The sequence below is a fragment of the Maritimimonas sp. 2304DJ26-3 genome (assembly GCF_056591635.1).
Window position 1 is genome coordinate 230,686 of record NZ_JBWQOK010000003.1, and the last position, 57,671, is coordinate 288,356.

The window sequence follows — 57,671 nt, forward strand, 5'->3', positions numbered from 1 at the left end:
AACAACAGTCAAGTTAAACGGCCGTACAGCATCTTGATCTAAACCAGATACAATAATAGTTAACATGTCGTCTGATTGGATAACTGGAATATAACTGTTGACAGAATTACTAATACCTACAGCATCTACATTTTGAAAATAAACTATATCTTGTTTTGTGCCGCACGACAAAAAAAATAAAGAAATACAGATTAAATGGATATACTTCTTAAGATCTATAACTGTAATTTTCATATTTTAAGTATTTATGATAAGCAGATTAATAACAAATATATATAAATAACTCTTTCCTAATACTAATTTTTATTATAAACTGTAATAAATCTATGAAGAATTATTTAAGGTTTTTTGTATAATTATTTTTTTGGAATGGCCATAATTTTTTCCTTGAAACGGTAAAAAACAGTAGTGTCGTCTTTTATAGATTTATAAACGACCATTCCTGCATGAATCAAATTATTATTACCAATTTGAACATGTGGAACCACTGCTGATCGAATACCAAAATAATTATTGTCCCCTATGTTTACATGACCTGCAATGACCGATGTTGCGATAAAGTTATTATTACCAACAGCACAATCATGGCTAATGACGCTATATGGGGTAATAATATTATAATTGCCAATAACAGCATGCTTTTCTATTATACAGAATGGAAATACTATATTTCCAATCCCAATTTTAAACGGTTTGGGTAGTATGACAGAATCATGGATGAAGCTCCCAATCAAAGCATTTTTTTTATGCAAACTATCGATCATTTTTTTTCGAAAATTGATATCTGCAACACATATTAGCACTTCTTCGTCTGGAGTAGGGGAGTATTCATCAATATCACATATAACGGGTGCATCGAAATTATATCTCTGATAATACTTTTTTAAATTATAATCGAATTCAATATATCCTTTGATATTTATCCTTTCATTTTTTGGAACTTTAGCATTATGGTCTCCAATATAAAAAGTAGTTTCAGCAGCACATCCACCTGTTCCAAGTATTATTATATTTTTCATACCTTGATTTTTTCTTCTTTATCCTAGCATTTTAATGTAGCTGATTTATATTAAATGATGATTTAGTTTACCTTTTGAAATATTTAGTAGTTATTTTTTATAATCTCAGCTTCAATTTCTTTAATTTTTTTTAAATTTTTATCGTCTCCTTCTGACAAATCCAAATTCCAAGAACATGCTCCAAACTGTGATGATAGTTTAGCCAATTTACGGCAATTATGTTGATTTTCTTGCACAAATTTTCTAAGGGATTCCTCTTCATAGATGCTGAGATAGTCGTTAAGAGCTCCTCTAGTTTCTGATCTACGTTTTTGCAAGTTTTTTATTATAAAATCTACAGGTGCTTCTAAGAATAAAATTTTTCTTCCTGTAAAAAAATTATTTAAAACTTCTTCTGAAATTAATTTTTTTTCAATTATTTCAACAATTTCAGAGGTAAAAATATGACAAAAACTATCATCTAGAAACCATCCACTGTCATCTAATAAACCAGAAAGGTTCAAATATCTATCATCTTTAGCTGACTTTGTCAAGAAATTTAATAATCTCATGTTTTGATCAAAGTCTCTCTTATTATTATAAAATTTTGAAATTGTAAGTGATATGTTAAGGAGGTAGAACTCGTCAAGAAAGGAATTAGATTTAATACTTTGTCGCTCATTTGCTCTATAATAACTTAAATTCCAATTATGCTTTAAAACTTCACTTACCTTAGAATGGAAAGTAGTTTTGCCTATACCTGATGTTCCTACCATTTCAAAAATAACACCTCTGGTTACTGAATTTTTGACATATACTTTCTTAGGTTTTTTTATGAGTTTTACTCTATATCCAAATATGTCAAGTATTTTGAAAAAATATTTTTTTACATTCATTAAATAGTTAATTTTTATCTTATATCGTTTAGATAATCTAAATTATGTTTTTTATTTTTTGACTGAAAAAATATTAGCTAATTAAAAGATATAATAGGAAGTTATCAAAAAATATCAGCAACTTAGTTATTATCTTCTTTCATGTTTTATTCTTCAAAATACTTTCCTCCTTTTTTCATATATAATCTAGACCACCCTGGGAATTGGGCATATTTAGGCTCGGGCCTATATGGAACATAGAATTTATATTTTAATGTTCCAATAGAATCATATAAATAATATATGCCGTTATGTGTTTCCTCAACAAAAATATCTTTTGATGACAGTATTGATTTGCGACCCTGCCATTTTGTATTGGACATATTATTCAAAATAAAATTTGTTTGATCTGTTTTAAAATTGAATATGGCAATATTATTACCATTTTTTACTCTATCATTTAAGAAAGAAAGATTATTATTGAAAATTGATATTATAGAATCATTTTCAATATCAACGTCATGCTGATTCATCCAAGGACCTTGTTTTTGCATTATTATTTTATTAGTTTGAGGTCGAAACAATGCAACTAAGCTTTTATTTCTCATACTCAGAAAAACATCTCCTTTTTTCCAATAGGTACCATCATTCATTACGGGCTTAACATCGTTTAAATGAAATGGATCTTTATACGTATTATTCCAATTGTATCCAATTGGTGTGGCCTCCACTGTACTTTCGAAAAGGTTGTTCTCAAAGTAAATATCTGTCAAAGATTTATGGTATAATTGATTTCCTTCTTGATCTAAACATAAAATGGCATCATCTCTATAACCAATAGAATTAGCGGTATCATTATTAAGATCAATAGAACAAGCCCAAATATTACCTTCTTCGTCTAGCTCTAATGAATGATGCGCGATTTTATTACTTTTCCAAAGAATTTTAGAATCCTTATTCATTTTATATATAAATCCATACGATGCTACTTTAAATATTACAGAACCATCTTCAAGCATCATCTGATGTCTTATAATAATCTCGTCTGTTTTTCTTTGGATGCTCTTTTTCATATTTTCAGACAATTTTTTGTTTAGATTGGATTTATCAAAAATAGATATAATAGTATCTAAGTCTGCTAAGATAATATCTAGTGGAATGGTCCATTTTCTAGCTACTTCGCCAGTTTTAATATTTTGCAACAATATTTCACTAGTAGTAGGATTAATAAATGAAGTGTGAAGTAAAAAAATTGAATCACTAACATATTCTAGGTTATTGGCTTTACCAATTTCCTGAAGAGAGTCAATACCTTTTATTTCTAATGCATTTTTAGGCAGCACCTCTTTGGATTTGAACCATTTTCTAATTTCATTAGGCGTATTGTAAAGTTCTACCATAATTTTATTATACAGTCCAGAATCCCCTCCTTCAACTTTCTTAAAAGCACGTATGCTAGACCAACTAATTATCCAAATTAAAAAAAACAGGACTAATATAACGCGTAGAATTTTTACAAATTTATCCATAATTATTAATGGCGATTTTTTCAAGATTCTTATATAAAGTTACATATTTAATATCTTTTTGACTAGTGTTTTCACTGGCTCTTGATTCAAATTTTTTTATTTTAATGGAATCAACTAATTCTTGTGGTAGTTCAATTTTTGAAAGTAATGTTTCTAAGGATTTTTTAGGGCTAGAAACAAAATATTCATAACAAAAAAAATGAAAACTTCTTTTTTCTTTAAAAGTAATATATACTTGAGAATAGAAAAAATACCAAATTTCTAGCCAATAGTCAAGACTATCCTCATTTGATTTTGAATGAAAATCTTTTTCTACTAGGGTCGGTATTTTGGTATGTAAGCCAAATTCATGGTGCACTAAAAAATCCATATAATCTAGTGTGAAATGGTCTTCCTTTTGTAATTTAGATAATAACTTATGTTGTTTTAATAATGAGGTGGCCTGTTTATAAGGTTCTCTGAATGGAATTATAGTTATTGTTTTGTTATTATTGTTATCATCTAATTGCTGTAACGATTCAGCTCTTAGTAAATGGTTATTATTCTTTGCCAAATAAATTTTGTCTTTAGCGACCAATTTTCTGAAATAATTGTATTTTTTATATGTATCATTATTTAATTTGTGCTTAATAATTTTATCGTACTTTATATACTGATCTCCTAAATAATTTCTAAAAAAGGGCTCCTCTAAGGCTTCATACGAATTTAAACTATGTTTAACGCCATCTTGATGAAATCGTTCTTTTTCTTGCACCTTTTTTTTTGATATTAAAAGAGGCCAGGTTTTAGGCATAAACAGAAAGGGTAAATTTCTATAAGAAAGACTTCTAAATTCTTGTAATTCAGCCAAATACTGCATTATTACAGTAGTGCCTGCTCTTGCCATACCCGCTATATAAACATTATTAATAGAAGCATTATTTCTTAATGTCTTCTTATTTAAGAGTAACTCAATTTTAAAAATAAATCGAGATATATTCTTATTTCCTAAAAAAATATAATGTAACAATTTATCGATTGCAGAATAAGGTTCTTTCTCTTTTGATTTTTTCTTAGAAATTAGAGGAACAAATATTATTGGCAATAATGTACCCAATATAAAGGGCCATTGAAACAAGTGTTTTGGAAAAAGTTCCGAAATGAACTCATCCGATTTAAAATGAGGAATAGCTTTTCCGTTCAGTAAGTTAATAACGATGGATGAAATACCAACTAAAAAAATAATAACAAAAATGAACAATACCGTTTTTAGTAGTACAACCAACAAAAAACTAGCTACACTTCTAAATCTTTTTTTTATATGATTAAATATTTCATCATCATTTAATGTAGGATGGCCACTATAATATACAAATTGTGATGTCGCAAGTATCCAATCATTGATGCTTGAAATATATTTCAATTTTAAAAAAAAGAGGATTGCCAATAAGGAAATAAGAAAGCCGGCTAAAAATATCAAGTTGATTTTTTTCTTTTTTTCAAATAGCGTTTAATTGGAAACCATAAAAAAGTAAATAGAGTAATTAAAATTAAAATTACTACTCCAATAATTATCGCCAAAATTCCACCACCGACACCTGGACCTAAATATAAATAGTACATAATAGATTATTTTTTTCTTTATCAAAAATTCGCAACTATCACAAAAATAGTAAATTTTGGTTTTAAAAGGGATAATTTTTTTATTTGTATCTAGTTTCAGAATATATTAGTGAATCAAAAAAGGCATTTATATTTTAACAATCTAAAATTTTAGATATTACTTATTTATTACTAATTGATTTCATTCACTTTCCAATTCAATAGTTTATCTCTTTTTAATAACGAAAAAATCGCTGCATCAATGATTATCAACCCTTTTTATTTTGAATAATAAGTTTATATTAGCGATAAGGTTTAATTTGTTATATTATATTCTTAAACTAAAATGTAATTTATGAATATAACATACAACAAAAAATTTTGTAGATCACTTATATTATTTTCTAGACTGTAATTAATGTAAAATTGCTCTACAAATGAAAAAGGACAGTATTGGAATATTTAATATTAAAATGACACAAAATGATTGAGTCTAAAGTGATATGTCCATCATGTAAAAAAAATGCTATTAATAATCGTTACGATACTTTTTGGATGTGTAGCGAGTGTGGTGAGAAGTACATTTGTGAAGATGGAATTCCCAAACTTTATTTTGTAGAGTCTATTAGTAAAGTAGATAAAAGGCTTAGAGAAAGACTTTATAAATACACAGCTTGGTTTTATAATTTTTGGAATCCTTTCTTTATGCTTCCAGTTAGACCAGCAAGAGTATCTGTGAAATACTGGATTGTATATTTTTTATTAGTTTTTTTATTAATTTTCTCAACATATAATTTTATAGATCTGATTGTATTTCGTGGTATAAATGATGCGACTCTTTTTGATTTTTTGTTATTCATACCGATGGTAATGTATATTATTTTTTTAACAAAATATCCCAGATATGCCTACTTACTTTTACTTTCTATACCAATAAAAATGATACTTAAGATTCGAAATTTTACACCTAAAAAAAGCCATGCTTCTGTTCATATGGAGTTTCAAAAAGAATATCTAGAATCAGATAGAAAAATACAAATGCTTGATATTGCCAGTGGTACTGGTAATTCACTTTTTCGACATGGTTGGATGGATTTGAATGCAGATTACACTGCTGTAGACTTTTCTTTAGAAATGTTAGTCCAAGCAAGAAGTTTAATGAGCAAGCAGAAAGTTCAAGCAGATTTTATTGTCGCTGATGCTACTAATCTTCCTTTTGAATCTGAAACCTTTGATATTACCACTAATTATGGTGCAGTTAATGGTTTTGCAAATCCAAAAACTGCTCTCAAGGAAATGGTTAGAGTGACAAAAAAAGGCGGAAAAATCCTGTTTTTAGATGAGCAAGAGTACGAATCAGCTTCATGGCTAGAACATTTTTATTTTAAGAAAGTATTTGCTTGCCTCAATACCATTGTCGGATGCCCCGTTGACTTGCTGCCTAATGATCTTGAGGAAATAGAAGTGCATCAAGTATATGAGTTTGTTTATATATGTACTGCAAGGAAAAAGATGTAATTATCTTCATTTAAAATTGAACTGTTTAAAAGTAGAGTAGGTAATTTAAATTTAAACAATATTATGTAATGTATTGAGTTTTACTGCAACATATTGCAGAGATTTTGAAAAGAGTTTGGCAAGTAAATAAGAGCGTCAAGTAGATAAATCGGGAGAATGATGTAAGTTCTTTTACCTTTTATAAGCAAGCTAATTGAAAATTTTTCACGACTTTGGCATGCTTTTTTGTTTTAGGCGTTTCTATTCTCACATTAATTATTTTCAATTTTATCTACATATTTCTACTAAAAGGAGTTCAATATATGCCCTCTTTTACTAAAATTTATCCAATTTTTAATCTTAAAATATTATTAATTAATACAAAATGAGTGTATTATATGTAAATGGTATTTCAAAGCCATAAAAGATAAGTCAAAAACCCTGATCAGGCTTTTTTATTTCTAGAAGTCAATGGGACATCATTACCATTTACCATAGAAAATAAGTAAACAGTCAGGATAGTTTAAACTTAATTGTTTTTCTCTACTATTCGAATATTTGGAGCGGGATAGTTGAAAAGTAGATACTTAAAGTCTGATTTATTTTAATAGGGTGTTAATAAGGTGCTGTTTTTTGAAAATATTTATTCTTTAATTACTTATATTTATTAACTATTAGAAAGCTAAACAGAATTTGTATGGTGAAATTTGGTCTAAGGGATTATCTAAATATGTATAAACATAAAGGAATTAAACTTCCTTTTTTATATTTTTTTGAAAATCATTGGTTTGATATTAAGAGAGGCGTCGATACGCATAAGTGGTTGCCAAAAGATAAATTTTTAGAAGTAAATGAATATTTAGAAAATTGTTTTTTTTATATGTGTAGCTGGGAAAGTGTAGTCAAAAAATCATTTGATTTTGTTTATACCTACTTAGGTACAAGTCTAGAAAAGTATACATTCATTGATATTGGCAGTGGTAAAGGTAAGGTTCTAATCATTTGGAATGAGTTAATTATAAAACACAATTTAAAGAATAAAATAATAGGTATTGACTATAGTGAATACTTGGTTCATATTGCTAAAGACAACTTTAATAAACTTTTCAATGAACAGATTGACTTACAGATATGTAATATATTAGATGTTAATATTGAAAATTTTGGAACAAATCTTGTTTTCTATCTATATAACCCTTTTGATGCTGAAATAATGAAGAAGTTTATTGATAAGCTAGAAAATATGAATGTAATATTGATATATAATAATCCACAATTTATTCACGTATTATTAGACAATGGATTTGATATACTAACCAAACAAAATCATTGGCATGATAATGGTAATTATGTCATATTGGAAAGAAAGAAGAAATGAAAAAATAGTTCTTTTGAATGAATGTTTATTATTACAAAATAAGATAGACGACGCAAAAACAAATGAAAATTAATATTCGTCCTATATAGGTCTTGTTAACGTGAACATAAAGCAAGAAAAGTTTATAGTGGTAAACCGATGGACAACTTCCTTAATTTTGGGATGTTCTTTTGTTTTGAGACGTTTATATTGGATCCTTATAGGGTATTTACATCCTAAGCTATGGATATCATATATTTTATTCTTTCTTTTTAGAATGTAATTCTACTCATTAACTTTTTCAAGTGCGCTAATACAATGTTTTACTTCTTCTTCCGTATTAATAATACAAGGCGTTAATCGAGCATAAATCGCTTTAAGGAATAGTACCGTCAATCTACTGCAATTACGTAATCAACTTTTTTTTTCATCAATATATTTTACAACATCGTTTATGACTTTAAATTCTTCTATTTCTTCTTTAGTGACATTAATATTGAAATTAGAATCCAAAAAAGAAACTAGGCCTAAGGAAGAAAGTGAATCAAATTGAATAGGTGTTTCATTAACATCGAAACCTCCCTCTAGTTCTAAGAGTTCTGCAATTTCTTCAATGATTTCATTATTTTTCATTGTATATAATAGTTTTGAATATTTCTGTTTCCGATAAATTTACTACACAATTTGCATACGATAATCCGACCCCAAATCCGCTCAAAAGTGTATTCCCTTTTTTTACGTTGAAGAACTTCTCTGTAAGCGCCAATGGTATTGAAGCTGGACCTGTATTTCCAAATCCGTTCAAAACGGTTGGTGATTTGGAGCTGTCAATCTTCAACGTTTTATTTAAAAATTTAATGATAAAATCATTTGCTTGATGAAAAATTACATTATCAAAATCATCAATGTTTTGATCAAGATATTTTAGGTTTTCTTTAATGGATTTTGGAACATATTTACTAACAAATTTGAAAACTTCAAAACCATCCATAAAAAGCTCATCTGACTTCATGATTAAAGATTCTACTTTTTCGTCTACTGCTCTAATATGAAAAAAAGTAGAAGACTTTTTTTCTGAAGAAGAAACTATACAAGCGGATCCTCCATCACCAAAAACACTTTTAGTGGCAAAATCTTCTTTATTCAAATATTTCGTTATTGTATCACCACATAGTAGCAGAACATTTTTTATTTTTTTATTCTGAAGTAAGCTATATGACTGAAAAAGTCCTTGAATAAAGCCAGTGCATCCTAGCGGTAAATCAAAACAGGTTGTGCTATTACTTAAACCTAAGTTTTTTCTAATTTCAAACGAAGTTTGCGGCATAACATAGTCTCTTGTTTGACTTACGAAAACAATCGAATCAATCTCGCTCTTATCAAAGTTGAGTTTTTTAAATAATGTTTCAGCAGATTTAATACAAAGATCGGATGCTGTTGTATCTGGGCTTGCCGTTCTAATCGACTCTATTCCAGTAACCTGCGATGTCTTTTTTAATCGAGTCTCACTTTCATTCTTGAAAATTGATTTGAGATCCATTAAATTTTCTGGAACACAGGATGTTATCCCTAAAATTTTGGTATTATTAAATTCAATCATTCTTTTTCTTTTTTTCTAATTAGCAATTTAATTCATAAATAAATACTGAATTGATTATTAATGAACCTTGTCAAATTTATCTAAGAATTATGACAATATAGACATTAAACTTATATAAATACTTTACCGAATAATTTTATTTTTCATTTTTCTTTCCTCTATTGGTGATTTTTAATTCATCAAATGAAATCATTACCGGAATTTTAAATTTGTCAAGTCTTTCTCTACATGTTTTTTTTATTAATTTTTTTAAGAGCTTCTTGTCATTAAAATTAGTATGTATTTTTGCACAAACAATATTACCTGTTATATTATTTTGTTGACCATAAACAGTAGAATCTATAACTTCGTCAATGGAATTTAATACTTCTTCAACTTCAGAAGGATAAACTTTTAATCCTCCTACATTAATTATTTTATTTTTTCTTCCGATAATTTTCATATACCCATCGTCGTCCGTTTCAACGAGATCACCTGTTGCATACCAACCATCTTTTTTGAAACTTTCATTGCTATGATTCAAATATCCTTTTATCGAAGTTTTTGATCTTAAGTATAGCTCACTATCAACAATCTTATAATCTTTTTCATCGTCAATTATTTTAAAGAAGAGACTATCAGAAGATTTACTTTTAGTTTTTAATATACCAGTTTCACTAGTTCCAAAAGTTTGCAGTAATTTAATACTCGGAAGAAAAGAATTTATTTTTTTTAATAATACTTCAGACATCCTTTCTGTTCCGTAAGTTATTAGTTTTAAAGATTTTAATTTATGTGGATTAAAATTATCATCTATTAATAATAGATTTAAAAAAGTTGGAGTTGTTGGCAGAATATTTACTTTATACTTTCCAATTAAATTTATAATAGTAGAAGGATTTCTATCTTTTGGAATTACAAAAGGTGATCCGGTAATCAAACAATTTAATAATGTATTTAAACCTCCAATATGATCAAACATTAATAAGATAATAAAGATTAGTGACCTTTTTCTTCGAGGTTTTTTTATTGATTTTAGGATTTCAGAAAAATTCTGAATCATTACTTTTGGTTTTCCTGTAGTTCCACTAGAAAATAGAATTATTCCTGCATCTCCTTTATTTGTATAAATTGTAAACTCATTTGTAGGGGGTGAAGTTGAATTTATTTTTTCGACTATAAGTGAACCCTCTTTATTAAATGTAATAATTTTATGAGGCTTAGAAGAGTCAATTTTATCGAAAAATTCTTTTTCAGTAGTTTTTACTATTGGAATAATATTGACCGGGTACTCTGATAATAAAAGAAGTAGGGATATCGATTGAAAATTATAATCTGAGTATATAACAATGTTTTCATTTTTAGTTATTTCTTCACTTATTTGGATCCTAAATTTTTCAATCTGACTTATTAAATCATCAAATGTATACGAGCTATTTTCATCAATAATAGCAACCCCATTGTATGATTTTAAAATATCATTTATCATAACCCACCCAAATATATTTTTTGACCAGTTATAAAAGAACTTTTTTCACTTATAAAAAAATCAACTACATTCGTAATGTCATCAAAAGTTCCAAATCTTTTTAAAGTTTGTTGATTAAGTATTTCTTGAACTTTATCTTCTGGAACTACCTTAATTAGATCTGTCAAAACTGGTGTTGGTCCTATCACATTCACCGTTATATTATACCTAGAAACTTCTTTAGATAGTATTTTACTCATTGTTTCTATAGCACTTTTACTTGATGCATAAACCATTTCTCCCTCTAAGTACATAGGAACAGCTACAGTTGAAAAATTTATGATTCTGCCGAATTTTTGTTTCATCATCAGTTTCGAACATTCTCTAGAAAAAAGAAATGTTCCTAAATAATTTGTTTCAAAAAGATCTTTAACTGTAGAAACTGGTGTTAATATGGAATGATTCATAGAAGCTTTTCCTGCATTATTAATTAAAACATCTATTGATCCAAATTTTTTCTTAGATTCTTTAACTATCCTTTTCACATCCTTTTCGGAGGTAACATCACCAAGTACATGAAAATAATTTTGATGTACTAAGTCTGTATTTGATCTAGAGCATCCAACCAAGTTAAAGCCATTTTTTAAATAGTGTTCGGTCAAATTTCTTCCAATACCTTTTCTGTTTCCTGTTATTAATATGGTTTTATTCATTCACTTCTTCTAAAATAAAATCATGCATTAATTTCAAGCTAATGAACGGACTATTTCTTCTTGACATAGCTTTTTCAGACGCTAATTGAACTTCAATATCATATTCATCATCTAAAAATTGTTCAACTTCAACTATAAATTGGACCAATTCGAGAGAGTCAAAGATTGAAGAGCTACCTATTAACCTAGTGTTTTCGTCTATTTCACAATTAACCTCAATTTCATTTTCTTGGATAAAATCGTTTAATAGATTAATTAAATTATTTTTTAAACTTTTTATTTTCATTTAAAGCATTTATATATTTTCTATTCAAATATAAACAATTGTATTTTTTAAATTAACCATTTTCAACACTCTATTAATTGTAGCAAGTTATGGCTATTCTTTAATCCAAATTCTTAATAAATTTTTACGTTATTGCTATTTTGTCCTAGCCTTAGAAAAACGTTCAAGCTATGTATTTATGTTATTAATAAAAAAAGTGAAGATTAATGTTTTGGAAAATTAATATTTACTTCCCAATACAAAAATTAGAAAATATATTTCCTAGAATATCTTTATCTACATCATATTCACCTGTAATATTACCTATATGACTAAGACATTCTCTAATATCAATAGCAAAAAGATCAGAGGGTAGATTGTTTTCAATACCATTTTGAACTGCTAGTATACTATCTAATGCATTATTTAGAGCCTCGAAATGTCGGGAATTTGTAACAATGGTTTCGTTGTTACTCAAAGCTCCAGTATTTACTAACGAGGTTAACTCAGATTTAAGTTCATCAATACCAACTCCTTTTTTAGCTGACAATAGAAGCGCGTTAGGAATTTTAGATTTTAAACTTTGATGTTCATTTTTTGACAAAGAATCAATTTTATTTGCTATAACTAATAGTTTTTTATCGTTAAATCGATCTTTAGCATTATTTAGATCTAATTCAAATTTTGTGCTTTGTATTTTATATTTTTCTGAGTCAATTAAGAAAATTACAAGTTGGGCTTTATCGGCTTTTTCATAGGCCTTTTTTATACCAATACTTTCTACAATATCTTCAGTGTCTCTAATTCCAGCAGTATCAATGAACCGAAAAGCAACACCATTAATGATAACTTCATCTTCTATGACATCTCGTGTGGTACCCGCAATATCAGAAACTATCGCTTTGTCTTCATTTAAAAGAGTATTTAGTAAAGTAGATTTTCCAACATTAGGTTCACCTATAATGGCTACAGGAATTCCATTTTTCATAGCGTTACCATAAGCGAAGCTGTCTATCAATCGTTTTAAAACCGAAATAATCTTTGATACTAACTCTTTAAACTGCGTTCTATCAGCAAATTCAACATCTTCGCCCGAGAAATCCAACTCTAACTCGATCAAAGAAGCAAAATCTAATAATTGTTGACGTAAAGTCTTTAATTCATTGGTAATACCGCCACGCATTTGCTGTATTGCCATTTGATGTGAAGCTTCAGAATTAGAAGCAATAACATCCGCCACCGCTTCAGCTTGGCTCAAATCCATTTTCCCGTTAAGGAAGGCTCTCATGGTAAATTCACCATTATCAGCCATTCTACAACCGTTTCTTAAGAATAATTGAATGATCTCTTGTTGGATAAAAACTGAACCATGACAAGAAATTTCTACCACGTTCTCACCAGTATAGGAGCGAGGATTTTTAAAAAGTGAAACCAATGCTTCGTCTAAAATTTTGTCATTTTCTACAATGTGACCTAAATGTATAGTATGGGTTTTTTGCTCATTTAAAATTTTACCACTAATAGACTTAAAGTAGGACGATACAATATCTATTGCTTTTTCTCCCGAAATACGGATTATAGAAATTGCACCGACGCCAGACGGAGTTGCTAAAGCAATAATTGTATCATTCTGGATCATTAGGTTATTTTATATGCTGTAAAATTAAGAAAACTAATTGGTTAGGTATTATGTTAGTATATGATTGTAATTGACTGGTTGCTAATTATTTGTAACAAAATGTCGGTTTGTGCGTCTTATAGATAAGTAGAGTCATTAATCAAAAAGAACCAAAACCATGAAAACAAACAATCAATTATTAGTTATTACCCATTTAAGTCAATTATTAGATCTAGTTACACTTATTGGAGGATTTTTAGTGCCATTCATTATATGGCAAACGAGCAAGAACAAAGTGAATGAAATGGATGAGCACGGCAGAAGTATCATTAACTTTCGTTTAAGTATGATTATCTATACATTAATATGTATACCTCTAATCTTATTTTTTGGACTAGGATTGCTTGGATTTTTAGTAATTGGGGTGTTTTATTTCATATTTCCAATCATAAATGCTGTAAAAGCTAGTAACGGAGAGCATCCTAGCTACCCGTTTTCCATGAGGTTTATATAAACTCAAAAAAATATTTAAAAAAAATCATCAATTAGTTTTGATGATTTTTTTGTTGAAATTAGATTTTAATTTAGATTTAAGTATTTAATACGCTTAAAATCAGATTACTATAAATAGTTTTAAAACTCCCTGAAAACCATGAGTTTTAAAAATACCTAATTGCTCTATTGACCAATATAGTTTTAGAACATACATTTGTCCTGTACAATAATTAGAAACACTATTACGTTCTTAATATACTCCGAAAGGAGACAAAGAAAAGGGGAGAAAGGAGAGAAGCGAAAAAGTTAAACTATGATTAACACCTACGAGTAACTTTTCTCCTTACTATTTTTTTTCGTAAAATCTTGCTCCAGTAAGGAGCTAACAACAAGGGGAGAAAGGAGAGAAGTTATATAAGGCATTTGCTTTACTACAATTAACTTTTCTCCTTATTTTTTTATCAAATTTATGATTTTATCCGTGAACTTTTGCTTTATTACCTCTAGTTTTCATAAACTCGGCTTCGTAAGCTAAAAGTGCTTTCCATTTTTTATTTACTACTTCTTTATCTTGGTATTTTCTTGCAAAACCTAAAAAAACCTTATAATGATTGGCTTCAGAAATCATTAAGTCCTTATAAAAATTTGACAATTCCTGGTCTTTTAAGTTTTCTGAAAACACTTTAAAACGCTCGCAACTTCTAGCTTCAATAAGTGCAGCGACTAATAATCTCTGTATTAATGCTTCTGTTCTGTCTTTTGTTTTTGTAAAGAACTGCTGAAGTTTTATGGCATAATCATTTTTTTGACCAATACCCAGAGACATGCCGCGTTTTATCATTAAATCATGAACCATTTTAAAATGCTCCATTTCTTCAATGGCAATTTCACTCATGGCGGAAACTAATTCTGTTTCTTCTGAGTAGTTAATTATAATTGAAACGGCATTTGAGGCAGCTTTTTGCTCTAAGAAAGCATGATCTGTTAATATCTGTTGTAAATTATCTTTTGCAATTTCGGTCCAAGAGGTTTCGGTATCAAATTTTAATCCTAGCATATTAAAGATCTAGTTTGAAAGTGTTTTTTAGCTTTGCTAAAGATTGATTTTTTTCTAAAAGTTTGTTGTATTTTTCTTGAGGAGTATATGCAAACTTTTTTGTGTTTTCTTCATTTACAATAATATTGAAATCAATACTGTAGTTATTTAATTCTTCACGAAGATGTTTTAAAAGTTTATGTTTAGCTTTATTAAATTCACCTTTCATCATGCTGTTAGGAAATGTTAGAGAAATAGTATTTCCATCAATTTTAGGGGTATCAGATTTTATTATAGAAGCGACAATTTTTTCTCCATTTTTAATTAACTTTTCTATATAGTTTTCCCATAGATTCTTAAACTCTATCTCAGTAAAATGATCTTTTGGCAAATCATCGGCATTTACATGATCTTCAATAATAGATTTTTTTGCAGTTGGTTTTTTATTAATGCTATTTAATGATAACGCTGAAGTACGTCTACGCTCCGTTTTTAAAATAGGTTTCTCTAGTACTTCAACAGGCTCTTTTTTAGCAAGTTTCACTTCGCTCACGGATTGCGGTACAATTTCTTTTTTAGTTTCTAAAGGAATATTTTTAGACTCGGCAATCTTATTTAAAGGTTCTTTTTTATCAATTATAGACTTAGAAGTGTTGATAAAATTCTTAGCAGGAATTATAAAGTGTTTACGCTTTTTTTTTTCTCCATCAAAAGTGATAGAAGCCAATTGCATTAAAGTTAATTCAACCAATAACCGTTGATTTTTACTTGACTTATATTTAAGATCACAATCGTTAGCTAAATCAATTGCTTTTAATAGAAAGCTCATTGGTGCTTTAATAGCTTGTTCTAAATATTGCTTCTTAGCAGTATCGCCAACTTCTAATAGTTCTACAGTAGCTTTATCTTTAGCTACTAAGAGATCTCTAAAATGAGATGCTAATCCAGCAATGAAATGGTGACCATCAAATCCTTTACTAAGAATTTTATTAAAATGAATCAATAAATTAGGAATGTCATTTTCTATAATTAGATCAGTTGCTTTAAAGTAAGAATCGTAATCAAGAACATTCAAATTTTCAGCGACAGCTTGACGCGTAATAGTATCACCTGCAAAACTAACTACACGATCAAAGATAGAAAGTGCATCACGCATAGCACCGTCTGCCTTTTGGGCAATAATATGCAACGCATCATCATCAGCATTGATGTTTTCTTGCCGCGCAATTTTCTTTAAGTAATTTTTAGCATCAGATACACCAATTCGTTTAAAATCAAATATTTGGCAACGAGATAAAATTGTTGGAATGATTTTATGTTTTTCAGTTGTTGCTAAAATAAAAATGGCATGTGCTGGTGGCTCTTCTAATGTCTTTAAAAATGCATTGAAGGCGGCCTGAGATAACATATGTACCTCATCGATAATATAAACCTTGTAATTACCCGTTTGTGGCGGTATACGAACCTGATCGGTCAAACTTCTTATGTCGTCTACAGAATTGTTAGAAGCAGCATCAAGTTCAAAGATATTAAAGGCAAAATCTTCATCTGGATTTACCTCTTGACCATCTTGATTGATTTGTTTTGCCAGTATTCTTGCACATGATGTCTTACCAACTCCACGAGGTCCGGTAAATAATAAAGCTTGTGCTAAATGATTGTTTTTAATAGCATTTTGCAACGTATTTGTAATGGCTTGTTGGCCAACTACATCTTCAAAAGTTTGAGGACGGTATTTACGCGCTGATACTATAAAATGCTCCATGAAAAGCGTTAGGAATTTGAGAATGTAAAGTTATGAATTAACTATAGATTTTGTCGTATAAATCTTTATAGATTTCTTTAATAACTTTTCGTTTCATTTTCATGGTTGGAGTTAGTTCCCCACTATCTATTGACCATACAGTTGGAGTAAGTTCAAAGCGTTTGATTTGTTCCCACTTGCCAAATTTTTCATTACAGGCAAAGACTTCTTCTTGTATTTTGTCGACAATAATTTTTGAACTTATTATTTCTTCATTCGTAGTACCGACACTTACTTCTTCTCTTTGGCTCCACTCTTTAATGTATTCAAAATTAGGTTGTATCAATGCTGCTGGCATTTTTTCACCTTCACCAACAACCATAATTTGCTCAATAAATAATGATTGCTTAAACTCACCTTCTAATAAAGGCGGTATCACATATTTGCCTCCTGATGTTTTAAACATTTCTTTAGTACGACCAGTTATTCTTAAAAAACCATCACCATCAATTTCTCCTTTATCTCCAGTATGGAACCATTCATCCTCTATGACTTCAGCAGTTTTCTCAGAATCTTTGTAATACCCTTGCATAACATTTGGCCCTTTTACTAATAACTCGCCATTTTCGGCAAACTTTACTTCAACGCCATCAATTATTTTACCTACTGTACCTGGTCTAAATCCACCATTTCTAACATCATTCACAGACACCACAGGTGAAGTCTCTGTTAGGCCATACCCTTCCATAATTGGCATTCCTGCCGCTGCAAAAACTCTAGTTAAGCGTTGTTGTAAAGCAGCACTACCAGAAACCATAATTTTTAACTCACCACCTAAAGCTTCTTGCCATTTACTAAAAATAAGTTTGCGCGCTAATTTTAATTGACGTTCATACCACCATCCATTTTCGCCATACGGTTTATATTTTAGGCCAAGATCTAAAGCCCAGAAAAATAGTTTCTTTTTTGCTCCTGTTAAAGAGTCTCCTTTGGCTACAATCTTATCATATATTTTTTCATATAGCCTGGGGACGGCCGTCATAACATTTGGCTTTATCTCTTTGGCATTATCACTTAATTTATCAATAGCTTCAGCAAAATAGATTTGTAGACCATTGTATTGATATAAATACAAAATCATACGCTCAAAAATATGGCATATTGGTAAGAAACTTAAAGCCTTATCTTGACCAGGAGCTAATGGAACACGCTTATCTGCATCCAATACATTAGAAACAATATTATTATGAGAAAGCATTACACCTTTTGGTCTTCCCGTTGTACCTGAAGTATAAATTAAAGTAGCTAAATCATTAGGATTAACAGAACTCATCCTGTCTTCAACAACATCTTGATTGCTATCGTTTTTACCTAGTTCTAATACTTCTTCCCAACTTTTTTCACCAGAAATTTCCTTAAAAGTATATACTTCTTTTAGCTTGGTTTTTTCTTTTATCTGATTCAGTTTTTCAAGGATGGTTTCGTCAGATACAAAACAATAAATTGCTTCAGAATGATTTAATACATATTCATAATCTTCTTTTGAAATTGTAGGGTAGATAGGTACATTCTGAGCGCCAGTTTGTAAAATACCGATGTCACATATATTCCACTCTGTACGATTGGTAGTTGAAATTACAGCAATTTTATCATTCTTTTTTACCCCTAATCGTATCAAACCTCTACTAATAGCATTTGCTTTAGCTATATATTCTTTTGTAGAAGTGGCAATCCATTTATCACCATACTTTGTGACCAAAGCTTTATCTAGATTAAATTTTTCTAGTTGATGGTAAGGGAAATCAAAAAGGCGTGTAATTTCTTTCGACATAAAGTGAATTTTTGAGGGAATGCAAAGTATAAAAATAATAAAGATTACGCAAGTACACCTAATAAGAGGTTTGTATAGAAGTTTTAAGGCAGTTGAATAAATTTGCAAAAAGCAATAAAACTACTTCAACAGATTAATTATCTTTGCTCACTTATTTAAAGGAGTATAGTAGATGAAGATATCATACAATTGGTTAAAACAATTCTTGCAGTTAGATTGGGATGCTGAAAAAACGGGAGATCTATTGACAGATCTTGGATTAGAAGTTGAAGGGATTGAAACGGTTGAGTCTGTAAAAGGAAGCTTAAAAGGAATTGTGATAGGTGAAGTTTTAACTTGTGAGCAACATCCTAACGCAGATCGATTAAAAGTTACCACTGTTGACCTTGGAAATGGCGAACCTGTACAAATTGTATGTGGAGCACCAAATGTGGCAGCTGGTCAGAAAGTGCCTGTGGCAACCATTGGAACACTATTGTATGATAAAGATGGTAATGAATTTAAAATAAAGAAAGGAAAGATACGTGGTGAAGAGAGCCATGGAATGATCTGTGCTGAAGATGAATTAGGTTTAGGAGAAAGTCATGATGGTATAATGATTTTAGATAGTTCATTGAATGCTGGTGAAAAAGCTGCTGATGTATTTAATATTTCTACAGATCAAGTATTTGAAATAGGTTTAACACCTAATAGATCTGACGCAATGAGTCATTTAGGTGTAGCCCGCGATTTAAAAGCTGGTTTAAATCAACAAGATATAGATATTGAGTTAATCACTCCATCAATTAGTAACTTTGATGTTGATATTAGAAAACACAAGGTAGATGTAATAGTAGAGGATCATGATTTGGTGCCTAGATATATGGGTGTAACGATGACTGATATTAATGTTGATGAATCTCCCCAATGGATAAAAGACAGACTAAAAGCAATCGGATTGACCCCTATTAATAATGTAGTTGATATTACCAATTATGTGTTACATGAATTAGGACAACCATTACATGCTTTTGATGCTGCAAAAATTAAAGGAGATAAAATAGTTGTAAAAACATTACCAGCTGATACTAAGTTTATCACTTTAGATGAGGTCGAACGTAAATTGCACCAAGAAGATATTATGATTTGCGATGGAGAATCGAACCCTATGTGTATTGGTGGTGTTTTTGGAGGAATTAAATCTGGAGTTTCAGAAAATACAACTTCAATATTTTTAGAAGCAGCATATTTTGATCCTATTTCAATACGTAAAACGGCAAAACGTCATGGATTAAATACGGACGCATCTTTTCGTTTTGAGCGAGGTATAGATCCAAATATGACAGAGTATGCTCTTAAGAGAGCAGCTATATTGATAGAAGAAATAGCTGGCGGACAAATATCTTCTGAAATTGTAGATATTTATCCTAATAAAATTGAAGATCATCAAGTACACTTGTCGTATAATAGAGCTTTTAAATTAATTGGCGAAGAAATATCTAAGGATGCTATTAAAAATATCTTAGCTTCTTTAGAAATTAAGATTAATAATGAAACCGATGCTGGCTTGGGATTAACAATACCGGCTTATCGTACTGATGTTACTAGAGAAGCCGATATAGTCGAAGAAATTTTAAGAGTTTATGGTTATAACAATATTGAAACATCGCAGAAATTAAGTACTTCTATTTCATATACAGATAAAATTAATGCTGGCAAATTACAGAATTTAGTTTCTGATCAATTGGTTTCTTTAGGATTCAATGAAATGATGGCTAATTCTCTAACGAAGCCCGAGTACGTTGAATTATCTGAATTGTTAAAAGCAGAATATAATGTAGAGATGTTGAATCCGTTAAGTGCCGATTTATCGGTTATGCGTCAATCATTAGTATTTAGCGGATTAGAAGCTGTAGCTTATAACTTGAATAGAAAAAGTAATAGCCTAAAACTCTTTGAATTTGGCAATACCTATCATAAATATGATAGTGGTTATAACGAGGATAAACATTTAACACTTACCATTACCGGAAATCGTTCTAAAGATAGCTGGTCTACGGCTACTAAAACTTCAGATTTCTTTTATTTAAAAGGCATAATAGGCAGTTTAATACAACGTTTAGGCATAAATGGTGTAAAATCTGCACCTACTAAGAATGATATTTTTTCTGAAGGATTATCATTAAAACAAGGCAAGATTGCACTAGTTGATTTTGGTGTGGTAAAGCGTTCAATTTTAAAAGAATTCGGCATAAAGCAAGAGGTGCTCTTTGCAAACTTTAATTGGAAAAGCATTTTACAATTAACGAGTAGAAAGTCATTGAAGGTTAAAGATTTACCTAAGTTCCCAACGGTGAAAAGAGACTTAGCTTTATTGTTAGACAACTCAGTTTCGTTCAAAGAATTATATACTACGGCTTTACAAACTGAAAAGCAGCTGTTGAAAGATGTTGATTTATTCGATGTGTATCAAGGCAAAAATTTGCCTGACGGTAAGAAATCTTATGCATTGAGTTTCTTGTTGCAAGACGAAAATAAAACCCTAAATGACAAGCAGATTGATAAAGTAATGCAAAAGTTGCAAAACGCTTTTGAGCGGGATTTTAATGCTGAATTGAGATAAGAATAAGATTGTTATGGGTAAAGATTTCAACTCTAAAACGGTTATAATTGCTATTGTTTTAACTATAGTTTTGTTAGTGGTTGGTATAAAATATAAAAACAACTTTCATAATGATATTGATGAAAATAAAGGTATTACTAAAGGTAAAATTTATTTAGTATTGGATGTTAATAAGAGCTTTACTAAAAAGAGATATAGATATGAGTTTAAAGTAGGGGATAAACTTTTTAGAGGTGAAACAAGAAAAAGATTGGATTTTGAAGTTAATATTGATGATGTTTATCCTGTTGAATATTCTCTAAAAAACCCTGAACATAATAGGATGGTTTTTGAAGAAAAAAGAATTAACTCAACTAATTAATTAAGTTAATGTACCGAGCCATAATCAAACCACTATTATTTCTTTTTGACCCAGAGAGAGTCCATCATTTTACTTTTTCATGTTTAAAAATTGTATTTAAATTACCATTTGTAGCTTCGCTTACGCGGAAGTCGTTTGAGGTAAATGATAAAAAGTTAGAACGAGAATTATTCGGGCTTACTTTTAAAAATCCTGTTGGACTTGCGGCAGGTTTTGATAAAAATGCCTTATTAGTTGATGAATTACCAAATTTTGGATTTGGTTTTATAGAGATTGGAACTGTAACTCCTAAACCCCAAGATGGCAACCCTAAAAAAAGATTGTTTCGATTAAAAGATGATCAGGCAATTATTAATCGAATGGGGTTTAATAATGATGGTTTAGATATAATCTGTAAGCGACTTAAATATAGAAAAGGAAACATTCTAGTTGGAGGTAATATAGGTAAGAATAAAGTTACACCTAATGAACAAGCAATAGAAGATTACCTAATTAGTTTTAATGATCTTTTTGATTACGTACATTACTTTGTGGTAAATGTTAGCTCACCAAATACACCTAATCTCAGAGAATTACAAGATAAAGAACCATTGACCAAATTATTAAAAGCGCTGCAGGTTGAGAATAAAAAAATGGCGAAGTTTTGCCCTAAAGGTAAAACAAAACCTATTCTTTTAAAGATTGCACCAGATTTATCAAATGATCAGTTAATAGATATTGTAGATATTGTAAAAGAAACAAAAATTGAGGGTGTTATCGCGACAAATACAACAATTTCCCGTAAAGGTTTACATTCTAATAATAAAAAAGAAACTGGAGGTTTAAGCGGTAAGCCATTAACACAAAGATCAACAGAGGTAATTCGTTTTCTATCAGAAAAATCTAATAAAGCATTTCCAATAATTGGAGTAGGAGGGATTCATTCTGCTAACGATGCTTTAGAAAAAATCGAAGCCGGAGCAGATTTAGTTCAAATCTACACCGGCTTTATATATAAAGGACCGAGTTTAGTAAAACAAATTAATAAAGCAATTGTCAATTCGAGTGATTCCGAGTAATCGGGGTTGTATCGAGAAGTTGACTAATCGTTGTTCAACAAATACTTTGATAAACCATCACCATTGATGTCTGTATATTTTGAGTTGATATCGTGAGCTACTTTCATTCCAGACACGTTAAAATTTCCTCTTACTTTAGTATATTTTAGATTTAAATCTTCTTCAAAACGAGCATTATTAAATGATACGCCGTCTTTAAATTTTGTGTATTTAAATGTTGCATATTCTTCGAATACTGTATTAGCAAAACTTACATTATTGTCAAATTTTGCGTATTTAAAAGTAGATTCTCTTTGGAATTTTGAACCTGCAAAATCAGCATTTCTTTCAAATGAAGAATATTTGAACATGGCATTTCTTTTAAATTCACAATTTTTAAATCTTACATCATTTTCAAAGCTAGCAACAAAAGTATACTTGCTACCCTCATCATGAATGTATGCTAAAACATCACCTTCAAAAGTACAGTTAATAAATGAAATTCTACCTTCTATAGTCTCTTTTACAGTATTACTTCCACCATTTTTATACCACTTATGTTTTTTAGGTAGATCTGGTAATTTATCTTCCATATAAGTCATATCTAATGTGCCAGTTATAGTAGCGTTTTCGTAAGTTACTGTTTTACCGGTTTTAATATCGTCTAAAATGTCTGAAGCGCTTACAGTACGTTGAGCAGAAATAGCTAATGAAAGAAACAAAATAAATGCAATTGGTAAGAATTTGTTCATGATTGTTAGTTTTAGAATCCTATACTATTAAGACTACATAAAATCTAAACTGTTACACTTTTTGTATCTTTATTCACTAGAAACTGTAACAAAAGTTATTCTAGTTTGTCTCTACATTAAAACCAAGAAATATTATGAAGTATCGTTTGCAATTTGCTCTTTTACTAGTATCTTTTTTTACGGTAAATATAACGGCAGCTCAAGAAAAAACAATTGAACTTACAGATAATTTTGACAAGATAATAGTTAGTCCGCATATAGAGGTAGAATTTGTTCAAGGTGAAACAGCTAAGGTTGAGGTCAAAGAAATTATAGTTCCTATTGAAAAATTTAATTATGAGATCGAAAATAATATACTACAGGTATATTTAGAAGGCGCAAAAACAACCACAAAGCATGCAAAGTACAATCATAACGGTTGGAAACATAAGAAGCCAATTTATAAAAATACGGTTGCTAAAGTAAAGATTACATATACTAGTGTAGATACTTTTTCTCTAAGAGGAGAAGAGAAAATTACTTTTGAAAGCTCTTTAGATCAAGATGAATGCACGCTGCGTATTTATGGCGAATCTGAAGTATTAATAAAAGATGCTAAATTGAATGATTTACGTGTTGCTATTTATGGCGAAAGCCATTTGGTAATTGATTCTGGTAGTATAGCAAACCAAAAAATCACAGGGTACGGATCTAGTAAAGTAAGGACTCTAGATGTAGCCACAAAAAACGCTAAAGTAACTTCATACGGGGAAGGTACCTATCAGTTGGCGGTTTCAGATCGTTTAAAAGTAACCTCATATGGAGAGGCCAATATTCTATATAAAGGTACACCCGACATTAAAAAAGGTATTGTAATTGGTGAGTCTACAATTGCAAGCGTAAACGAATAATCTCTTTTTATTATAAATTTAAAATGGCTTTAGATTTTTCTAAAGCCATTTTTTTATTCGTTCACTTTCTCAATCCACTTTCTGGCATTGACAAAGGCCTCAAGCCAAGGCGAAACTTCGTCTTTTCTACCTTCAGGATAATGAGCCCAGTTCCATTGAAATGTAGAGCGCTCTATATGAGGCATAGTTACTAGATGTCTTCCCGTTTTATCACATAGCATAGCAACATTATAATCAGATCCGTTGGGATTATGAGGATAACCCTCGTAGGCATATTTCGCACAGATATGATAGTTTTCTTCACTAAGCGGAAGATTGTATTTTCCTTCACCATGTGAGATCCATACACCTAGTGTACTTCCTGCTAAAGAGGATAGCATTACAGAATTATTCTCTTGAATTTTTACAGATGTAAAAGCACTTTCGTGTTTGCCAGAATCATTATAGATGAGCTTACCATGAACATCATGTTCTGGATTCATTAATTCTAATTCCATCCATAATTGAGCTCCGTTACAAATGCCAACAGAAAGTGTGTCTTCTCTTTTAAAGAAGTTTTTCAATGCGGTATTAGCTTTTTCATTATATAAAAATGCGCCTGCCCAGCCTTTTGCAGAACCTAGAACATCGGAGTTAGAAAAGCCACCAACGGCGCCTATAAATTGAATATCTTCTAACGTTTCACGACCTGAGATGAGGTCTGTCATATGTACATCTTTTACATCAAAACCCGCTAAGTACATGGCATTGGCCATTTCGCGCTCTGAGTTAGAACCTTTTTCACGAATAATCGCTGCTTTTGGCTTCTCGATACGATTCGCATTTTGAGAATCACTCGAAGTGACATCTTTTAGTTTTCCTGTAAAATGTTTAGGGAAGATATATTGTAATGGTTGTTTTTTATAGTTGTCAAAACGATCTTTGGCTAAACCGTTTGCAGTTTGTTTGTTGTCTAATAAATAGGAGGTTGTATACCAAGTATCTCTTAATTCAGCAATAGAAAGAGCAAATACATCTGAGCCATTTCTAATATTTAGTCGATCAGATTCTGTTACAGAACCTATGTTAAAGAATTCAATATTATTTTTTTCCAATTCGACTTCAACGCTATCATCTACAGCTTGGAATATAATTCCTGAATTTTCTGCAAACAATAGTTTAATACTATCTTCTTCGTTTATTTGAGATAAATCAAGATTAGCGCCGATATTTACGTCTGCAAAACATAATTCTAATAAGGTAGTAATCAGTCCGCCAGAAGCCACATCATGTCCGGCAATTATTTTATCTTCTTTAATGAATTTTTGTAACGTATTAAAAGTAGATTTAAAGAAGTTATTATTTGTAATAGTCGGAACAGAGTTACCAATTTTATTTACAATTTGCGCAAAAGAACTACCGCCTAATTTAAAATCATCTTGTGATAAATTGATATAGTAAATACTTCCTTTACCTGGTTTTAAAACGGGTTCTACAACTTTAGTTATGTTATTACAATTAGCTGCAGCAGAGATAACTACGGTACCCGGAGAAATGACTTCTTCATTTGGATATTTTTGCTTCATTGACAAAGAATCTTTTCCGGTTGGTACATTGATTCCTAAATCAATTGCAAAGTCAGAAATAGCCTTTACAGCCTTGTATAAACGCGCATCTTCACCTTCATTTTTACAAGGCCACATCCAGTTTGCAGATAATGATACCGACTGTAAACCATCTTTTAAAGGCGCCCAAACAATGTTTGTTAATGCTTCTGCAATAGAATTTTTACTCCCTGCTTCTGGAGCTATTAATCCAGCAATAGGTGAGTGACCAATAGAAGTTGCAATACCTTCTTTACCCATATAATCTAATGCCATAACCCCAACATTATTTAAAGGAATTTGTAGAGAACCAACACATTGTTGTTTCGCCACTTTACCACCAACACAACGATCTACCTTATTTGTTAACCAATCTTTACAGGCAACTGCTTCTAATTGTAATACTTGCTCCAGATAATTTGCAAAGTTCTCTTTAGAATAAGATACTTCTTGATAGTTTCGATCTACAGTAGTATCGGTCATAATTGTTTTAGGTGAGCTACCAAACATATCTTCTAAAGCCAAATCCATGGGTTTACTGCCATTGGTTTTAGACTCAAAAGTAAAACGATGATCACCCGTAACATCACCAACCGTATACATTGGTGAACGCTCACGTTCTGCAATTCTGTTTAAAGTGTTAATATGTTTTTCGGCAATTACTAACCCCATTCGCTCTTGAGATTCGTTACCGATAATCTCTTTATTAGATAGGGTAGGGTCACCTACAGGTAATTTATCTAAATCAATATGTCCTCCAGTATCTTCAACTAATTCTGATAAACAGTTTAAATGCCCTCCAGCTCCATGATCATGAATTGAAACAATAAAATTCTCATCGCTCTCAACCATACTGCGAACTGCATTGGCAGCACGTTTTTGCATTTCAGGGTTTGAGCGCTGTACGGCATTTAATTCAATTCCCGTTGAGAACTCACCAGTATCTGCCGAAGAGACCGCTGCACCTCCCATACCAATTCGGTAATTTTCACCACCTAGAATTACAATTTTATCACCAGTAGCAGGAGTATCTTTTAAGGCTTGATCTTTTTTACCATAACCAATACCACCGGCTTGCATGATCACTTTATCGAAACCTAATTTTCTGGCATCTTCTTCATGTTCAAAAGTTAATACAGATCCGCATATTAATGGTTGACCGAATTTATTACCAAAATCAGAAGCTCCGTTAGAAGCTTTGATTAAAATATCCATCGGGGTTTGATATAACCATTTGCGTTCATCCATGTCCTGTTCCCATGGGCGGTTCGCTTCTAAACGAGAATACGAAGTCATGTAAACAGCGGTTCCTGCTAAGGGTAGTGAACCTTTTCCACCGGCCAATCGATCACGAATTTCTCCACCAGAGCCTGTTGCGGCACCATTAAACGGCTCTACCGTAGTAGGAAAGTTATGTGTTTCTGCTTTTAACGATATAACTGATTCGAATTTTTCTTTTTGGTAATAATCAGGAATATCAGCCCTTTTAGGTGCAAATTGTTCCACTTTTGGACCTTTTATAAAGGCGACATTGTCTTTATACGCCGAAACGATGTCATTCGGGTTTTGTTTTGATGTTTCTTTAATTAATCTAAATAAAGAAGTGGGCATTTCTTCTCCATCAATAACAAAGGTTCCGTTAAAGATTTTATGACGACAGTGTTCTGAGTTTACTTGTGAAAAACCAAATACTTCACTGTCAGTCAGTTTTCTACCTATTTTTTTAGAAACATTATTTAAATATTCAATTTCATCCTCACTCAAAGCTAACCCTTCCTGATCGTTATAAGAAGCAATATTTTCTATTTCTAAAATTGGTTCAGGTTGAATATCAATGGTGAAAGATTTTTGATCTAATCCATTATATTTCTCTGATATCATAGGATCATAGTCAGAGAAATCTTCCGCGACAGCGTTAAACTCTTCAATACGAATAATGTCATTGATACCCATATTCTGCGTAATCTCTACAGCATTGGTACTCCAAGGAGTGATCATTGCCTTACGAGGACCAACAAAAAAGGCGTCAAGAGACGCCATGTTTATTTTAGGTAGGTTGCCAAACAACCATGTTAATTTTTTTTCTGTTTCGTTTGAGAACTCTGAAGTGGTTTGAACAGCATAAACTTTACTGTTTTCATCCCCAAAAAAATGGATCATTTAGTTGTGCATTTTTGAAAGCACAAAAATACATTTTTCGCAAGTATTGAAGAAGTAATTTATTAGCATTTATTAACTACTTTTAAAATATTGATTTGGCCAAAATTTTTTGTAATTAAAATATGATTAAATGCCAGAAACTATTCCAAACATTGCCTTTAAATCACGCCAAGAATCTATAGAAGGAATTGAGATTATTAAGCTTGAGGACTTAGTAAGAAGGAAGAATGATTTTAATCACGATCCAGAGAAAGCACATCAATTAACATTTAATATTATTATGTGCTATACCGGTGGCCGAAGCAAGCATTTAGTAGATTTTGTTTGGCACGATGTTCAAAAGAATTCTGTTATTTATGTATCTAAAGGACAAATTAACGCTTATAAATTTACTGAAAGATTAGAAGGTTTCATGATTCTTTTTACCGAAGATTACTTTAAGCAACATCTTAACAGGTTGCCAAAAGAAGCAATAATACGTTTATTTACATCGCATTTGTTTTCGCCAAAAGTTCAAGTTCCACAAAGCTCTAATGTCGATAACTATATTAAACTTTTTTATGATGAGTTTTATAAAGAAACTGATGCCTTTAATAAAATAAACATTATTAACTATTTGTTTAATATTATCTTTTCTAAACTTGAAAATTTAAAAAAGATTCAGACATTTTATTTAAAGGAGTCAGATAAATTGGAAACTTTTTTAAAATTCAAATCACTTTTAGAAGAATATTATCAGAACAGCAGAAATGCTGATTTCTATGCTGATAAACTAAACATTACCTATAAACACCTAAATTCTATTTGCAAGGAAGTCATTAATACAACAGCAAAACAATTTATAGATGAGTTTGTTATTTTAGAAGCTAAACGAAAACTTATTAATTCTACAATTAAAAGTACAGAATTAGCTTTTTTAATGGGTTTTGAAGAACCAACTAATTTTATAAAATATTTTAAAAAACATACAGAATTAACCCCTAATGGTTTTAAAAAAGAGTATATATAGAGAATTAGGTTCGATATTTACCATTTTTTTAGTTGCTTTTACCTTTTCATAAACTCTTCTTTACCATAATTTTGCTATCACTAAATAAAACTAACATGAAACAAATTGTAATTGCATCTATGCTTGTATTAGCTGTTGCTTGTAAAACAGACAAAAAAGAGAACACTGAAACAAAAACAGTTGAAGAGGCTAACAAAACAGAAACAGTAATGGAATTATCGAACAAAGAGAAGGCGGTAGCCTTATTAGAAAGCTTAGAGACTGGTGCTAAAGAACCAGTAGGGTATATTAATCCTGAAAAATATGTTCAGCATAATTTAGCTGTTGGTGATGGAATGGAAGGATTTGGCGAAGTTATAAAGAACGCACCAGAAGGCGGGTTTAAAGCAAAAGTAGTAAGAGCTTACCAAGATGGTGATTATGTATTTACCCATACAATTTATGACTTCTTCGGACCAAAAATTGGATTCGATGTATTTCGGTTTGAAGATGGAAAAATAGTTGAGCATTGGGACAATTTAATAGAAGTTGCACCACCAAACCCTAGTGGGCATACTCAAACTGATGGACCGACTCAAGCTACGGGTTTAGACAAAACGGAAGCTAATAAAAAATTGGTTTCAGATTTTATTAGTACCATCTTAATGAAAGGTGAAATGGCTAATATTGGTAACTATATAGATGAGGGGGCTGAGAATTATATTCAGCATAATCCAGCCATAGCCGATGGTTTATCAGGCTTAGGTATGGCATTAGAAGGTATGGCAAAACAAGGAATTTCTATGGTGTATAGTACAACACATAAGGTATTAGGAGAAGGAAATTTTGTATTAGCAATTAGTGAAGGTACGTTTGCAGATAAACCAATGTCGTATTATGATTTATTTAGAGTGGAAAATGGAAAAATTGTAGAGCATTGGGATGTTATGGAAACAATTGCACCAAAAGACACTTGGAAAAATGAGAACGGTAAATTTAATTTTCTTAACTAATAATGCGGGGTATATTAATTTTCTTAATCTGTGTAGCATTTTTTAGCTGTGAGTCAAATACTGAGACCATAAAGAAACCATATGTTATAGAAGTTACAACCTTTAAGTATAAATCCTCAGTAAATGCTACTGACTTTTGGAAAGAAGATGCCAAGGTAGAAGATGTCTATACTAGCAAACGGCTAGGATTTATAAGCCGTGAAAGTGGATATTCTAAAGAGAAGAATGAAGTTGTTGTTTTGGTATACTGGGAAACTAGTGATGATGCTGAAGCCTCTATGCAAAAGTTTATGCAAGATCCTTCTGTTCTAGATTTTGCTAATATGATCGACGGATCTACAATGAAAATGGCTCGTTATACCGTTAAGTAAGTAGACAAATTAGTTTTATACGATGAATCCTGTTTCAGATGATGTTCTGAGGCAGGATTTTTTATTCTCTTTTTCGCACAAAACGATTTTGAACAATCTTGTCTAAGTACACTTTCGAAGACACACATTCAAAATGTAGTTTTTTTGGAAGCTCACCAAACAAGGATGAACCACCACCTAACAAGGTCGGAATAATAGTGATTATCATCTCATCAATTAAATCCTCTTTCAAGAAACTTTGAATCACTTTTCCACCGTCGATATACAATTTGTAAAGTCCTTTATCATGAATGACTTTTAAGACTTCTTTAAGTGCGCCTTTAACTAAAAAAACCTTGCCTTCAAGGTTTTCTGGAACTTCAGATATGGTTCTACTAAGCACAAAAACAGACTTTTTATAAGGCCATTCAATTCCAAAACTTAAAACGGTTTCAAAAGTTGTTCGACCCATAACCATTGCGTCAATTTCTGATGTAAAGGCTTCATATCCAGTATCGATAGTATTGATTTCAGGGACTTCATCTAACCAACCAATACCACCATTTTTATCGGCAATGTAGCCATCAAGACTTGTGGCAATAAATACTTTGTTCTTTGATTTCATTTTTTTATTTATAACTTCAAAGTTAGTCATCAAAAATAAAAATAAACCAATGAAGCGAACTCCATTGGTTTATCAAGTTTGACTTAATTGATCATTTATACTTTTACACCTTCAGGTTCTAGGTTTAAATACTTACTAAATGGCTGCTTATATAAACGTTGTCCGGTAGTTTTATATAATGCATTTGCCAATGCTGCAGGAACCGGAGGTAAGCTTGGTTCTCCTAAACCAGTAGGAGCTATTTCGTTTTTAACAAAATGAACTTCAATTTCTTTTGGAGCTTGAGAATGACGTATTAATTGATATTTATCAAAATTACTTTGATCTGGCGCGCCATTATTAAAAGTTAATTCACTATACATGCTATGGCCGATACCATCAATAGCACCTCCTTGAATAATGTTCGTTGCGCCGTCTGGGTTTACAACTATACCACAATCTACAGCAGCAGTCACTTTTTGAATAATAGGTAGTTTGTTTTCCATAATAACATCTACCACTATTGCAACATAAGAAGAATGACAATAATAAGCTGCTACTCCACGATGAACATCAGGTTCAGATTCACCCCATTTGGCTTTCTCTTTTACTAATTTTAAAACGCCAGCATAACGTTCTGCGTCGTAATCATATTCTTCACCGACTGGATTATTCTTTGCACGATCAAAGAGCTCTAATCGAAAATCAATAGGATCTTTACCTGCCAATTCTGCAACTTCATCTATAAATGACTGTTCTGCACCAGCAGTAAAGTGTGATCTTGGGGCACGCCAAGCTCCTGTTGAAATATTTGTAGGAGCTTTAATTTTTTCTGCAGTATAATTTTCAACTGCACCGGCAGGAAATCGTTTTGGGAAAACGGACCCACCTGGTAGCCCTGCACCTTTTACACTAAATGCAATTAGATTATTGTTTTCGTCTAAACCGGCTTTATACGTAGATAAATATGTTGGTCTATATGTTCCTTGAGTCATATCATCTTCACGAGAATATACAAGTTTTATAGGCTTTTTCATTTGTTTAGAAATTGCAGCGGCTTCTAAACCGTAGTGCTGATATAGTCTTCTACCAAATCCACCACCGATTCTAGTCATATTTACTGTAATGTTTTCAAGTGGTAAGTCAAGAAGTTTAGAAATAGATTTTTCAAGTCGTTCTGGCATTTGAGTTGGGCCAATTAACTCGGCTGAACCATTGGTTACATTAGCGTAAAAGTTCATGGGTTCAAGTGTATTGTGTGCCATAAACGGAGAACTATAAGTACGTTCAATAACTTTTGCCGCATTTTTAAATGCAGCTTCTACATTACCATCTTTTCTGCTTTCTTGAACTTCACCTGATTTGATTGCTTTTTCTAATACCTGAGCATGTTGTTTAGAATTTTCTGAAGGACTTACGGTTTCCCAATCTACTTTTAATGCCTTTTTTGCCTTCATTAATTGCCAGATTTTATCACCAACAATTGCAATTAGCTCTGGAAACGCATTAACATCATGCCATTCTGGTTCTTCTATGGAGGTGTTAATAATAAAAGCATCCTTTACACCAGGCATACTCTTAATCTCTTCTTTATTGAAGCTTTTTGGCTTCATACCAAAAGCAGGAGGATGCTCGATCATAGCTAGTAGCATTCCTTTTCTCTTAAAATCTAACCCAAACAATGGTTTACCAGTAATGATTTTTTGACCATCAACGTTTTTCTTACTCGTACCAATAAGTTTATAATCTTTAGGCTCTTTAAGTGTTATTTCTTCAGGCACTTCGATGTCTATAGCTTTTGACGCTATGTCACCGTAGGAGATACTTCTCTCTCCATTCTTTTCTTTAATAATTCCTTGAGAAGCCGTTAGATCAGATGCTTTAACTCCCCATTCTTTAGCTGCTGCTTCTAATAACATTTGTTTACCAGTTGCTCCGGCCATTCTCAGTGCATCCCAGCTTAATCGGATAGATAAACTTCCTCCTGCAAATTGATTTTTATAAAATTCTGTATTCAGAGGAGCTTGTTCTACAATAACATTTTTCCAATCTACATCCAACTCTTCAGCAACAACCATTGGCATAGAGGTTCTTACATTCTGACCAATCTCAGGATTTGGAGAATATATGGTTACCATACCCGTGTCTCCAATTTTTATATAGCCATTAATATCAAACCATTCATTTGGTACTTCGACTATTTTATCTTTGGGCTTTGTTGCAGGAACACATCCGCCTAGCCAACTAAATCCAATAAGCATTCCACCACCAGCCGCTGTTGAAATTTTTAGAAAAGAGCGACGATTGTATTGTGTTTTAACCTTTGTCATAATAGAGAAGTTTAAAGTTTAGCTGCAGTTTTAATGGCCCGTTTTATTCTAACGTAGGTACCACATCGACAAATATTACCATTCATAGAAGCTTCAATCTCTTCATCTGTCGGATTAGGATTGTTTTCTAAGAATGAAGCAGCGGTCATCATTTGACCTGCTTGGCAATAACCACATTGAGGTACGTCGTGCTCTAACCATGCCTTTTGAACAGGATGATCACCATTTTCTGATAAGCCTTCTATAGTTGTGATATTAAGACCATCTAAACTAGAAACCTGCAGTTGACAGCTTCTAGTTGCTTGTCCGTCTACATGAACTGTACATGCGCCACATTGGGCAATACCACATCCATATTTAGTACCCACTAAATTGAGCTCATCACGTAAAATCCATAATAGAGGAGTGTCTTCATCAACGTTTACTGACGTTATTTGCCCGTTGATTTTGAGATTATAGTTTGGCATTTTTGAGAAGTTTAAAATTGCCTGCTTAATTTACGAAAAATAGCTAGGAGCAAATGTTAAACTTTTTGCAAAATTTCTAGAAAGTATTTATAAATAAAATACGATTTTAATTTCTAACAGCGGCAAAACCTATAGGTACGTCCTTATAATAAATTTTACCGTATGAAAAACCTTCATCTACAGGGAAGTCTAAATAATACGTAGTTTTTGATTTAATGGTAACTTTTTTCAATGACTTTATTGTAGCTACTTGCCCTTTCTTTTTTTTGCCTAAAATGTTTGGCTTAAATGTTTTAGCTTGAAAATTTTTATAATTACTTAAATTATGATCTTCAAAGGCATTGTAATTTTCATTAACAGCTTTAGATTTCAAATAAATCTTTTTATCATTACCTTTAAGGTAATAAACAGCACTTGGTCTAATTCTTAAACCTTTTGTTTCGTCAACAATTGAAATATGGTTTAGATCAATCATTTTATTATCACCAGAACGTTTAATAATTATCTTTACACTTAGACTTTTTAAATCTTTATTTTCATAACGATATGGTTGTGACCAAAGTGATTTATTTAATTTTGCCCACTCAATTTTAAATTTAAACTCTTCAGTATTGTTGATGGTAAAAGAGGAGCTTAAAAAAAGAATAAGCATCGAAAAAACAACGATTTTTTTCATGATTGTTAATTGACAATTACTTTCTTACTTGCCATTCCTTTTTCGGAATGTAACCTAAGAACGTAAAAACCTGTAGGTAAATTGTTTAATTAAATATTTTATTGCCAAAGGTTTTCTGCATTTTCACCTCCCCAAATAAGAGTAGCTAAATATGGATTGTCAATAAATGGATTTCTGTTTCCCTGAGGGTTTTGAATAATAGTGTTTCTTTGTTTTTCAAAATCAGACACTGGATCTTCTTTATTCCATTTTAAGAATAATTCTAAAGAACCTACATCATCAAAACTTTCATCATACCTTAAATTTAAATACATAATCATTCTTGCGACATCACCGCGCCAATCGTCACCTGGATACCAACCGCCCGAAACATTACCATAAGAACCGGAACCTTCAGCAAACGATTGATTACCTCTACTAGAATTAATGCTAATATCGCAAACCCTTAAGTGGTGTAAATCTGCTTCAGATGTGCCAGAAAGCTTTGACCTAGGATAAACATGTTCGGTATTAAATGTTTGTGGAGAATGTGAGTTACCACCAGATAAATATTCTCGTTCGTCTCTACTTTCACCGCTATACATTAAAATTACATTAGCAGTATTATTTAAATCTTCGTCAGCATCATATAGGTAATTATGTCTTTGAGTATAACTTAAAAAAGTTGAATGTTTACTAATTATATGAGTTGCCAATTCATCTTTTAACAACTGATTATCTTCATAAAAAACCATGCTGCTATAATAATCTGCTAGGTCACTAGGAATGTTAAAGTTAATCGTATTGGCATTGGTATCTTCTAGGGTGGTAAAATTATAGTAGAAGATGATGTTCCACCTTTACCGTCACTAGCTGTGACACTACCATTATATTCAGTGTCTGGAGTTAAATTACTAAATGTGGTAGATGTAGTAGTTAAATTACTGGCAGAAGTAGTTCCGTTAAGTATAACAGCATAAGTTACATTATCGCCGTCTGGGTCAACTGAAGCAGTCCAACTTAAATTAGCATTAGTTTGTGTGATATTACTTGTACTAATAGTAAAGGTTCCGGGATTTCTATTTTGCTGAGGAGGCGGTGAATCATCAGAACCACCACAAGCTGTAATTACAAATAGAATTATAAAGAATACTAAATTTTTCATATTATTTTTTTTCTAAAAGAGCCATATAAAATCCATCATAACCAGATTCAGAGGCTAATATTTTTTGATCTTTAACAAAATTAAACTCTTCGTGTGAATTTAAAAATATTTCTACTTGATTCTGATTTTCTGAGGGCAATACCGAGCACGTAGCATAAACCAGCTTACCTCCTGATTTAACCATTCTTGAATAACTCTGCAATATCTCTTGTTGTGTTTTACGAATATCATCTAAAAATTCAGGTTGCAATTTCCACTTAGAATCAGGATTTCTGCGTAAAACACCTAAGCCAGAACAAGGAGCGTCAATCAGTACTCTATCTGCTTTGTTATATAATTTTTTAATTGGCTTTGTAGAGTCAATTACTTTATTGTCGATATTATGAACACCATTTCTACGTGCTCGTATTTTCAATTTTTTTAGTTTACTTTCATATATGTCCATTGCAATAATCTGCCCTTTATTTTTCATTAATGACGCTAAATGCAATGTTTTACCACCAGCTCCAGCACAAGTATCAACTACTCTCATACCCGGTTCTACATCTAAGTAGGCGGCTACTAACTGAGAAGAAGCGTCTTGCACTTCAAAATACCCTTTTTTAAAAGCATCTGTTTTAAAAACATTGGCACGCTCTGTTAATTTTAAAGCATCTGGATGATTAGGTATTGCTTCGGTAATAATGTTTTCGGTTTGAAGTTGTTTTTGAAGGCTTTCCTTAGTTGTTTTTAAGGTGTTAGTTCTTAAAATAACTTCGGCTTGTTTGTTTAAAGCGGCCATTTCTTTATTCCAAAGTTCTTCACCTAATTCTTCAACTGCAATTTCATCAATCCAATCAGGAATTGACTCTCTAAACTTTCTAATTTTTGACAACTCATCGAAACGACCTTTAATCCTGCGAGTAGGAGTATGTTCAATTTGATTCCAGTCTGGTAAAGTAATTCCTTTTAAAACACACCACACAGAAAATAAGCGCCATAGATTAGGTCTATCAAAAGGTTCTTTTACTTCTGCAATTTCTGCATACAGTCGCTTCCAACGAACGATTTCATAGATGGTCTCTGCAACAAACTTACGGTCGCGACTTCCCCAACGTTTATCACGTTTTAAAGCAGCTTCTACAGCTTTGTCTGCATACACACCTTCATTAAAGATATCTCGTAAACTGTCTATTACTGTAAATACTAAATTTCTGTGTAATCTCATGTTTGCATTTAAGGATGCAAAGGTAGCTATTTAAAAACTTAAACAAATAATTTAACCCGTCACACTGATAGCGTTTTAATTAAATTTCTCATCGGTTTCCTATCCAGGGTATTGTCAGTAGAATTACTAAAAAAGAAACAATTGGATCTGCTTATATATTATCAAGGTCATAGCCTTGACGGGCGGACATCTGTCCGTCCCAAGCTTTAGAGGGTTGTGAGTAATAACCTAGTAAAGTTTTCTCTTTATTACTCATTTTACTTAGACGTTCTTCACCAAACATAGATACAAAATCAAATTGAGGTTTAGCCCACCATGATCTATAAGTTAGTAGTAGTCCCCAAGCACTCTGATAAGGCTCTACCACATCAGTAGTAGCATGATATAGATGACTAAAGAATATTACAGCATTACCAGCTTTGAGATTGACAACAGTCTCATTAGAAAGATCTAAATTTTCTCTCAATTGGAACTCTTCAAGATGTGATCCAGGTAGAACTTTTAACCCCCCATTAAACTCATGTCTATCTTCAATTGCAACGATACACTGCATAGACCAACCAATCGGTCCAGGTCTTTTTAATCTAACATCTACATGATAAGGAATTGCAGTTGAGCTTTGTCTCATATTACACTGAGCTATTGCGAAATTTGGTTCACTAGCTGGTATAATTCCATAGTAAGGATCATTTAGGAACTCTTGAATAATAGGAATATGTGACCCATTAACAGCGATATCTAAATAGTCCTTAGAATGATAGTGTATATTATTAACCATTTTATCATGTTTAACAATGCTTTGATAGCCAACAGGTGCTCCAGAAGTATCGTCGCCAACGGTTTCAATAATTGAAACAAGTGCTTCTTTTAAGTCTTGAATTATTCTTTTATCTAAAAAATCATGTATAACAGTATATCCGTGGGTTTTAATATTAGAAACGTGATTCATAGCTTTTCTTTCGTTTAGTAATTTATTATGATAAATATAAACAAATTTTTAGTACGAATTAATTCATTTTATTCCAATGGGAATAATTTTAATTGTTCTTTTAATTTGTTGCGTGTAGTTAAACGGATTTGAGCTTTTTTCTCTAGGCAATCATTATGATATTCAACCTTTGTACTTATTAAGTTTTAAACCTTTTTTTAAAATGCTTTTTACATTCTCATCTTCAGTAACATGATAGAATTTCTGATATGATTATATTAATACAGTTTTGTCCATAATGATATTAGAATTTTTCAAATACACCCAATCCAAATAAAGCAAAGTCATATTTTACAGGATCTTTAACGTCAAGTTTACGTAGATTAGTATCAAGCTCTAAAAGTGCTTTGGCATCATTTTGCTTTCTTGTAAGTAATCCTAATTTACGAGCAACATTACCAGAATGCGTGTCTAGTGGACATGACAATTGAGATGGTGATAGGGTTTTCCAGATGCCAAAATCTACTCCAGTATTATTATTTCTAACCATCCAACGTAAAAACATATTAATGCGTTTTGCGGCAGAACCTTTTGAAGGATTTGAAACATGTTTTTGAGTTCGTTTAGGATGCTCTAATTCAAAAAAGATAGTTTTAAAATTACTAATAGCGTTTTGCAATGAATCTTTTTCAGCATAAGCCTTAAAAACAGCTTCCAGCCCGTTATGATTTACATATACATTTTTTAAGGATTTGATAAAATATTGTAAATCTATTTCGTTGAAAGTACGATGCACAAAATTCTCTAGCGAATCTAAATGATGGGGTTTATGGTTGATAATAAAATCAAATGGTGAATTCCCTAATAATTGCATCAGTTTTTGCGAATTATTAATGATCATTTTACGCTTTCCCCAAGCGATTGTAGATGTTAAAAAACCTGAAATTTCTATATCTTCTTTGAGTGAATATTGATGCGGAATTTGAATAGGATCGGTTTCAATAAATTGAGGCTGATTGTATTGTTCTACTTTAGCATCTAAAAATTCTTTTAGCTCTTCATCTTTTAAATCCATCTTCGCACTTTAGATTTATAATCAAGATATTGTTCTCCAAAGAGTAATGTTAATGCTTTTTCCTCTGGTTTTATTTGAAATTTCGTGATATACCAGATATAAAAAAATAGGACCAATAAGTTATAGATATTACCTAACCTTATAAAAACAGCTAACAACACAAATAGCATAGCAACATACATTGGATTTCTTGAATATCGATAGATTCCGAATACAACCAAACTTGAAGCTTTTGATGGATTTGTAGGATCTACTGTAGTTTTAACTTTTCTAAAAGAATAAATAGCGATTAATCCTGCTAATGTTCCTAAAAAGAAAACAAGCCAGCTTAGCTCATTCTTATAGTCGAAGTCAAAATGAATTTGATTAGTGATCTTTTTTAACAACCACATTAAAACAGCGAATAATAGTACTTGTAAAGCAGGCGGTATTTTTAACTTCATTAAATGAAACTTTTTAAGTCATCAAATATAAAAGTTATTGCGATAGGAATGAACTGGGTGCATAAAACACCCAGTATAATTATCTTATAATACTGAGCTGCTTATCTCAATGTCTGCATCGGACCAAGCTTTATCAAATTCTTTTTTAATCTCTTTGGCTTCATCAATTTTCCCCTGTAGCTCTAAAGCATTATAAAGACCTATTAAAGACCAACCATTTTGCCGAAGTTTTTCTAGGTCTTCTTCATAAATTGCTTCCGCTTCAGCATATTTATTTGCTTTTAATAGAATAGCGCCTAAATTTTGTCGTGTAGGAATATACCATGCAGCGGGTTCAGTATATGTAAGCTGATCTTCTAATTCAACTGCTTTTTTAAGATGAGTAGTTGCTTTGGTAAGGTCACCTTTTAGAGCAGCAAGTTCACCTGCAACCACTTCATAAGCAATATTTGCAGACCTAGATGAAGGGTTATGAGCTGTAGCTACTAATTCTTCTAATTGAGGATCCTTTTTTAACTCAGCTAAAGCATCCAACTCTTCTTGTGCTTCTTTAATGTTATTTTTTCTGATGAAAGCAATTCCTCTTGCGTAATGCCAAATAAGGTTTAAATGTTTTATATCAGCATTTGGTTTAGGAACTGTTAAAATATCATTCCACTTACCAAAACGAGTATACGCTAATAGCGGAGTAGCAGCAAAATCTTGTAAAAAAGGCATGGTAATTAATTCACCAGTAGGAACTTTCTCAGCAGTTTTTTTTGCAGCATCTATTGCAATATCGCTAGCTCCTAAAAGACTGGCTGATGACCATAAGAAGTGAATGTTATGTGGATAATAGCCTAAAGGATAGATTCCTTGTGAATAACATTGTGAAATATAATCTTCGTCTGCAAGAATAGCCTTTTGGTTAGCTGTAACCGCATCTTTATATCGACCAATTCTGATATAAATATGCGAAGCCATATGTACTATATGACCAGCACCTGGCATTAGTGAACCAATTTTGTCTGCACTATCTTCAGCCAAATCAGGCATTGGTAATTCTACCATATGTATATAGTAATGATGGGCTCCTGCATTATTTGGATTTATGTTAATAGCCTTTTCTAGTGCGTTTTTTGCTTGATCTATATAAGGCGAAGGATTACCATCTTTATCCCAATAATTCCAAGGAGTAGTGTTCATAATCGCTGCTGCGTATAAAGTTAGCACGTCATCATCTTGTGGAAATTTTTCAGCAACTTTAGTCATTGCTTTCATATAATCCATATTCAATTCGGCAACATCTTTAGTAAGGTCATCACTATATCTAGACTGTATAGCCTCAATTAATGCTTTTTCTTTCGGTGTAGCATTTGCCAATAATTCTTTTGCTTTTTGAGCAGCTTCAAAAGCTTGCTTTTTGCGTTCATCATCTGGTAATGGATCATTGATATTAGGGCCTAAAGCATATGCTTGTCCCCAATAAGTCATAGCTGCATTTGGATCTAATCGAGAAGATTCTAAAAAAGAACGATGTGCTTCAGCATGATTAAAAGCATAGGTTAAATTCAACCCTTGATCAAAAAACTGTTGAGCCATTTTGTTTTTTGTGCTTATAGCTACGCTATGATTTCCTAAATTTTCAAAAAGTGGTGAAATTTGTCTTGTAGTGTCAACATTTTCTAATAAGAATTTTGCAGGGGTACATTTAATAAAATTTAATGCAACTTTAGTTTTTGGACTCTCAATTTTTTTCTCAATAGCCTTTGATGAGATAACATAAATAGCAGACAACACAAGCACTGCTATCAATGCCATTTTTAATGAATTTTTCATGGTACAGATGTTTAAGTTTTGTTGATATTATTTAGCATTCTAAGTGCCTTAAAATCAATCAGGTTTATCGAAGTAGGTACTTCAAAGTTACAAAAATTTACTACCAGCCGGCAACAAATATTACCATTGGCAACAATATATGTGTCAAATAGTTCTTTTTTTGTGTAATTGCCTCAAAATTCAAATTAGAACACATGAGAAAAATAGTATTTATTGTAATTGCACTTTTATTCAGTTCAATTATTGCTTTTGGTCAATCATTAAAAAAAGATAGAATGATCTATGCTTGGAAGAATATGAAGAATATGGTGGTGAATTCCGCTAAAGCTATGCCAGAAGAAAACTACAGTTTAATTCCAGCAGAAGGCTTACGAAGCTATAGCGATCAGGTAAAACATATAGCTACTTCTAATCGATTCTTTATTTCTTACTTAAACGGTAACCCGAATGCTGTAAAAGAAGCTAATGAAAAGACATTAAAAGAAGTAAAAGGTAAAGAAGCAATTGTTAAAGATTTAGCACAATCTTTTGATTATGTAATCTCAATATTGGAAGGCATGAGAGGGTTTGAAGATCAAATTAATATGTTTGGTCAAAACGTTAGTAAAATGGAAGGCTTAATGCTAATGGAGCATCATCTACATAGGGAGCAAGGAAAAGCAACTATTTATATGAGATTGAAGGGCATAGCTCCTGCTAAATCTACTAGTTGGTTATTATAGTTTTTAGTGTTATTTGATTTAATATTTAGGTAGATTTATTAAATTCAGGTTTCATAGTTTGTGAAGAAAAAGGTTAGTTAAAAACTAACCTTTTTTAATTCGACAATTTAAAACGTATTTGATTTTTATATGATCTACTAGAAGTAATTGATTTATTGTTTAAAAAATAAAATCTAAAAGTGCTGTTATTTAAATATTTATGTTCTTTTATCTTATCAATATTTATAATAAATGACCTATGAATTCTTAAAAAATTTGAACTTAACTGTTGTTCTAATAAACTTAATGATGCTCTATACAAAATAGCATCATCTTTAGTATGAATTATAACATAAACCGACCTAGCCTCAAGGTATAAAATTTCACTAACCTTAATTATTCTTTGTAATCCTTTGTCTTTAATTTTAAATTCAGTTAAATGTGGCTCTTGCGATTTATTATAATCTTTATATAATCGCATCATCTTTTCATTAAATTTAGCATGCTGTCTAAGTTGTATAATTTCCTTAGCTTTATTTAAGGCATTAAAAAAACGTTTTTCATCAAAAGGCTTTAATAAATAGTTAAGAGCTTCAGCTTCGAAAGCTTTTAAGGCATATTGATCGTAAGCAGTTGTAAAAATTACAATAGATTCAGATGCTTTTAATTTGTCAGCCACTTCTATACCTGAAATACCAGGCATCTGTATATCTAATAGTACTATATTTGGCTGGTTGTTATCAATAAATTCTAAAGCTTCTCTGCCATTTTTACATTCACCTAAGACTTCAATTTCTTGATCTTTAACTAATAAACTTTGAATATATCTTCTGGCATGAGGCTCGTCATCTACTATTAATAAAGTGGCTTTCATTTTTAAAATTCTTTAATAGTGATGTTTACAGTAAAGGTAGTTTCATTTTTTAGTATAGTTAACTGCTGATTACCTCCGTAGATTTGCTGAAGTCTATTTTTTAGGTTTTTAAGACCTAGTTTAGTTGAATTTTTTTTATCAAAATTTTCCTCTTCAGATGGAATTGTATTACTCAAATTTATATGCAAGACATTATCCTTTAATTTGGTACTAAGCTTAATTGTGCCATTGTCTTCTAATAATGATATACCATGCTTAAAAGCATTTTCTGCCAATGGTTGTAATAACAAAGAAGGAACTAATTTAGCTTTACTTAATCTATCGATATCAAAAATAATTGTTAAACGATCATGAAAGCGTTCTTGTTCGATATCGAGGTAATCTTTTAGGTAGTCTAATTCCTCTTCTAAAGTCACTAATTGTTTATCGCTTTGTTCAAGTATTTTACGCAGTAGGTTGCTGATTTTCATCACCATAGATCTTGCCTTATCATCATCGTGTCCAATCAAAGTTTGTAGTGCGTGTAACGAATTGAATAAAAAATGTGGATTGAGTTGTGCTCTTAATGATCTTAGTTGCGAAACATGTAATTGATTTTCGAGCCCTATTAGCTTTAACTTTCTGTCTTGAGAAGTACGATATGTGTCAACAATTTTAATAATGCCCAGTATAATAACTAAATCTAAAAGCCTACTAGGAAATACACGAAAGAAAATTTCACCAAATTGCTTAAAGGCTTCAAATATTGTGATATCTTCTGTAAAAAGTCTATATGTAAAAAAGATTGTATTTGATAAAATTAGATGGATTATAGCTAATAGAAGTGCGCTTAATAAAGCTGTAGTTAAGGGTTTAATAATTGGCTTCTTTAATGTATTAAAACCTATATAAAGTCCATAAATCCAGTTAAATAGAACTGCCCATAATAAATACTTTATAGTAAATAGAACGATATAATTAATGCGAATAATAGTTTGTCCTTGTTCATTTGTCGTTAAAGACTGTAGTGTAACTACCAAACTAAATACAATAGCTATAAGGTAAATATATTTTAATGAGAATGGTGATCTATTTTTTCGTAGCAAAAGCATGTATAAAGTTATTCATTTAAAGTAAAATCTTTTGAAGTAAGTGGTGGATTAAGAATTATTTTATTGATTTGATACTTAATTAGTAATTGATCATCACCAAATAAAGACATGGTTTTAGGGAAATAAATATTACCTATTTTTTGATAATCATTAAAAACAGTTTTAAAAAGCGTGCCTTTCCATCTTTCTTCTTCAGAATATTCTTCAATAATTTCAACTAGGAAGTTTGACTTATTGATATAATACCATTGAATATCTCTAAGGCTTTTATAAAGACTTATTTTATAATATTCTTTATTATCAATAATTGTGTCTTTTTCTAAAGAAGGTTTATATCCTTTTTCTTTATAGAGAATTAGTTCATCAAAAAAGTCTGCTTCTTCGTGCATTTCAGTTTCTATTCCTTTTGTCATTTTTTTAGCAACTCCATTATTAATGATATATCCTTTATTGCCATCATAGCTTAAAATGCGATCACTGTCTGGATACCTAAACACCATTTTAAAGTGATTGGGTTTGAGCATGTATTGATGGCTTGAAAATTCATTCTCAACAACTTTGCCAGTAAGTTCCATTTTAAATGACTTTATTGTTTGCCAAGCCTCTTTACCTCCAATATTATGAGCATATTTTTCAATTATTTTGGAAGCATTATTTTGAGAATAAGCCAAATTTGTTGCTAACAAAAGATACAATAAAGACAAGGCTTTTTTCATGCTATTGGATGAATGAACTAGCTTCTTCGTTATGAAGGTTTGATGGAAATTTAGTTGGGTTTTCTGCTAAATAATCTTGCACTAGTTTAAATCCGATGGAATATCCTGTCCATCTAGGGATAGATGTAGTAGAGCCAAAAAACCAACTATCATGATTATAATTGGTATTATTCCAGTTATCTGATGCATTAGTAATCCATAAATCAAGTTCACTTTCTGAAAGTGCTTTTGTCCAAAGTGGTGGTTCAATACCAAAAAGCTCAACTGAAAAAGAATCTGCTAGACCTTCAGTAATAACAGCCTCTAATAACGTATTGCCATAGCCAACAGACCTTCTACGTTTGGCATGATGTATTTCATGAGCTAGTAAAGGACCAAACTCTTCAGCAATTGACTGTGAAAAATTACTAAAGTTAGGGTTTAAAGACATAATGACTTCATTTTGATTCGGGTTAAAACCTCCAATTCCTATCTCTGGGATAACTCTTGAAGGAGCAGTGCGTACTCTTATAGTAAGATTCTCAACTGACATCTTACTGTTTACTAAAATAACAGTTTCTCTAACTACTCGTTCAATATCATCTTTTTGGTTTTCTGAGATGTCATTATCTTGAAATACTAGTTTGTTATTAAATCCAACATCAATTGAGGGGACAGCATCATCTGATGAAGAACAACTAAAGACAATTAAACTTGTTGACAAAGTGAAAAGTATTAGAATAGCTACCTTCTTCATAATTTTATTTATTTAAAATTTATAAATTTCTTTTAAATACATTTTAGGATTATTTCCCTGCCCGTAATTTTATGTAATCAATTATTAATTCTCTGTAAGTACTATCATCATTATCTGATAGATCTTTAGACAAACCAGCATGATTCTTGTCTCTTACATGATAAAATTCCATGGTTTTATAATCGGCTTTTTTGGCAGCTTCTTCTAAAAGCAAAGTGTAATCATAGGTGTCAGTTTCAGATATCACTAATTGGGGAACCCATTGATTGTTTATATATTCTGTTGGTGATGCTTTTCGAATACCTTCCATAGAATCTCCAAATACACCTTTTACATGACTGTCTGCCATGGCTTTGCCGTTACCAACTAAATGAGAATTGTAATATGCAACGATATCATAAGCACCGGCGATAGGTATAGTAGCTTTTATTTCTTTTACTGACCTACCAACCTCCGTCAAATAAGTTGGGTCCATCGCAAGTAGTGCAGATAGGTGAGCACCAGCTGAAAATCCACTAACAAAGATTGAATGCTTGTCGTACTCATATTTTTTGGCATTATCATATACCCAAGAAAATGCTCTAGCTACATCTTTAATGTGAGCAGGGTGTTCAACACCAGTATTCCATTCTGGATTTCTCCAAGTTGCCGGACTTAATCTATAACTCATCACGGCAACTGCAATACCTTTTTTAGCAAAATTTCTAGCCAAAGTAGTTTCAAATTTTCTATCTCCAAAAGCCCAAGCTCCGCCATGTATCCAAAGCATTATTGGTGGGTTTTTAACTCTTTTTGGTAAAAATAAATTAAGTTTATGCTTTATTAAGTCAGCATCCTTACCTTGGTAATATGGGATATCATAAATCTCTTTAATGGAGTTGTTTACAATGTAGTTATCAGCTATATCCTGTTTTTTAGATTCAGGCTTTACACAGCTTGATATTCCATAAAAAGGAAAAATAAATAAAAGCGAGACTAGGGTGTTTAACCTAAATATTGATATAATACTCTTTGCTTTGAATTTCATAATTAGTTAATTGGTATCTCTTAATAATAATATGTCATTACCTCTAAAGTTGCAGAGGTAGATATCGGTTAAGCCGTCTTTGTTAAAATCGGCAAATTGAAAATCGAAAGGATAGGCATTTAACTCAGGGAAATAATCCTTTGTACTATCACTAAACTTATTGTTCTTATCATTTATTAGAACAATATTGTCAAGTTCATTAAATCTATTTCCTGAAATTAAATCTAGATAACCATCATTATTAATATCAAAAAAAGAGGCGCCAATCGTTCTTATAGAACTTTTTGGTAAAGCAGTATTGGTAATCTCACTAAACTTCCCAGCTCCGTCATTTAACAATAATCTGTTTTGCGGATTACCAATACCACCAAAATCAACATTAGCAAAAAATAAATCTAGATCTCCATCATTATCAATATCTGCAGCTTCTACTTCACGAGTCTGATCATTTACATTTGGTAGTCTAGAACTAGTTTCATCAGTAAAAACACCAGAGCCGTTATTGGTTAGGATTCTATTATTGGTTTCGTTTGCTTCAATAATATCAAGATCATTATCACCATCTATATCTTTTAATTCGATGTCTTGCGTCGTTGCATTTCCGCCTGGGAGTCTTGTTGAGGTTTCATCTATAAATTCTCCTTTACCATCATTAATTAGCAGAAAATTTTGCCCTCGATTTCCAATGATTAAGTCAGCAAAACCATCATTGTTAAAATCTGTAGTCTCTACAACATTAGAGGTGCCAGAAACTTTAATAAAATCATTGGCATTGGTAAATGTTGCATCGCCATTGTTAAGGTAATATTCATTGGTTTGATCATCTTCACTTACAAATATGATGTCTAAGTCACCATCATTGTCGAAATCGGCAATAGCAATATCTTCAGAATCGTGAACTGTATTTGGGAACCTTACATTGCTCTCGTCATTTAATACTCCTGTTCCGTCGTTTATTAGAATAATATTTCTTCTAAATTCCATGACCAGTATCATATCAATATCTCCATCATTATCTATATCTATTGCTTCGCCGTCCATAGAATTTCCATCAAGATTGGTACTATTTAAATTAGTCTGACTAGCATTTTTAAATATTGGAGTTTGATTATTTTCTGGAGGCTGCGTATTAGAATTCTCTGAAGAATTGCTACATCCTATTAACATAAAAAGTTGAATTACAGGTATAAAAAATTCAGATACCATTGTTGTTGTTTTATTATGTGTGATTATTCTCATTTATAAAGTACCTTAAGTTTTACAAATGTTACGTAGAATGTTGTGTATTGCAATATTCGTTGCGAACAGCAAAAGACCTGCTTAAATTTAAACCTAGTTTTTTGGGATGGCTGCCAAAGTATTGTTAAAGAATGAGCTATAGTTTGTGACTGTATTTAATTACTCAAATTAGTATCTTCGTTTTTGATATAATTTCTCAGATTGTCGTTACCAGATTTACATAAACCAATAGATTACTTAAAGGGTGTTGGCCCTGCTAGAGCTGATCTTTTAAGAAGGGAACTAGGTATAAGAACCTTAGTGGATTTAGCTAACTTTTTTCCTAATCGTTATATAGATCGTACACAATTTTTAAAAATTAATCAGTTGCAGCAAAATTCTGCTGAAGTACAAATAGTCGGAAAAATTACTGACATAAAAACAGTAAAACAAAAAAGAGGAAGCCGTTTGGTTGCCACTTTTACCGACGAAACAGGCTCAATGGAACTAGTTTGGTTTAGGGGTGCTAAGTGGATAAAAGACAATCTGAAAATTAATACACCTTACGTAGCCTTTGGTAGAACTAATTGGTTTAATGGTATGTTTAACATGCCTCACCCAGAACTTGATTCTGTACAAAATTATAAGAAAAGTTTACAAACTGCTATGCAGCCGGTATACCCTTCTACTGAAAACCTTTCTAATAAAGGAATTACCAATAGAGTAGTGGTTAAGATGATGCAAAACCTATTTGAAACCACCGGAAAGAATTTTGAAGAAACCTTATCAGTTAATCTGCTAAATGATTTGCAATTAATCTCTAAAGGTGAAGCTTTACTCAATATTCATTTTCCTCAAAATCAAAGCTTATTAACTAAGGCTCAACAACGATTAAAGTTTGAGGAATTATTTTTTATTCAACTTCAGCTGATTAGAAAAAAACTAATTCATAAAACGAAGATCAAAGGATATGTTTTTGATAAAGTTGGTGAAAATTTCAACCAATTTTATTCAGATCATTTACCGTTTGAATTAACCAACGCACAAAAAAGAGTTATTAGAGAGATACGCAAAAATCTCGGTTCTAGTGCTCAAATGAATCGTTTACTTCAAGGTGATGTGGGCTCTGGTAAAACCATTGTTGCACTGCTATGCATTTTGTTAGCGCTAGATAATGGATTTCAATCCACATTAATGGCACCAACAGAAATTTTAGCCACTCAGCATTTTAATGCTATACATGAGCTCCTTAACGGGATGGAGATTACTATTGCTTTATTGACTGGTTCTACAAAGACAAGCGATCGTAAAGTTATTCATGAGCAACTAGAGAATGGAGAATTAGATATACTTATTGGAACACATGCACTTTTAGAGGATAAAGTAAAGTTCAAAAATTTAGGATTAGCGATTATCGATGAACAACACAGATTTGGTGTAGCCCAGAGGGCAAAAATGTGGATGAAGAATGAATTACCACCTCATGTTTTAGTGATGACGGCTACTCCAATACCGAGAACTTTGGCTATGAGTGTTTACGGTGATTTAGATATTTCTGTAATAGATGAATTGCCTCCGGGAAGAAAAGAAATAAAGACTGCTCATAGATATGATAGTAATCGTTTGAGTGTATTTCAATTCTTGAAAGAAGAAATAGCTAAAGGAAGGCAGGTTTATATAGTATATCCTCTAATTCAAGAATCACAAAAACTTGATTTTAAAGATTTGATGGATGGTTATGAAAGTATAGTCAGGGAATTTCCAAGGCCAGATTATCAAGTAAGTATTGTTCATGGTAAGATGAAACCTGCTGATAAAGAATATGAAATGCAACGTTTTTTAAAAAGAGAAACGCAGATTATGGTTGCCACTACGGTAATTGAAGTAGGTGTAAACATTCCTAATGCATCAGTAATGGTTGTAGAAAGTGCTGAACGCTTCGGGTTATCTCAGTTACACCAATTACGTGGTAGAGTAGGGCGTGGAGCTGAACAAAGCTATTGTATCTTAATGACTAGTTTTAAACTTACTAATGAAGCAAAAATACGCTTAGAAACAATGGTTAAAACAAATGATGGGTTTGAAATTGCCGAAGCTGATCTAAAATTACGAGGGCCAGGAGATTTAATGGGTACTCAGCAAAGTGGTGTATTAAATTTGCGAATTGCTGATGTTGTTAGAGACACGACAATCTTAAAAAAGGCAAGAGAAGTAGCTATCAGTATTCTAAATGATGATCCAAATTTATCTAAGCTTGAAAATAGAAATATAAATAAAGCGTACCAAGAGATTACAAGAAACAGAGCTATTTGGGCGAATATAAGTTAATGTCATATTGAGCAAAGCGAAGATTTTTTTTTAGATATTTCACTTCGCTTTGCTCAATATGACATGTGTTTTCTTATAAGATTAAATTTCCACTCCTAACTCCTTTAACATCTTTATAGAATTTGCTTTTAAAGCAGGATTAGGATTTAATGTAAGTGACTTTTTATAGTTTTTAATCGCATTTTTTTTATCACCTTTAGTTTTATAACCTTCGCCTAAGCTATCATAAACGTTCGCATTTGTTGGATTTTGCTTCACATTAAGTTTAAAAATTTCGATAGCCTTATCAACTTTACCATTAGTTAAGAATTGATATCCAACAGTATTCAACTGATTTACATTTGCCAGTGGTATAATTTCTTCTTGTAATTTTAAACTTTCTTCTGTTTTACCTTGCTTGGCTAAAATTTGTGATTTGATGAATTGGTTAGCAAATGTTTTTTGACTAAAAAATTGGCCAGCTATTGCAGCATCTATCCATTGTAAAGCTTCTTCTAAGTCTCCACCATTATTTTGAGACCAATTAGCAGCTTGTTCCCAGTTTTGGCGAGCAAAACCTTTTTGACCTTTCATTTCATTTCTAATATCAGTTAATACGATATCTGTAACAGGAACTTCAATTTTAAAAGGGATTTGCTTCTTTTCCCAAACTAAAGCAGCCGTTGTAGATGTTGGTTGTACATCTACAAAATCAAAAGTCAATAATTCTCTATGTGGAACTTCCTCCGATTTTACTGTAAATTTTGCAACATCATTAGCAGGATCATAAAAGAAACTACCCCATGCCTTGATGTCTTTAGATAAGATTACATCGGCGTCACCATTTTCTTTAATGACCATATGCAATCCATACTTGCCCGCTTTTACAGAAGTGCCTTCTATTGTTACATCGTCTGTAAATTTAATAACAGTATTTTCATTAGCGCCAGCACGCCAGGGTGATTCTTTAGCTGTACCAAAGCCAAGATTATTCATTCCGTACGGTACTAATTTCCCCCAAATTTCTCGCTTATTAACCTTTGGTCTAGAATAAGTAATATAAATATCGGTAGTACCCACACGTTGTTTGACCGTGGCTTGTTGACTACCCCTTGGTGTGTTTAACTGTGCTTCTATAGTTGTGCTAAAAAATAAAATTGCAACTAAGATTAAAGTTGATAAAATGTTTTTTGTAATAATTTGTTTCATAATAGGTTGGTTTACGATAAAAGTTATTTTAATCTATCCAAAAAGGTTTTTACAACCTTCCAGTTTTCACTTATGTTGTTATTTACTCTGTCTTGTACAAGCATAGATGAGCCATGGACGCCGTTTTCAGTTATAAAAACTTGATGCCCTTTTTGACGAGCAAGCTCAATTTGTTTTTTTGCAGCTTCTGATTCTGCTTCACTAGGCGGCTTTAAGATTAATAGAGGAACATTTTTTAACGAACTAAAATATTCTTTGGGTTGGCAATTATTCATTGGTTTCCCAGAAGCAGGTGAGAAAGCAAGCACTCCTTTTATTTTGTCACTATGATTGAGAGCTAGTTTAATAGCCAAGGTAGCACTATAACTACTCCCCCATAATATTTTATTACCTATAAATCCAACATCATCTGCAAACTTGAGTGCAGCTTCTAGATCGGGATACGCATCGCAATATGTATAACCGTTAAAAGAAAAATTTTTATAAGCTATGTTTGAGACCGTTCTATTATAGTTACCATACATTTGACCGCCTAAACGTTGATCAATGCTCAAAATATTATATCCTAAAGAAGTCAATTCAGGAATAATTGTAGAATATTCACCTCTAGCATTAGCTCCTCCCTGATGAAATAGCAAAATAATATCTGACGATTTATTTATTTTATATAAATCGCCAAATATTTTTATACTATCCTTGGTAAAAAACGAAACTTCTTTTTGAGCTTCCTTTTTTTCTAGGGTTTTATGATTCTCACTCTTTTTATCTTCAACATTGCAAGAGATTATTGAAATAGTAAGAATGAGAATTGTTAATTGTTTGAGCATAGATTTAGTTTATATCCTCACCTTTTTTAAGCTTATCAATATTTGCTTGAACTCTTCCTTTTTGAGGGTCTCCAGGAGCTAATGCTAAAGCTTTATTTAAATACTTAATGGCATTTTTATAATCACCTTTTGCAGAATATGCTCTACCTAATCCATAATTTACTGGCCACGTATTTTTATTATTGGCTGCATTCCATTTAAAGATCTCCATAGCCTTGTCTTTTAAGCCTAAACCTATCAATTGACGACCATATCCGTGAACTTGGAACACTGTTCCATCTTTTAATGACTCATCCATTAACTTTAAAGCTTCATCCTGCTTTTTCATTTTATTTAAGATACCAGCTTTGATTTGAGCATTTGCAAATGTTTTTTGACTAAAAAATTGACCTTGCCTTGCAGCATCTATCCATTGCAAAGCTTCTTCTAAGTCTCCACCATTATTTTGAGACCAATTAGCAGCTTGTTCCCAGTTTTGGCGAGCAAAACCTTTTTGACCTTTCATTTCATTTCTAATATCAGTTAATACGATATCTGTAACAGGGACTTCAATTTTAAAAGGGATTTGCTTCTTTTCCCAAACTAAAGCAGCCGTTGTAGATGTTGGTTGTACATCTACAAAATCAAAAGTCAATAATTCTCTATGTGGAACTTCCTCCGATTTTACTGTAAATTTTGCAACATCATTAGCAGGATCATAAAAGAAACTACCCCATGCCTTGATGTCTTTAGATAAGATTACATCGGCGTCACCATTTTCTTTAATGACCATATGCAATCCATACTTGCCCGCTTTTACAGAAGTGCCTTCTATTGTTACATCGTCTGTAAATTTAATAACAGTATTTTCATTAGCGCCAGCACGCCAGGGTGATTCTTTAGCTGTACCAAAGCCAAGATTATTCATTCCGTACGGTACTAATTTCCCCCAAATTTCTCGCTTATTAACCTTTGGTCTAGAATAAGTAATATAAATGTCAGTTGTACCTACACGTTGTTTGACCGTGGCTTGTTGACTACCCCTTGGTGTGTTTAACTGTGCTTCTATAGTTGTGCTAAAAAATAAAATTGCAACTAAGATTAAAGTTGATAAAATGTTTTTTGTAATAATTTGTTTCATAATAGGTTGGTTTACATTAATAATTAAATAGAAATAATTTGGGAGAAGTATGGTTTTGATTACGAGCTTGAAATTAGTTATATCTATTCGTGTGGGTAGTTATAGCTTTGTTAAAGTTTATATTTAAATGTTAAATTCGATTTTTAAATTTTTAAATACCTAAAATTAGAATCTTATTTTTCCAATATTCATAAAAATGATATAAAAATGATAATCCTTCATCTATGTTTTTTAAATTTACAGCGCTAACGAAATAATATGATACTAATAGTTGATAGTGGTTCAACAAAATGTGATTGGAAAGCCATTGATAAAAAAGGTAACCAATTACTAGAAAAGATTCGTACCAAAGGTTTAAACCCTGCTATCTTATCGGAAAAAAAGCTGACTAAAATTATAAAGAAGAATGAGTTGCTCAGAAACCATAAAAAAGAAGTTACACATGTTTTCTTTTATGGAGCAGGTTGTGGTACAGATAAAGCCGCAAATTTACTTAAAAATGTTTTGGAAAAAATATTTATTGATGCATTTGTAGATGTTAAAGAAGATACTATGGCGGCTGTTTTTGCAACAGTAAATCATGAGAATGAGGCTGCAGTGGTATGTATTTTAGGTACTGGTTCTAATTGTAGTTATTATGATGGTAAAGTATTACATCAAAAAGTTAAATCATTAGGTTATTCTATTATGGATGATGCTGCTGGTAATTATTTTGGTAGACAGTTGCTAAGGGATTATTACTTTAATAAAATGTCAGAAAATATTAAAATAGCTTTTGAAGAGAAATATAATCTTGAAGCAGATTTTATAAAATATAATTTATACAAACAGCCTAATCCTAATGCTTATTTAGCTTCGTTTGCAGAATTCATGTTTTTAAATAAAGATTCTGATTATATTATTAAATTAATTAAGGATGGAATACGTTTGTTCGCAAATAATATGATCATGCAATACAAAGAAGAGCTTAAAAATGTTCCTGTACATTTTGCAGGCTCAATAGCTTTTTTCTCACAAGAGCAAATAAAAGAAGTAGCTAAAGAATTAAATTTTAAAGTAGGTAATTTTGAACGAAGGCCTATAGAAGGGCTTGTGAAATACCATGTAAATAATCTTACATAAAAACTATTTAATTGCTATCATAGAGATCTCAACGTTCACATTTTTAGGTAAACATGCTACTTGTACAGTTTCTCGAGCTGGAGCTGTTTCTTCATTAAAATATCTGCCATAAACTTCATTAATTGCAACAAAATCATTCATATCTGAAATGAATATGGAGGTTTTTACCACATTTTCAAAAGTCATTTCTGCTGCCTCTAAAACGGCTTTCATGTTTTCCATAACTTGTTTGGTCTCTGTTTTAATATCATCTAAAACTAATTCTCCAGTTTTAGGGTTTATTGCAACTTGCCCAGAAGCATATAAAGTATTTCCCTTTAATACTGCTTGACTATATGGTCCAATAGGAGCCGGGGCATTTGATGTTGATACAATTTTTTTCATATTAGCTGTTTTTTTTAAAATAATCTTCTGTCTGGTACTTTGCGTTGATCGTATTTTAAATCACTTAAAATAGATGATTTTACTCCAATAAAAAAGTAATAAGTTGTATTACTGCCAAAAGGAATCCAGTTAAAACTCATACGCCAACTATCGAGATCACGTTCGAAATTTAAACTTGTTGGTGTAATGCCTTGTTGTTTGAAATCATACCCAGAAGAAATACCGACGTTCCATTTAGGAGACAACTCTATGCTTCCAGAAAATTGTAATGAATTTGATGATATTTCATTTTGCCTTCGAGAGTTTGAATAACTAAAGGTATGTCTAAAACTTAAATTCCAAGGAATAGATGCACTATATAATTTCACATTTTTTTCTTCTTCCTTTTCTGTGGAATTTCTATTGTCAAATGCACTATTTCTTGTGGTAAGATTCCCACCGAGTAAAGCACTAGAATCTGGATTTTGTGGCTGATTGCCGTTAGGTTTTGTTTTGTTTTTTCCGAAATCATCACTAGACAATGAATAACTTGTCGAAACACTAGCACTGGTAAGTCTAAATAAACTTCCTCCATTATTGATATTAAATGTATTTATTCTAGTACCATTAGCATTCAATGCATAAGGATCTAGAGAAGCACTCATATTTAAACTTAATTTATTGTCAAAAAACTGAGTACCGGCTGTCATTCGAACAGGGCTCCAGTTTAAAGAGTCAGCCGCTATATTATAACTTGTTGAAAAATTTAAATTATTTAATAATGTAATTTTTTTTGCTTCTGTTTGTGCAGAATCTTTCGGCATCACTTTAGCTTCCAATACATTATTTAAAGAAATACCAATGCTGCTAGACAGACCTCTTGAAGGAGCTCCATATATTCCTTCCTCAAAGCGTGAATATTCTAGCAAATCATCTTCATCATCGCTTTGTTGAACAGCATCATAAAAATTACTAAAATCTGGCCGATAACTAAAGGAAATAGATGGTCTAATAGTATGCCTTATAGCTTTTAACCTTCCTTTTTTGAAATTGAATGTTCCATAAATATTTGTAGAGGCCGACAAGCTTGCTGAATATTCTCTATAAGAATCAAAACCATTTATTGTATCTGTTACCACCTGATCACCTATTGGTTCCGTTGGGTCAAAACGTTTACTGATAGTCTTCAAATATGAAACCTCATTATAATTTGCACTAGGTGAAATAGTAATATATTTAAGAGCCTTCATGTTCGTTCCTAGAGAAACAGTTTGCCGCATACCGCTTCGAGCATTTTTAAACATGTCGGATTTTAAAAACTCTTCATCAGTTGTAGAAATTCTATTTTGTAAATCAAGATTATAGTTCAACCCTAAATTATGAAATGCATTTTTTTTAGCTCCCGATTTTGGGGCAAAAGGATAAATACGATCCATACTCAATTGTAATGAAGGCAAATTCATATCTATTCGCTCGGTATTGGTATTCTGAGTATGAGTTAAAGACATGTTCATATTAAATGGAGTGCCAACAAATTTTTTATAATAAGTGACAGACGATTGAAAGGTATTGGTAACATTTTGTGCAACATTAATTTCATTTAGAGATTGCCTGAAATATTGACTACTTCCCAAATTCACTGAAGCAGAAAATCTTGAATTTGGATTTGATTTAGCATCTTGACTATGGTTCCATCTTACATAAAAATTATTCGTTTTACCAAAATTTGGGAAGCCTCTTTGACCAGTTATTAAGTTTTCAAAACGTAAGCTAAATGCTCCACTAAATTTATAGCGTAGAGCATAATTAGATTCAAAACGTAGTGCCCAACTACCATTGGTGTATACATCACCCAAAACTGCGAGGTCAACATAATCATTAATAGCAAAATAATAACCACCATTTTGTAAGAAGAATCCTTGATTATTATTCTCGCCCCATGTAGGCAATATAATACCAGATTCTGATTCTTCTTTACTTAACGGAGCATAAAAAAATGGCAAAATAGCTGGTGTAGGAACCTCGGCAAGATATAATTGCGATAAACCACCTACAATCTTTTTATTGGGTACTACTTTAATATTATTAGTTACAATCTTATAATCTGGTTTTTCTTTTTGAGATGTTGTAAACTGAGCTTTGCTAATATATAGTGTTGAGTCGTTTTCACGTTTCGTGATTTCACCTCTTATGTACACACCCGTTTGCTCTGTTTTGGTATTATATATAACAGCTTTTTCATTCTTAAAATTATAAATTAAAGAATCTTGTTCAGATTCTTGCCCAGCTTGTTTAAAAATAGGTTTTTGAATGTAGTTACCTAAGCTATCTAATATACCCTTAGCATAAGCTAGGTTTTTGCTATAATCTATAATTATAATACCTGCTCTTAATTCAATATCTTGATAAAGCACTTCGGCATTATTATAAAGCGTTGCACGTTTATTTATGAAATCATTAGAGATATAATCATCAGATTTCTTTTTAATAATATCCTGTAAGAATTCTTTTGGTGTTTTTAAACTGTCAACTTTGGTAGAATCTGTAGCCGACACTCGTAAATTTCTATCAAGGTTAAGTGAGTCTTTTCTAATAGCAACACTATCTTTTTTAGTGTCGATTTGCGCAAAACTAAGCTGATTTGCAACACCTAAAAAAAGTAAAACTAAAAGTATGTGCTTTAAATTTGTATGCAATGCTATTAATAGTATTTTTGTAAATGTAAAAACGGCTTAGTTTTTGAGTTTACAAACTTACATATATTTTTTATGTGGTTATGCTTAATGACAAGTTAAAAATATCGGCTATTATTTTCCCCTTAATAATATAAAACAGAGAATGAAAAAGATTTTTACGATTCTATTCATAGCAGGATTAATATGGTTTAATCCAAATGCTATTCTTGCTCAAGAAACTTTTAAAGTAGTTTTAGATGCTGGTCATGGCGGTACCGACCCAGGTAATTTAGGTGTAAAAGGACATAATTATTTAGAGAAGGATATTGTGTTAAGGATTGCATTAAAAGTAGGAAACTTATTAAAAAAGAATAAAGACATTAAAGTAATTTATACTCGAAAAGATGATTCGTTTATTGAGTTATTTGAAAGAGGAAAAATAGCTAATAAAGCTGAAGCAGATTTGTTCATTTCTATTCACTGTGATGCATTCACTCAAACATCGGTTAATGGCGCCGGCACTTTTGTATTAGGACTTCATGCCAACAAGCAAAATTTTGAGCTTGCTAAAAAGGAAAATCAAGTAATCCTTTTGGAGGACAATTATGAACAAAATTATGATGGATTCGACCCAAATTCGCCAGAATCTGTAATTGGTATTACTTTAATGC

Annotated in this window: 52 protein-coding genes (2 of these 52 only partly in view); 14 read left to right on the forward strand and 38 right to left on the reverse strand. The window is 31.5% G+C overall.

Features of this window, described 5'->3' with window-relative positions; genetic code table 11:
- The 5 genes from AC1EUV_RS09685 to AC1EUV_RS09705 all read right to left on the reverse strand — a co-directional run.
- Positions 1 to 234: the 5' end (the start) of a polysaccharide biosynthesis/export family protein gene (locus tag AC1EUV_RS09685; RefSeq protein WP_480198498.1), read on the reverse strand. It extends 558 nt beyond the left edge of the window; the window shows 234 of its 792 coding nt (coding positions 1-234); it begins with the start codon at positions 232 to 234; its stop codon lies off the left edge, out of view.
- A 122-nt stretch (positions 235 to 356) separates the two neighbouring features.
- Positions 357 to 1,019 carry an LbetaH domain-containing protein gene (locus tag AC1EUV_RS09690; RefSeq protein ID WP_480198499.1) on the reverse strand — a complete coding sequence of 221 codons (663 nt, stop codon included), beginning with the start codon at positions 1,017 to 1,019 and terminating at the stop codon, positions 357 to 359.
- Positions 1,020 to 1,102: 83 nt separating this feature from the next.
- A complete protein-coding gene (locus tag AC1EUV_RS09695; protein ID WP_480198500.1) occupies positions 1,103 to 1,894 on the reverse strand; it encodes a hypothetical protein in 792 nt (263 codons plus the stop codon).
- 146 nt (positions 1,895 to 2,040) lie between these two features.
- On the reverse strand, positions 2,041 to 3,402 hold the full coding sequence (locus tag AC1EUV_RS09700; protein WP_480198501.1) for an arylsulfotransferase family protein: 1,362 nt from the start codon (positions 3,400 to 3,402) through the stop codon (positions 2,041 to 2,043).
- Positions 3,395 to 4,804 (reverse strand): hypothetical protein, encoded by a 1,410-nt coding sequence (locus AC1EUV_RS09705; RefSeq protein WP_480198502.1) that lies wholly within the window; start codon positions 4,802 to 4,804, stop codon positions 3,395 to 3,397. Before AC1EUV_RS09705 ends, AC1EUV_RS09700 begins: the two co-directional genes overlap by 8 nt.
- Before the next feature lie 662 nt (positions 4,805 to 5,466).
- On the opposite strand from AC1EUV_RS09705, the gene AC1EUV_RS09710 reads away from it, so the two are divergent.
- Both AC1EUV_RS09710 and AC1EUV_RS09715 read left to right on the forward strand, forming a co-directional pair.
- Positions 5,467 to 6,501, forward strand: coding sequence for a class I SAM-dependent methyltransferase (locus AC1EUV_RS09710; protein WP_480198503.1), 1,035 nt, complete (start codon positions 5,467 to 5,469; stop codon positions 6,499 to 6,501).
- Between the two features lie 709 nt (positions 6,502 to 7,210).
- Positions 7,211 to 7,858: a methyltransferase domain-containing protein gene (locus AC1EUV_RS09715; RefSeq protein ID WP_480198504.1), complete on the forward strand. Its 648-nt coding sequence runs from the start codon at positions 7,211 to 7,213 to the stop codon at positions 7,856 to 7,858.
- Positions 7,859 to 8,251: 393 nt separating this feature from the next.
- Here the strand turns inward: AC1EUV_RS09715 and AC1EUV_RS09720 are convergent, their stop codons facing one another.
- The 6 genes from AC1EUV_RS09720 to mnmE all read right to left on the reverse strand — a co-directional run bounded on the left by AC1EUV_RS09720 (position 8,252) and on the right by mnmE (position 13,501).
- The gene (locus AC1EUV_RS09720; RefSeq protein ID WP_480198505.1) at positions 8,252 to 8,470 is read right to left on the reverse strand and encodes an acyl carrier protein; all 219 of its coding nucleotides are present in this window, start codon (positions 8,468 to 8,470) and stop codon (positions 8,252 to 8,254) included.
- Positions 8,460 to 9,437 carry a ketoacyl-ACP synthase III gene (locus AC1EUV_RS09725; RefSeq protein ID WP_480198506.1) on the reverse strand — a complete coding sequence of 326 codons (978 nt, stop codon included), beginning with the start codon at positions 9,435 to 9,437 and terminating at the stop codon, positions 8,460 to 8,462. Before AC1EUV_RS09725 ends, AC1EUV_RS09720 begins: the two co-directional genes overlap by 11 nt.
- Before the next feature lie 136 nt (positions 9,438 to 9,573).
- The gene (locus AC1EUV_RS09730; RefSeq protein ID WP_480198507.1) at positions 9,574 to 10,905 is read right to left on the reverse strand and encodes an ANL family adenylate-forming protein; all 1,332 of its coding nucleotides are present in this window, start codon (positions 10,903 to 10,905) and stop codon (positions 9,574 to 9,576) included.
- A complete protein-coding gene (locus AC1EUV_RS09735) occupies positions 10,902 to 11,597 on the reverse strand; it encodes an SDR family NAD(P)-dependent oxidoreductase (RefSeq protein WP_480198508.1) in 696 nt (231 codons plus the stop codon). Before AC1EUV_RS09735 ends, AC1EUV_RS09730 begins: the two co-directional genes overlap by 4 nt.
- Positions 11,590 to 11,883: a hypothetical protein gene (locus AC1EUV_RS09740; RefSeq protein WP_480198509.1), complete on the reverse strand. Its 294-nt coding sequence runs from the start codon at positions 11,881 to 11,883 to the stop codon at positions 11,590 to 11,592. Before AC1EUV_RS09740 ends, AC1EUV_RS09735 begins: the two co-directional genes overlap by 8 nt.
- Before the next feature lie 226 nt (positions 11,884 to 12,109).
- The gene (gene mnmE, locus AC1EUV_RS09745; protein WP_480198510.1) at positions 12,110 to 13,501 is read right to left on the reverse strand and encodes a tRNA uridine-5-carboxymethylaminomethyl(34) synthesis GTPase MnmE; all 1,392 of its coding nucleotides are present in this window, start codon (positions 13,499 to 13,501) and stop codon (positions 12,110 to 12,112) included.
- Between the two features lie 157 nt (positions 13,502 to 13,658).
- Between mnmE and AC1EUV_RS09750 the strand changes: the two genes are divergently transcribed.
- The gene (locus AC1EUV_RS09750; protein WP_480198511.1) at positions 13,659 to 13,994 is read left to right on the forward strand and encodes a DUF4870 domain-containing protein; all 336 of its coding nucleotides are present in this window, start codon (positions 13,659 to 13,661) and stop codon (positions 13,992 to 13,994) included.
- A gap of 456 nt (positions 13,995 to 14,450) precedes the next feature.
- On the opposite strand, the gene AC1EUV_RS09755 is transcribed toward AC1EUV_RS09750, so the two are convergent.
- Genes AC1EUV_RS09755 through AC1EUV_RS09765 form a run of 3 tightly spaced genes read right to left on the reverse strand, consistent with a single transcriptional unit; the run spans position 14,451 to position 18,586 of the window.
- Positions 14,451 to 15,032: a MiaE family protein gene (locus AC1EUV_RS09755; protein WP_480198512.1), complete on the reverse strand. Its 582-nt coding sequence runs from the start codon at positions 15,030 to 15,032 to the stop codon at positions 14,451 to 14,453.
- Position 15,033: 1 nt separating this feature from the next.
- Complete coding sequence (locus AC1EUV_RS09760) at positions 15,034 to 16,776, reverse strand: DNA polymerase III subunit gamma/tau (RefSeq protein ID WP_480198513.1); 1,743 nt, start codon at positions 16,774 to 16,776, stop codon at positions 15,034 to 15,036.
- Positions 16,777 to 16,813: 37 nt separating this feature from the next.
- Positions 16,814 to 18,586: an AMP-dependent synthetase/ligase gene (locus AC1EUV_RS09765; protein WP_480198514.1), complete on the reverse strand. Its 1,773-nt coding sequence runs from the start codon at positions 18,584 to 18,586 to the stop codon at positions 16,814 to 16,816.
- Positions 18,587 to 18,758: 172 nt separating this feature from the next.
- Between AC1EUV_RS09765 and pheT the strand changes: the two genes are divergently transcribed.
- Genes pheT through AC1EUV_RS09780 form a run of 3 tightly spaced genes read left to right on the forward strand, consistent with a single transcriptional unit; the run spans position 18,759 to position 22,607 of the window.
- Positions 18,759 to 21,188, forward strand: coding sequence for a phenylalanine--tRNA ligase subunit beta (gene pheT / locus AC1EUV_RS09770; RefSeq protein ID WP_480198515.1), 2,430 nt, complete (start codon positions 18,759 to 18,761; stop codon positions 21,186 to 21,188).
- A gap of 13 nt (positions 21,189 to 21,201) precedes the next feature.
- Positions 21,202 to 21,549: a hypothetical protein gene (locus AC1EUV_RS09775; protein WP_480198516.1), complete on the forward strand. Its 348-nt coding sequence runs from the start codon at positions 21,202 to 21,204 to the stop codon at positions 21,547 to 21,549.
- Positions 21,550 to 21,557: 8 nt separating this feature from the next.
- Positions 21,558 to 22,607, forward strand: coding sequence for a quinone-dependent dihydroorotate dehydrogenase (locus AC1EUV_RS09780; RefSeq protein ID WP_480198517.1), 1,050 nt, complete (start codon positions 21,558 to 21,560; stop codon positions 22,605 to 22,607).
- A gap of 23 nt (positions 22,608 to 22,630) precedes the next feature.
- On the opposite strand, the gene AC1EUV_RS09785 is transcribed toward AC1EUV_RS09780, so the two are convergent.
- The gene (locus AC1EUV_RS09785) at positions 22,631 to 23,338 is read right to left on the reverse strand and encodes a pentapeptide repeat-containing protein (protein ID WP_480198518.1); all 708 of its coding nucleotides are present in this window, start codon (positions 23,336 to 23,338) and stop codon (positions 22,631 to 22,633) included.
- A 134-nt stretch (positions 23,339 to 23,472) separates the two neighbouring features.
- On the opposite strand from AC1EUV_RS09785, the gene AC1EUV_RS09790 reads away from it, so the two are divergent.
- Positions 23,473 to 24,228: a head GIN domain-containing protein gene (locus AC1EUV_RS09790; RefSeq protein WP_480198519.1), complete on the forward strand. Its 756-nt coding sequence runs from the start codon at positions 23,473 to 23,475 to the stop codon at positions 24,226 to 24,228.
- A gap of 53 nt (positions 24,229 to 24,281) precedes the next feature.
- Here AC1EUV_RS09790 and purL read toward each other — a convergent pair whose 3' ends face one another.
- Entirely contained in the window at positions 24,282 to 27,971 is a 3,690-nt protein-coding gene (gene purL / locus AC1EUV_RS09795; RefSeq protein WP_480198520.1) for a phosphoribosylformylglycinamidine synthase, read from the reverse strand.
- Between the two features lie 130 nt (positions 27,972 to 28,101).
- Between purL and AC1EUV_RS09800 the strand changes: the two genes are divergently transcribed.
- The 3 genes from AC1EUV_RS09800 to AC1EUV_RS09810 all read left to right on the forward strand — a co-directional run bounded on the left by AC1EUV_RS09800 (position 28,102) and on the right by AC1EUV_RS09810 (position 30,343).
- On the forward strand, positions 28,102 to 28,980 hold the full coding sequence (locus AC1EUV_RS09800) for a helix-turn-helix domain-containing protein (RefSeq protein WP_480198521.1): 879 nt from the start codon (positions 28,102 to 28,104) through the stop codon (positions 28,978 to 28,980).
- Between the two features lie 95 nt (positions 28,981 to 29,075).
- Positions 29,076 to 29,972 (forward strand): nuclear transport factor 2 family protein, encoded by an 897-nt coding sequence (locus AC1EUV_RS09805; protein ID WP_480198522.1) that lies wholly within the window; start codon positions 29,076 to 29,078, stop codon positions 29,970 to 29,972.
- Positions 29,973 to 29,974: 2 nt separating this feature from the next.
- Positions 29,975 to 30,343 carry a hypothetical protein gene (locus AC1EUV_RS09810; protein WP_480198523.1) on the forward strand — a complete coding sequence of 123 codons (369 nt, stop codon included), beginning with the start codon at positions 29,975 to 29,977 and terminating at the stop codon, positions 30,341 to 30,343.
- Between the two features lie 61 nt (positions 30,344 to 30,404).
- Here AC1EUV_RS09810 and AC1EUV_RS09815 read toward each other — a convergent pair whose 3' ends face one another.
- From AC1EUV_RS09815 to AC1EUV_RS09865, 11 genes are all read right to left on the reverse strand, one after another.
- Complete coding sequence (locus AC1EUV_RS09815; RefSeq protein ID WP_480198524.1) at positions 30,405 to 30,947, reverse strand: dihydrofolate reductase family protein; 543 nt, start codon at positions 30,945 to 30,947, stop codon at positions 30,405 to 30,407.
- Positions 30,948 to 31,042: 95 nt separating this feature from the next.
- On the reverse strand, positions 31,043 to 33,256 hold the full coding sequence (locus AC1EUV_RS09820) for a molybdopterin cofactor-binding domain-containing protein (RefSeq protein WP_480198525.1): 2,214 nt from the start codon (positions 33,254 to 33,256) through the stop codon (positions 31,043 to 31,045).
- Between the two features lie 11 nt (positions 33,257 to 33,267).
- Positions 33,268 to 33,723, reverse strand: coding sequence for a (2Fe-2S)-binding protein (locus tag AC1EUV_RS09825; protein WP_480198526.1), 456 nt, complete (start codon positions 33,721 to 33,723; stop codon positions 33,268 to 33,270).
- Positions 33,724 to 33,829: 106 nt separating this feature from the next.
- Positions 33,830 to 34,399 (reverse strand): hypothetical protein, encoded by a 570-nt coding sequence (locus AC1EUV_RS09830; RefSeq protein WP_480198527.1) that lies wholly within the window; start codon positions 34,397 to 34,399, stop codon positions 33,830 to 33,832.
- Positions 34,400 to 34,497: 98 nt separating this feature from the next.
- The gene (locus AC1EUV_RS09835) at positions 34,498 to 35,133 is read right to left on the reverse strand and encodes an endonuclease I family protein (RefSeq protein ID WP_480198528.1); all 636 of its coding nucleotides are present in this window, start codon (positions 35,131 to 35,133) and stop codon (positions 34,498 to 34,500) included.
- A 65-nt stretch (positions 35,134 to 35,198) separates the two neighbouring features.
- Positions 35,199 to 35,543 (reverse strand): fibronectin type III domain-containing protein, encoded by a 345-nt coding sequence (locus AC1EUV_RS09840; RefSeq protein WP_480198529.1) that lies wholly within the window; start codon positions 35,541 to 35,543, stop codon positions 35,199 to 35,201.
- A gap of 1 nt (position 35,544) precedes the next feature.
- Positions 35,545 to 36,750: an RsmB/NOP family class I SAM-dependent RNA methyltransferase gene (locus AC1EUV_RS09845; protein ID WP_480198530.1), complete on the reverse strand. Its 1,206-nt coding sequence runs from the start codon at positions 36,748 to 36,750 to the stop codon at positions 35,545 to 35,547.
- Positions 36,751 to 36,901: 151 nt separating this feature from the next.
- Complete coding sequence (locus AC1EUV_RS09850) at positions 36,902 to 37,699, reverse strand: phytanoyl-CoA dioxygenase family protein (protein WP_480198531.1); 798 nt, start codon at positions 37,697 to 37,699, stop codon at positions 36,902 to 36,904.
- Between the two features lie 283 nt (positions 37,700 to 37,982).
- On the reverse strand, positions 37,983 to 38,753 hold the full coding sequence (locus AC1EUV_RS09855) for a TIGR02757 family protein (protein WP_480198532.1): 771 nt from the start codon (positions 38,751 to 38,753) through the stop codon (positions 37,983 to 37,985).
- Positions 38,744 to 39,196, reverse strand: coding sequence for a methyltransferase family protein (locus AC1EUV_RS09860; RefSeq protein ID WP_480198533.1), 453 nt, complete (start codon positions 39,194 to 39,196; stop codon positions 38,744 to 38,746). The genes AC1EUV_RS09855 and AC1EUV_RS09860 overlap by 10 nt, the downstream gene beginning before the upstream one ends.
- A gap of 84 nt (positions 39,197 to 39,280) precedes the next feature.
- Positions 39,281 to 41,014: a tetratricopeptide repeat protein gene (locus AC1EUV_RS09865; RefSeq protein WP_480198534.1), complete on the reverse strand. Its 1,734-nt coding sequence runs from the start codon at positions 41,012 to 41,014 to the stop codon at positions 39,281 to 39,283.
- Positions 41,015 to 41,208: 194 nt separating this feature from the next.
- Here AC1EUV_RS09865 and AC1EUV_RS09870 point away from each other — a divergent pair, with 194 nt between their 5' ends.
- Positions 41,209 to 41,736, forward strand: a complete 528-nt coding sequence (locus AC1EUV_RS09870) for a DinB family protein (protein WP_480198535.1) — start codon at positions 41,209 to 41,211, stop codon at positions 41,734 to 41,736.
- Between the two features lie 94 nt (positions 41,737 to 41,830).
- Here the strand turns inward: AC1EUV_RS09870 and AC1EUV_RS09875 are convergent, their stop codons facing one another.
- From AC1EUV_RS09875 to AC1EUV_RS09900, 6 genes are read right to left on the reverse strand one after another with little or no spacing between them, the layout of a single operon-like run.
- Positions 41,831 to 42,589 carry a LytR/AlgR family response regulator transcription factor gene (locus AC1EUV_RS09875; RefSeq protein ID WP_480198536.1) on the reverse strand — a complete coding sequence of 253 codons (759 nt, stop codon included), beginning with the start codon at positions 42,587 to 42,589 and terminating at the stop codon, positions 41,831 to 41,833.
- Positions 42,590 to 42,591: 2 nt separating this feature from the next.
- Positions 42,592 to 43,680: a sensor histidine kinase gene (locus AC1EUV_RS09880; protein WP_480198537.1), complete on the reverse strand. Its 1,089-nt coding sequence runs from the start codon at positions 43,678 to 43,680 to the stop codon at positions 42,592 to 42,594.
- Between the two features lie 8 nt (positions 43,681 to 43,688).
- A complete protein-coding gene (locus tag AC1EUV_RS09885) occupies positions 43,689 to 44,396 on the reverse strand; it encodes a hypothetical protein (RefSeq protein ID WP_480198538.1) in 708 nt (235 codons plus the stop codon).
- A gap of 1 nt (position 44,397) precedes the next feature.
- Entirely contained in the window at positions 44,398 to 45,132 is a 735-nt protein-coding gene (locus AC1EUV_RS09890; RefSeq protein WP_480198539.1) for a DUF2268 domain-containing putative Zn-dependent protease, read from the reverse strand.
- A 49-nt stretch (positions 45,133 to 45,181) separates the two neighbouring features.
- Entirely contained in the window at positions 45,182 to 46,159 is a 978-nt protein-coding gene (locus AC1EUV_RS09895) for an alpha/beta hydrolase (protein WP_480198540.1), read from the reverse strand.
- 6 nt (positions 46,160 to 46,165) lie between these two features.
- Positions 46,166 to 47,365, reverse strand: coding sequence for an FG-GAP repeat domain-containing protein (locus tag AC1EUV_RS09900; RefSeq protein ID WP_480198541.1), 1,200 nt, complete (start codon positions 47,363 to 47,365; stop codon positions 46,166 to 46,168).
- A 234-nt stretch (positions 47,366 to 47,599) separates the two neighbouring features.
- On the opposite strand from AC1EUV_RS09900, the gene recG reads away from it, so the two are divergent.
- Positions 47,600 to 49,705 carry an ATP-dependent DNA helicase RecG gene (recG, locus tag AC1EUV_RS09905; RefSeq protein ID WP_480198542.1) on the forward strand — a complete coding sequence of 702 codons (2,106 nt, stop codon included), beginning with the start codon at positions 47,600 to 47,602 and terminating at the stop codon, positions 49,703 to 49,705.
- 81 nt (positions 49,706 to 49,786) lie between these two features.
- Here recG and AC1EUV_RS09910 read toward each other — a convergent pair whose 3' ends face one another.
- The 3 genes from AC1EUV_RS09910 to AC1EUV_RS09920 are packed head-to-tail and all read right to left on the reverse strand — an operon-like array spanning position 49,787 to position 52,840.
- Entirely contained in the window at positions 49,787 to 50,893 is a 1,107-nt protein-coding gene (locus AC1EUV_RS09910) for a DUF2911 domain-containing protein (RefSeq protein ID WP_480198543.1), read from the reverse strand.
- A gap of 23 nt (positions 50,894 to 50,916) precedes the next feature.
- On the reverse strand, positions 50,917 to 51,720 hold the full coding sequence (locus AC1EUV_RS09915; RefSeq protein ID WP_480198544.1) for an alpha/beta hydrolase family protein: 804 nt from the start codon (positions 51,718 to 51,720) through the stop codon (positions 50,917 to 50,919).
- 4 nt (positions 51,721 to 51,724) lie between these two features.
- The gene (locus AC1EUV_RS09920) at positions 51,725 to 52,840 is read right to left on the reverse strand and encodes a DUF2911 domain-containing protein (protein ID WP_480198545.1); all 1,116 of its coding nucleotides are present in this window, start codon (positions 52,838 to 52,840) and stop codon (positions 51,725 to 51,727) included.
- A 258-nt stretch (positions 52,841 to 53,098) separates the two neighbouring features.
- Here AC1EUV_RS09920 and AC1EUV_RS09925 point away from each other — a divergent pair, with 258 nt between their 5' ends.
- Positions 53,099 to 53,962, forward strand: a complete 864-nt coding sequence (locus AC1EUV_RS09925) for an N-acetylglucosamine kinase (RefSeq protein ID WP_480198546.1) — start codon at positions 53,099 to 53,101, stop codon at positions 53,960 to 53,962.
- Between the two features lie 3 nt (positions 53,963 to 53,965).
- Here the strand turns inward: AC1EUV_RS09925 and AC1EUV_RS09930 are convergent, their stop codons facing one another.
- Positions 53,966 to 54,346, reverse strand: a complete 381-nt coding sequence (locus tag AC1EUV_RS09930) for a RidA family protein (RefSeq protein WP_480198547.1) — start codon at positions 54,344 to 54,346, stop codon at positions 53,966 to 53,968.
- 14 nt (positions 54,347 to 54,360) lie between these two features.
- On the reverse strand, positions 54,361 to 57,021 hold the full coding sequence (locus AC1EUV_RS09935; RefSeq protein WP_480198548.1) for a putative LPS assembly protein LptD: 2,661 nt from the start codon (positions 57,019 to 57,021) through the stop codon (positions 54,361 to 54,363).
- Between the two features lie 142 nt (positions 57,022 to 57,163).
- On the opposite strand from AC1EUV_RS09935, the gene AC1EUV_RS09940 reads away from it, so the two are divergent.
- Positions 57,164 to 57,671, forward strand: the 5' end (the start) of a protein-coding gene (locus AC1EUV_RS09940; protein ID WP_480198549.1) for an N-acetylmuramoyl-L-alanine amidase family protein. 593 nt of this gene lie beyond the right edge of the window; the window shows 508 of its 1,101 coding nt (coding positions 1-508); its start codon is at positions 57,164 to 57,166; the stop codon falls past the right edge of the window.

Excerpts from the sequence above, each read along its gene's own strand:
- AC1EUV_RS09690 (WP_480198499.1), bottom strand. The coding sequence starts at position 1,019 with ATGAAAAATATAATAATACTTGGAACAGGTGGATGTGCTGCTGAAACT.
- AC1EUV_RS09695 (WP_480198500.1), bottom strand. The coding sequence starts at position 1,894 with ATGAATGTAAAAAAATATTTTTTCAAAATACTTGACATATTTGGATAT.
- AC1EUV_RS09700 (WP_480198501.1), bottom strand. The coding sequence starts at position 3,402 with ATGGATAAATTTGTAAAAATTCTACGCGTTATATTAGTCCTGTTTTTT.
- AC1EUV_RS09710 (WP_480198503.1), top strand. The coding sequence starts at position 5,467 with ATGATTGAGTCTAAAGTGATATGTCCATCATGTAAAAAAAATGCTATT.
- AC1EUV_RS09715 (WP_480198504.1), top strand. The coding sequence starts at position 7,211 with ATGTATAAACATAAAGGAATTAAACTTCCTTTTTTATATTTTTTTGAA.
- AC1EUV_RS09720 (WP_480198505.1), bottom strand. The coding sequence starts at position 8,470 with ATGAAAAATAATGAAATCATTGAAGAAATTGCAGAACTCTTAGAACTA.
- AC1EUV_RS09725 (WP_480198506.1), bottom strand. The coding sequence starts at position 9,437 with ATGATTGAATTTAATAATACCAAAATTTTAGGGATAACATCCTGTGTT.
- AC1EUV_RS09730 (WP_480198507.1), bottom strand. The coding sequence starts at position 10,905 with ATGATAAATGATATTTTAAAATCATACAATGGGGTTGCTATTATTGAT.
- AC1EUV_RS09735 (WP_480198508.1), bottom strand. The coding sequence starts at position 11,597 with ATGAATAAAACCATATTAATAACAGGAAACAGAAAAGGTATTGGAAGA.
- AC1EUV_RS09740 (WP_480198509.1), bottom strand. The coding sequence starts at position 11,883 with ATGAAAATAAAAAGTTTAAAAAATAATTTAATTAATCTATTAAACGAT.
- mnmE (WP_480198510.1), bottom strand. The coding sequence starts at position 13,501 with ATGATCCAGAATGATACAATTATTGCTTTAGCAACTCCGTCTGGCGTC.
- AC1EUV_RS09750 (WP_480198511.1), top strand. The coding sequence starts at position 13,659 with ATGAAAACAAACAATCAATTATTAGTTATTACCCATTTAAGTCAATTA.
- AC1EUV_RS09755 (WP_480198512.1), bottom strand. The coding sequence starts at position 15,032 with ATGCTAGGATTAAAATTTGATACCGAAACCTCTTGGACCGAAATTGCA.
- AC1EUV_RS09760 (WP_480198513.1), bottom strand. The coding sequence starts at position 16,776 with ATGGAGCATTTTATAGTATCAGCGCGTAAATACCGTCCTCAAACTTTT.
- AC1EUV_RS09765 (WP_480198514.1), bottom strand. The coding sequence starts at position 18,586 with ATGTCGAAAGAAATTACACGCCTTTTTGATTTCCCTTACCATCAACTA.
- pheT (WP_480198515.1), top strand. The coding sequence starts at position 18,759 with ATGAAGATATCATACAATTGGTTAAAACAATTCTTGCAGTTAGATTGG.
- AC1EUV_RS09775 (WP_480198516.1), top strand. The coding sequence starts at position 21,202 with ATGGGTAAAGATTTCAACTCTAAAACGGTTATAATTGCTATTGTTTTA.
- AC1EUV_RS09780 (WP_480198517.1), top strand. The coding sequence starts at position 21,558 with ATGTACCGAGCCATAATCAAACCACTATTATTTCTTTTTGACCCAGAG.
- AC1EUV_RS09785 (WP_480198518.1), bottom strand. The coding sequence starts at position 23,338 with ATGAACAAATTCTTACCAATTGCATTTATTTTGTTTCTTTCATTAGCT.
- AC1EUV_RS09790 (WP_480198519.1), top strand. The coding sequence starts at position 23,473 with ATGAAGTATCGTTTGCAATTTGCTCTTTTACTAGTATCTTTTTTTACG.
- purL (WP_480198520.1), bottom strand. The coding sequence starts at position 27,971 with ATGATCCATTTTTTTGGGGATGAAAACAGTAAAGTTTATGCTGTTCAA.
- AC1EUV_RS09800 (WP_480198521.1), top strand. The coding sequence starts at position 28,102 with ATGCCAGAAACTATTCCAAACATTGCCTTTAAATCACGCCAAGAATCT.
- AC1EUV_RS09805 (WP_480198522.1), top strand. The coding sequence starts at position 29,076 with ATGAAACAAATTGTAATTGCATCTATGCTTGTATTAGCTGTTGCTTGT.
- AC1EUV_RS09810 (WP_480198523.1), top strand. The coding sequence starts at position 29,975 with ATGCGGGGTATATTAATTTTCTTAATCTGTGTAGCATTTTTTAGCTGT.
- AC1EUV_RS09815 (WP_480198524.1), bottom strand. The coding sequence starts at position 30,947 with ATGAAATCAAAGAACAAAGTATTTATTGCCACAAGTCTTGATGGCTAC.
- AC1EUV_RS09820 (WP_480198525.1), bottom strand. The coding sequence starts at position 33,256 with ATGACAAAGGTTAAAACACAATACAATCGTCGCTCTTTTCTAAAAATT.
- AC1EUV_RS09825 (WP_480198526.1), bottom strand. The coding sequence starts at position 33,723 with ATGCCAAACTATAATCTCAAAATCAACGGGCAAATAACGTCAGTAAAC.
- AC1EUV_RS09830 (WP_480198527.1), bottom strand. The coding sequence starts at position 34,399 with ATGAAAAAAATCGTTGTTTTTTCGATGCTTATTCTTTTTTTAAGCTCC.
- AC1EUV_RS09835 (WP_480198528.1), bottom strand. The coding sequence starts at position 35,133 with ATGGTTTTTTATGAAGATAATCAGTTGTTAAAAGATGAATTGGCAACT.
- AC1EUV_RS09840 (WP_480198529.1), bottom strand. The coding sequence starts at position 35,543 with ATGAAAAATTTAGTATTCTTTATAATTCTATTTGTAATTACAGCTTGT.
- AC1EUV_RS09845 (WP_480198530.1), bottom strand. The coding sequence starts at position 36,750 with ATGAGATTACACAGAAATTTAGTATTTACAGTAATAGACAGTTTACGA.
- AC1EUV_RS09850 (WP_480198531.1), bottom strand. The coding sequence starts at position 37,699 with ATGAATCACGTTTCTAATATTAAAACCCACGGATATACTGTTATACAT.
- AC1EUV_RS09855 (WP_480198532.1), bottom strand. The coding sequence starts at position 38,753 with ATGGATTTAAAAGATGAAGAGCTAAAAGAATTTTTAGATGCTAAAGTA.
- AC1EUV_RS09860 (WP_480198533.1), bottom strand. The coding sequence starts at position 39,196 with ATGAAGTTAAAAATACCGCCTGCTTTACAAGTACTATTATTCGCTGTT.
- AC1EUV_RS09865 (WP_480198534.1), bottom strand. The coding sequence starts at position 41,014 with ATGAAAAATTCATTAAAAATGGCATTGATAGCAGTGCTTGTGTTGTCT.
- AC1EUV_RS09870 (WP_480198535.1), top strand. The coding sequence starts at position 41,209 with ATGAGAAAAATAGTATTTATTGTAATTGCACTTTTATTCAGTTCAATT.
- AC1EUV_RS09875 (WP_480198536.1), bottom strand. The coding sequence starts at position 42,589 with ATGAAAGCCACTTTATTAATAGTAGATGACGAGCCTCATGCCAGAAGA.
- AC1EUV_RS09880 (WP_480198537.1), bottom strand. The coding sequence starts at position 43,680 with ATGCTTTTGCTACGAAAAAATAGATCACCATTCTCATTAAAATATATT.
- AC1EUV_RS09885 (WP_480198538.1), bottom strand. The coding sequence starts at position 44,396 with ATGAAAAAAGCCTTGTCTTTATTGTATCTTTTGTTAGCAACAAATTTG.
- AC1EUV_RS09890 (WP_480198539.1), bottom strand. The coding sequence starts at position 45,132 with ATGAAGAAGGTAGCTATTCTAATACTTTTCACTTTGTCAACAAGTTTA.
- AC1EUV_RS09895 (WP_480198540.1), bottom strand. The coding sequence starts at position 46,159 with ATGAAATTCAAAGCAAAGAGTATTATATCAATATTTAGGTTAAACACC.
- AC1EUV_RS09900 (WP_480198541.1), bottom strand. The coding sequence starts at position 47,365 with ATGGTATCTGAATTTTTTATACCTGTAATTCAACTTTTTATGTTAATA.
- AC1EUV_RS09910 (WP_480198543.1), bottom strand. The coding sequence starts at position 50,893 with ATGAAACAAATTATTACAAAAAACATTTTATCAACTTTAATCTTAGTT.
- AC1EUV_RS09915 (WP_480198544.1), bottom strand. The coding sequence starts at position 51,720 with ATGCTCAAACAATTAACAATTCTCATTCTTACTATTTCAATAATCTCT.
- AC1EUV_RS09920 (WP_480198545.1), bottom strand. The coding sequence starts at position 52,840 with ATGAAACAAATTATTACAAAAAACATTTTATCAACTTTAATCTTAGTT.
- AC1EUV_RS09925 (WP_480198546.1), top strand. The coding sequence starts at position 53,099 with ATGATACTAATAGTTGATAGTGGTTCAACAAAATGTGATTGGAAAGCC.
- AC1EUV_RS09930 (WP_480198547.1), bottom strand. The coding sequence starts at position 54,346 with ATGAAAAAAATTGTATCAACATCAAATGCCCCGGCTCCTATTGGACCA.